The organism is Arthrobacter sp. B10-11 (genome assembly GCF_033142195.1).
GTDB classification, from domain to species: domain Bacteria; phylum Actinomycetota; class Actinomycetes; order Actinomycetales; family Micrococcaceae; genus Arthrobacter; species Arthrobacter oryzae_C.
This window is the reverse complement of sequence record NZ_JAWMTH010000009.1, coordinates 1-57,505: the sequence shown is the minus strand read 5'-3', so window position 1 is coordinate 57,505 and position 57,505 is coordinate 1. Positions and strand designations below refer to the sequence as shown.

Below are 57,505 nucleotides of genomic sequence, written 5' to 3'. Positions count from 1 at the left end.
GCAGGCCCGCCTGATGAGCCAGGCGCTCCGTAAGATCACCGGACGCTTGAGCCAGACCAAGACCACCGCCATCTTCATCAACCAGCTGCGCGAGAAGATCGGTGTCTTCTTCGGATCGCCCGAGACCACCACCGGCGGTAAGGCACTGAAGTTCTACGCCTCCATCCGCATCGACGTCCGCCGCATCCAGACGCTGAAGGAAGGCGCCGATTCGGTGGGCAACCGCACCAAGGCGAAAATCGTCAAGAACAAGATGGCCCCGCCCTTCAAAATCGCCGAGTTCGACATCATCTACGGCCAGGGCATCTCCCGCGAGGGCGGCATCATCGACATGGGCGTTGAGCACGGCCTGATCAAGAAATCCGGTTCATGGTTCACCTACGACGGCGACCAGCTGGGCCAGGGCATGGAAAACTCCCGGCGCTTCCTGCGGGACAACCCGGAGCTTGCCGCGGAACTGGAGCGCCTCATCAAGGAGAAGCTGGGCGTCGGCGTCAAGCCGGCCGCGGCCGAAACTGAAGAGTCGCCGAAGCTCAAGGCCGTTGACGGTTTCTAGGGGAACCCGGCGGGGCGGTCCGGGTTCGGAGGCTGAACAGGATGCCGAACCGGATCCGGCCGCGGTGGCCCGGGCCATCGTGCTGCGGCAGCTGACCAGCTCGCCCAAGAGCAGGCTGCAGCTGTCCCGCAAGCTTGCCGAGCGCAACGTCCCGGAGGATGTGGCGGAAGCCGTCCTCGACCGTTTCGAGGAAGTCCGGCTCGTCGATGACGCGGAGTTCGCGGATATGTGGGTCCGGAGCAGGTCCCAGACCCGGAAGCTCGCGAAGGGAGCGTTACGGCGCGAGCTGGCGGACAAAGGTATTGACGCCGACATCGCGGCACGCGCCCTGGAGCAGCTCAGCGACGACGCGGAAGAGTCCGCTGCGCGGGAACTCGTCGAACGCAAACTGAAGGGCGGGGTTCACCTCGCGGACCGGGCTGAGCGGGACAAGGTGACGCGTCGGCTGGCATCGATGCTGGCGCGGAAGGGATACCAGCCTTCACAGGCCTTCCGGATCGTAGGCGAGGTACTCGAGTCCGCGGCGGCGGACCCGGACGGTGAGCGGGCGGCCACGGAATTCCTGTGAACCGGTACCCTTAACAGGTGAGTTTGACCATTCCCTCCCCAGCGTCCGGCACCAGCCCCTCCGCCAGCATCGATGCAGCACCTGAGGCAGCCCCGCCGCGCACCTATCAGGTGCGCACCTTCGGCTGCCAGATGAACGTGCACGACTCAGAACGGATGGCCGGCATGCTGGAAGGCGCCGGTTATGTGCCTGCGTCCGGCGACCACGCGGATGTCGTGGTGTTCAACACGTGCGCGGTCCGGGAAAACGCTGATAACAAGCTCTACGGCAATCTCGGGATGCTGGCGCCGGTCAAGGCAGCGAACCCGGGCATGCAGATAGCGGTGGGCGGTTGCCTGGCCCAGAAGGACCGGGAAACGATCCTGAAGAAGGCCCCGTGGGTTGATGCGGTGTTTGGTACCCACAACGTCGGTGCCCTGCCCGCGCTGTTGGACCGCGCCCGGCACAACAATGAAGCGCAGCTCGAGATCCTTGAGTCACTGGACGTTTTCCCGTCCACGCTTCCCACCAAGCGGGACTCGGTGTACTCGGGCTGGGTGTCCATTTCCGTGGGGTGCAACAACACCTGCACGTTCTGCATCGTGCCTGCGCTGCGCGGCAAGGAAAAGGACCGCCGCCCGGGCGACATTCTCGCCGAGATCCAGGCGCTGGTGGATGACGGCGCGATCGAAGTCACGCTCCTGGGCCAGAACGTAAATTCCTACGGTGTGGAGTTCGGCGACCGCCAGGCTTTCTCCAAACTGCTCCGCGCCTGCGGCGAAATAGAAGGGCTGGAACGCGTCAGGTTCACCAGCCCGCACCCCGCGGCGTTCACTGACGACGTCATTGACGCCATGGCCGAAACCCCGAACGTCATGCCGCAGCTCCACATGCCGCTGCAGTCAGGCTCGGACAAAGTACTCAAGGACATGAAGCGGTCCTACCGTTCCACCAAGTTCCTCGGCATTTTGGACAAAGTCCGGGAACGGATTCCGCATGCAGCCATCTCCACCGACATCATTGTGGGCTTCCCCGGCGAAACCGAAGAGGACTTCCAGGCCACCCTGGACGTCGTCGAGAAATCCCGTTTTGCCACGGCCTTCACGTTCCAGTACTCCAAGCGTCCCGGCACTCCTGCTGCCGACCTGCCGGACCAGCTCCCGAAGGCCGTGGTGCAGGAGCGCTTTGAGCGATTGACCGCCCTGCAGGACCGGATCGCTGCCGAGGAAAATGCCCGCCAGCTGGGCCGCCGCGTGGAAGTCATGGTCACCGCGCAGTCCGGCCGCAAGGCAGAAGAAACCCACCGGTTGTCCGGCCGGTCGCAGGACCAGCGGCTGGTGCACTTCTCGGTCCCTGAGGGCTCAGAGAAGCCCCGGCCCGGTGACCTCGTGACCGTCACCATCACTGAAGCCGCAGCCTTCCACCTGGTGGCCGATCCGGCGACGGCGGCAGACTACACGCTGCGCCGCTCCCGTGCCGGCGACGCCTGGGACAGGTCCCAGGCGGACTCCTGCGGTGCCCCGCTGCCCGGCAGCGGTTCCGGCACGAACGGCAGCAAGGGTGGGGTGTCCTTGGGCATGCCGGCTCTTCCCGTCCGACGCAGCTAGGCGATGGTCAACACGCCGCCTGCCGTCATCGCAGTGGTCGGCCCCACCGGGTCTGGGAAGTCGGACCTCGCAGTCGCATTGGCGCTGGAACTTGGCGGTGAAGTCATCAACGCAGACGCCATGCAGTTCTACCGCGGCATGGACATCGGGACCGCCAAGATCACTGCCGAGGAACGCAGGGGAGTCCCGCACCACCTGCTGGATACGCTCGACATCACCGAAGAAGCCAGCGTTTCGGACTTCCAGCGCGAGGCCAGGGCCGCCATCGCCGAGATCCACGGGCGCGGCAAGCGGGCCATCCTGGCCGGGGGCTCCGGCCTTTATGTCCGGGCCGCACTGGACGTGCTCGAGTTCCCGGGGACCGATCCGGCCGTCCGGCGCCGACTGGAAGCCGAGCTCGACGACGCCGGCCTCGCGCCGCTGCGCGCCCGGCTCGAAGCGGTCGACCCCGTTTCCGCCGCCCGCCTGGGCGACGCCCGCAGGGTGGTCCGTGCCCTGGAGGTCTTCGAGCTGACGGGGCGTCCTTTCAGTTCCTTCATGCCGGTGCGGGAGTACTTCCAGCCAGCGGTACAGATCGGACTCGACGTCGACAGGGAACTCCTGAAGGACAGACTGGCGCGCCGTGTCCACGGCATGGTGGCCAACGGACTGCAGGCTGAGGTGCAGCGGTTGGACGCTGCAGGGCTGCGGAACGGCAAGACCGCAGCGCGAGCACTGGGCTATTCCCAGTTCCTGAAGGTTCTCGACGGTGAGTGGGATGCCGGCCAAGCCACGGAAGACACAATCGTGGCCACCCGGAAATTCGCCCGCAGGCAGCTCACCTGGTTCAGGGCGGATCCCCGCATCACCTGGCTCGACTGGCAGGACCCGGACCTGGTGGCCAAGGCGGCAGCCGTCTGCCGCTGAGCCGCGCCCTGGTGTGCCTGCGGGTGTCCTGCCCGCCCCGCCGGGACGGTAACCTTGGAGCATGGACGAAACGCTTGCACCCGCCCCTGACCGCGCACTCCAGGGGCTGAGCGGCCTGGCCTTCTCTAAAGGCCATGGCACCGGCAACGATTTCGTGCTGGTTGCAGACCCCGAGGGTACCTGGCCCATTGCGCCCGAGCAGGTTGCGGAACTCTGCGACCGCCACCGCGGCATCGGCGGCGACGGGCTGATCCGCGCGGTTCCGTCGCGGTACCTCCCGGAAGGACGTGAGCTGCAGGCCGTCCACCCTGATGCCGAGTGGTTCATGGACTACCGCAACGGGGACGGATCCCTGTCCGAAATGTGCGGAAACGGCGTGCGGGTGTTCGTCCACTTCCTCATCGCTGAAGGACTCGTCCGGCTTGACGCCGGCGACGCACTGACAATCGGCACGCGCGGGGGCGTCAAGACGGTAGTGCGGACCGACAACGGCTACGCCGTGGACATGGGCCCGTGGGAATTCATCTTCCCGGGTGAGGCCACCGCCCGGGCCATGGACTCGCTCGTGACCGCGGACGGCCTCGAGGTGCCCCGCCCGGCGCTGTCCGTCAGCATGGGCAATCCGCACACTGTGGTGGCCCTCGCAGAACTCAGCGAGCTCGAGGCAACGCAGCTTTTCAAGGCACCGCAGGTTGATCCGAAGCCGGCCCACGGTACCAATGTCGAGTTCGTCGTCCCGTCCGAGCCGCTCGTCCACGACGGCGTCGGGACCGTCACCATGCGTGTCCACGAACGCGGTGTGGGGGAGACGCAGTCCTGCGGCACCGGCGCGTGCGCGGCAGCGGTTGCCATCCGTCACTGGGCCGGGCAGGGCGCCCCGGACGCCTGGAACGTCAAGGTTCCCGGCGGCGTCGTCGGGGTGAAGTTCTTTGCGGGGCCGGAAGGCCACGAACATGTGGAGCTCAGCGGTCCGGCCGTGATCGTGGCTAGCGGGACGCTTTCCTGACCCTCAGGATCCGGAAGGACTTCGAGGTGCTCTCCCGGGTGACATTGAAACTGCTGTCCAATTCGGCGTCCAGCCAGCGCTGGAGGGAATCCGAACCAAGGTTCTTCTGGACCACCAGCCAGGCGGATCCGCCCGGGGCCAGCCGGGGCAGCCACTTCAACAGCAGCGAGTGAAGCTCGTCTTTTCCAATCCGGATGGGGGGATTGGACCAGATCGTGTCGAACCGGATGCCGGCATCGACGTCGTCGGGCAGGCTGGCGGTGACGTTGCCCAGCCCCAGCAGGGCCGCATTTTCGTTGGTGAGTGCGATGCAGCGCTCATTCACGTCCACGGCGTAGACGTGTGCGTGCGGCGCACGGAGGGCCATGGTGAGGGCGATGGGACCCCAGCCGCAGCCGATGTCCAGCAGGTTGCCCTGGGGGGACGGGGCCGGGACGTCGGCCAGCAGGACCGCCGTTCCCTTGTCGATGCCGTCGGGGCTGAAGATGCCGTTGGACGTCTGCAGCCTGCGGGTTTCACCGGCAAGTTCCACAGTGAGCGGTTTGCGGGTGAACGGCCCGGCCGGCTGGGCGCTGAAATAGTGTGCAGACTCCATAACTCGCCAGATTAGTTGCCACGCGCGCCGATGGGAAACGCGGACGGGAACGATGCAGGGAAACCGGTCTGCTAAGGTTTAATCCATGTTCTTGATCTTTGAGTAGTCGGCACGGGCCTAAGCCCGTCCCGCAGCGACGCAGGTATTCACCTTCCGCTCAGTGCGCCGTCCTGCCGTGACTATCCGGCCCGACGTCCCGCCCGTACTACTTGGAGTCCAGCAATGCTGATCATCTGAACCGTGGCGTACCAACTGCCACCGACATCCCGGCCCTCCGCGCAGCCGCCTGCCTCGCAGGACACCTGCGCCACCACCCGCTTCACCACCAATTCCGCCGGCCGCCGCCCAGCGAGCCGCCGGCATTCCAGGAGCCCGAATGACCACTAGTCGTCAGCCCAGCGCGAATACCGCCCCGCAGACAACCAATCAGCATTATTCTGAAGGTGTCGAATCTTCAAAGGAGAACATGACCAACCAGCCCAACACCGGATCAGATTCAGCCTCCCAGGACATGAGTCCTGAGGAAATCCAGGCTGTCATCGACCGGATTCTGTCCAAGGATGTCCCGGCCCGTGCAGCCGGCTCCGCCCCGGAAAATCCGCGCGGAGTCCTGGGTTCGGCCCAGGCGATTTCCCGCCAGGACAGCGAAAACAGCATTTTCGACGGGGACCAGCAGGACCTCGAGGAACGCCGGGCCCTGCGCCGCACGGCAGGCCTTTCCACGGAACTCGAAGATGTCACCGAAGTCGAATACCGGCAGCTGCGTCTCGAACGGGTCGTCCTGGCCGGCCTTTGGACCGAAGGCACCCTCGCCGACGCCGAGAACTCACTCCGCGAGCTTGCCGCCCTGGCCGAAACCGCGGGCTCGGAGGTCCTCGACGGCATCGTCCAGCGCCGGGCCAAGCCCGACCCCGGCACTTTCCTCGGCTCCGGCAAGGCCCAGGAGCTCAAGGACATCGTCATGTCCACCGGTGCCGACACCGTGGTGGTGGATGCCGAACTGGCGCCGTCCCAGCGGCGTGGACTCGAAGACATCGTGAAGGTCAAGGTCATTGACCGCACGGCCCTGATCCTGGACATCTTCGCCCAGCACGCCAAAAGCCGTGAAGGCAAGGCGCAAGTGGAGCTGGCGCAGCTTGAGTACCTGCTCCCGCGCCTGCGCGGCTGGGGCGAGTCCATGTCCCGCCAGGCCGGTGGCCAGGTGGGCGGCGCAGGTGCCGGCATGGGTTCCCGCGGCCCCGGTGAAACCAAGATCGAATTGGACCGCCGCCGGATCCGCACCAGGATGGCCAAGCTGCGGCGCGAAATCGCCGCCATGAAGCCGGCGCGGGAAACGAAGCGGGCCAACCGCCGTCGTAATTCCGTGCCGTCGGTCGCCATTGCGGGGTACACGAACGCCGGAAAGTCCTCGCTCCTGAACCGGCTCACCGACGCCGGCGTCCTGGTGGAGAACGCGCTGTTCGCGACGCTGGATCCGACGGTCCGCAAGGCGGAAACGGCTGACGGTCTGGGCTACACGCTGGCCGATACCGTGGGCTTCGTTCGTTCACTTCCCACGCAGCTGGTGGAAGCCTTCCGCTCCACCTTGGAGGAAGTGGCCGATGCGGACCTCATCCTGCACGTCGTGGATGTCTCGCACCCCGATCCTGAGGGACAGATCGCCGCGGTCCGGGCTGTGTTCAGCGAAGTGGACGCACGCAAGGTCCCGGAGATCATTGTGCTGAACAAGGCCGACGCCGCGGATCCGTTCGTGGTGGAACGCCTGAAACAGCGCGAACCCCGCCATGTGGTGGTGTCCGCCCGCACGGGACAGGGCATCGCCGAGCTCCTGAAGGCCATCAGCGATTCCATTCCGAGGCCGAGCGTCAAGATGGAACTGCTGATTCCCTACAACCGCGGGGACCTGATCAACAAACTCCACGAAACGGACGCCGAAATCCTCCGCCTGGACCACGAGGAGGGGGGCACGCGCGCCCTCGTCATGGTGCGCGAGGGGCTCGCCGCTGAACTGGAATCCTTCATCAGCAATGTCTGATCCCGGGGCCGGAGAAACCAGCGGCTCCTCCGGCGAGGAGTTCGTCATCGAACTCCTTGACCGGGCAGTGTCCGGCATGGGCGGACAAAGCCGCAGCGGCCAGCACGAAATGGCCCGGCAGGTGGCGCGCGCTATCGACAGCGGCGACCACCTGCTGGTCCAGGCCGGAACGGGCACGGGTAAGTCCCTTGCGTACCTGATTCCGCTGATTGCCCATTCACAGGTCAGCGATAAACCCACGTTGGTGTCCACGGCCACCCTTGCACTGCAGACCCAGATCGTGGGCAGGGACCTTCCCCGGCTCCTCGAAACCCTCAACCCCGCCCTGGAGCGCCCCGTTAAGGTCGCGCTGGTCAAGGGCAGGGCAAACTACGTCTGCCGGCACAAGCTCGACGGCGGGTTCCCCTCCGAAGAACCGTCGGAGGGCCAGCTCTTCTCCCTGGGCGAGGACACCAGCGTTCCGCACTTTGCCGCCTCTTTGGGCGGACCGGCATCCCAGCTGGGCAAGGAAGTGGTCCGTCTCCGCGAGTGGGCGGAGAAGACCGCCACAGGGGACCGTGACGAACTGATGCCCGGCGTGACGGACCGCGCCTGGCGGCAGGTGTCCGTCACCTCGATGGAATGCCTGGGCGCGCAGAAATGCCCCATGGCCGCCGAGTGCTTCAGTGAACTCGCCCGGCAGGACGCCGCCGAGGCCGACGTTGTGGTGACCAACCACGCGATGCTGGCCGTCAGCGCGTTCGAAGGCCTCGCAGTCCTGCCGGAGTACGACGTCGTAGTGGTTGACGAGGCGCACGAGCTGCAGGACCGCGTGACGGGAGCAGTCTCCGGCCAGCTGTCCGTAGCCATGGTCCACGCCGCAGCCTCCGGCGCCCGCAAAAACACGGGCATTACGGTTGATGCGCTCAACAATGCCGCCGCGAACCTCGAACTCGCCATCGCCGGGGTTCCCAGCGGCCTCCTGCCCAACGGCCTCAACGACGAGCAGCTCGACTGTGTGGACCAGTTACGGGAAGCCTGCCGCGCGGCCCTCTCCGACTCCAAAGGCGACAGCGCCAACACGGCCGACGGCGGGCGGCAGCTTGCGCGGTCACGCCTCATGGTCATCCTGGAACTCTGTGAGCGCCTGATTGCCGCCCGGGAAAACCGGGAGGTGGTCTGGTTTTCGCGGAACAGCACCTTCGACCCGCAACAGGGCTACTCGCAGCCGGATGACGCAGCGCCTGCCCTGATCAACATTGCCCCGCTGAGCGTGGCCGGGAAGCTCCGCGACGGGCTCTTTGCCGGGCACACCGTTGTCCTTACGTCTGCCACCCTGGCCATCGGATCGGCCTTCGAACCGGCTGCGGGAGGGCTGGGGCTGGTGGGACCGGGCGCACCCAGCTGGACCGGCGTGGACGTCGGTTCCCCGTTCGACTACCCCAAACAGGGGATTCTGTACGTGGCCAGCCATCTGCCGAAGCCGGGACGCGGGACATCGCCCGAGGCGCTGGACGAGCTGGAGAAACTGATCCGGGCGTCGAACGGCGGTGCGCTGTGCCTCTTCTCGTCGCGGCGGGCAGCGGAGGAAGCGGCGGAGGCGATGCGGCCCCGCCTGGATGTCAGCATCCTGTGCCAGGGCGAATCAACCATGACGGCGCTGGTGCGGCAGTTTGCGGACGAACCGGACACCTGTCTTTTCGGCACCATGTCGCTCTGGCAGGGAGTGGACGTTCCCGGCGGTTCGTGCCGGCTGGTGGTCATCGACCGCATCCCGTTCCCACGGCCGGATGATCCCCTTATGACCGCCCGCTCCCGGGCAGTGGCGCAGGCGGGGGGCAACGGCTTTATGTCGGTGTCGGCCACGCACGCCGCGATCCGGCTCGCCCAGGGCGCCGGCCGGCTCATCCGCTCCACGGGCGACAAAGGGGTTGTGGCTGTCCTTGACTCCAGGTTGTCCACTGAACGCTACGGGGGCTTCCTGCGGGCCGCCCTGCCGCCGTTCTGGCCCACCACTGATCCCGCGATCGCTGTTGCTGCACTGTCAAGGCTGGCAAAGGCTCCGGCGGAGGTTGCCGGCGCCTGACGGGGCCGCCGCCCCGCCGGTGCGGCGGGGCGGCGGCGCGGCGGCTACAGCGAGCGGAGAACCGAAACGACCTTGCCCATGATGTTGGCGTGATCGCCGAGGATGGGCTCGTACTGCGTGTTCTGGGGCAACAGCCAGGTGTGGCCGTCGCGCTGGCGGAAGGTCTTCACCGTCGCCTCGTCGTCAAGCAGGGCGGCAACGATGTCGCCGTTGACAGCGTCACTCTGCCGGCGGACCACAACCCAGTCGCCGTCGCAGATTGCCGCATCGATCATGGAGTCGCCGGTCACCTTCAGCATAAAGAGCTCGCCATGGCCAACCAACTGCCTTGGCAGCGGCATCACGTCCTCAACCATCTGGTCGGCCAGGATCGGCCCGCCCGCCGCAATCCGCCCCACGAGGGGGACCATGGCCGTGTCCGTTGCCGTGGCCAGTTCGGAAACAGCCAATCCGCCAACGGTGCGCAGCCGTGCAGGCTTCTCCACGCCGGAGATTTTGGCGGTGCCCTCGTCCAGGGTCAGCGGCATCAGGACTTCCATCGCGCGCGGGCGTTTCGGGTCACGGCGGAGGTAGCCCAGTTTTTCGAGCTGCGAGAGCTGGTGGGTGACGCTGGACAGGCTGGCCAGGCCAACGGTGTCCCCAATTTCGCGCATGGACGGCGGATAGCCGTTGTCGTTGACGGACCGCTGGATCGTTTCCAGAATCTTCTTCTGCCGTACCGTGAGGCCCTTCGGCTTCGCTGGTGACTGCTGGCTCCGCTGGGTAGCCCTGCCGCCGGTGGCTTGTGCTGCCATGTTCGCCAACGCCTTTCCGTTCCACCCGGCATCCGTGGCTGCAGCTGCCGGGAACTTCCGGCCTGAAATGTCAGACCCTGCTGATCAACTGCAGAAGTGGTTGTTCTGTAGCTCAAACGTAGGCCAGCCTCATAGCTTTTTCAAACATTTGTTCTAGTGAGTCTCGACAATGTTCGTTAATAGGTGCTAGAACAGAACCAGCAAAGTTCGAATATGTGTTCTAGTCGGAAGTCCCGTTCGGTTTTATGTTCGATAGCCGGAAGCGGGCGGACGGCGGCTTTGGGGAACACGGCGGGCGGCACAGTCAGGTCCAGGAGGGCTCAGTTCATGTCAGCAATAAGCGCTATTCAGGGTTCGAATAATGAAGGTTCGCCCATCCGGGGAGCTGAAGCCGTAGGAATCCAGGGCTTCAACTGGGAGGAGCGTCCCGCAGCGAAAGCTGTTAAGCCGGCGAAGGCCAGGGTCGTGCAGCCGCCGCTCCGACTGACACGAAGGGGGCGCATCGTTCTTGTGGGCGTGCCGCTGATCCTGGTGTCCGTACTGCTGATCTCGCTGGCCGGGTTGCTGAATTCGCCGGCGAAAGCTGCGGATTCAGCGTCCGAGTTGTCGTTGACCCCCACCGTGTCCGTGACAGTCCAGCCGGGGCAGTCGCTCTGGGAGATCGCCGGGACCGTGTCCCCGGAACGGGACACCCGCGACGTCGTCGCCGATATCGTCCAGCTCAACAACCTTGACGGCGGCAGGGTCATGCCGGGCCAGCAGATTTTTGTTCCCTCAAACTAAGCCTCGAGCATGCCGCCTGGAGCCCCCGGCCATCGGCCCCGGCGGCTCAGCGGCGTCACAGTTTCAGTGGCCCGGCCACCCTCACTTAAACTGTTGAAGTGACTGACCAGCTAGAGCGACTGAACAGACTTCCCCTCCGGACCAACCTGCGGGGCCTCACTCCATACGGTGCACCGCAGCTTGATGTTCCCATCCTGCTCAACGTCAACGAGAACACCCATGGCGTTCCGGCTGATGTCCTGGTGGCCATCTCGGAAGCCGTGACGGCGGCCGCCGCTGGACTGAACCGCTACCCGGACCGTGAGTTCACCGAACTCCGGGAGCGCCTGGCGGAATACCTGGGCCATGGTCTGGGGGCCGAGAACATCTGGGCCGCCAACGGGTCCAACGAAGTGCTGCAACAGATCCTGCAGGCATTCGGCGGCCCGGGGCGCACCGCCCTCGGATTTCCGCCCACGTACTCCATGTACCCGTTGCTGGCCAGCGGGACCGATACCGGATACATCGCCGGCCAGCGTGCGGATGACTATGGCCTCAGTGCCGAATCGGCGGCGCGGCAGGTCCGGGAACTTCAACCAAACGTTGTCTTCCTGTGTTCACCGAACAACCCCACCGGCACCGGCCTGGGGCTCGACGTCGTGGAAGCCGTCTACGAAGCAGGCGAGGCCAGCCAGACTGTCGTGATCGTCGACGAGGCTTACCACGAGTTTGCGCACGACGGCACGCCCAGCGCCCTGACTTTGCTTCCGGGCCGTGAGCGCCTGATCGTCTCCCGCACCATGAGCAAGGCGTTCGCCCTCGCCGGAGCCCGCCTCGGCTACATGGCGGCAGCACCCGAGGTTGCGGACGCCCTGAGGCTCGTGCGGCTTCCGTACCACCTGTCGGCCATCACCCAGGCCACCGCCCTGGCTGCCCTGACGCACCGCGAGGCCCTGATGGCCGACGTCGAAGACATCAAGCGGCAGCGCGACAGGATCGTCACTGAGCTGACCCGGATGGGTCTCAAGCCCGCCGCGTCCGACTCCAACTACGTCTTCTTCGGCGGACTGGAGAACCCCCACGAGGTCTGGCAGGGGCTGCTCGACCGCGGCGTCCTGATCCGGGATGTGGGGATCCCGGGGCACTTGCGCGTTACGGCCGGCACTGAGACGGAAACCACAGCCTTCCTGGAGGCCCTGGAACTGATCCTGACCGGTCAGCCCAGCGTCCCGGCCTAAACTGGAGTCGGACCCCCGGGTTCCCGGGGAACCACTTCCCGGCAACCCGCACCCAACGGTATTTCTCCTGACATCCAAAGGACACAACACATGAGCACCACCGGATCCACTGCTGTCGAGGCCCGGACCGCACGCATGGAGCGTTCCACGAGCGAATCGTCCGTGCTCGTCGAGATCAACCTTGACGGCTCGGGTATCTCGGACATCAGCACCTCGGTTCCGTTCTATGACCACATGCTGACTGCTCTGTGTAAGCACTCGCTCATCGACATGACGGTCAAGGCGACGGGGGACATCCACATCGACGTCCACCACACGGTGGAGGATGTGGCCATCACATTCGGCGAAGTGCTTCGGACCGCCCTCGGCAACAAGGCGGGGATCCGCCGTTTCGGGGAAGCCACGGTTCCCCTGGACGAAGCCCTGGCCCACGCCGTCGTTGATGTCTCCGGGCGGCCGTACCTGGTGCACGGCGGCGAGCCGGCCGGCCAGGAATACCACCTGATCGGCGGACACTTCACGGGGTCCCTGACCCGCCACGTCTTCGAAGCAATCACCCTGCACGCCGGCATCTGCCTGCACATGAACGTCATCGCAGGCCGGGACCCGCACCACATCGTGGAAGCGCAGTTCAAGGCATTCGCTCGGGCGCTGCGGGCAGCCGTGGAGCCGGACCCCCGCGTGGAGGGCATCCCGTCCACCAAGGGCGCACTGTGACCGGCCCGATCCTCCGGGACGGGGCAATCCTGGACCCTGCCGCGAGTGCGAAACCGGCGTCCCCCGAGGGGAAACCCACGGTTACGGTCCTGGACTACGGCTCCGGAAACGTCCGCTCAGCCGTCCGGGCGCTGGAGCGGGCGGGTGCCGAAGTCATCCTCAGCGCCAAGCCGGAAGACGTCCTGAATGCCGACGGCCTGCTGGTCCCCGGGGTCGGTGCCTTCGAAACGGTGATGCGCGAGCTCAAGGCAGTGGACGCGCTCCGGATGATCGGCCGGCGCGTGGCCGGCGGCCGGCCCGTCCTGGGAATCTGCGTGGGCCTCCAAGTGCTGTTCGAGGCGGGCGTCGAGCACGGCACCGAGGCCGAGGGCATGGGGGAGTGGCCCGGAAAAGTGGAACTGCTGCCTGCGGAGGTTGTGCCGCACATGGGCTGGAACACTGTCAAGGTCCCGGAAGGATCCAGGCTCTTCGAAGGCGTCGAAAACGAACGCTTCTACTTCGTCCACTCCTACGGCGTCCAGCAATGGGACTTTGACGTCATCCAGCCGCGCATGGCTGCCCCGCTGGTCACCTGGTCAGAGCATGGCGCACCGTTCGTCGCCGCCGTCGAGAACGGCCCTCTGTGCGCCACCCAGTTCCACCCGGAAAAGTCCGGCGACGCCGGCGCCCGGCTTCTCCGCAACTGGGTCAACGGCCTGCGCCGCGGCAAAGGCGACGCCACAGCGCCCGCGGCCGCCAGTGCCGGACCGGCCGCCTAGATGTGGTCGATAGTCCTGATGGGCCTCGCCGGCCTGCTGGTTGGCGGGGCACTGTCCTTCAGGCAGCAGCACAAGCCGCTCTGGACCCAGGTCGTTTTCTACGTGCTGGCCGGTATGTCGCTGCTGGCCGCCTACCTGCTTACGCTGCCGGCAAACTGACCGCGCAACACCCGATCACACGCAGCTCCACTACAACCCCGAGGACTCCAACATGACCACCGAAACGCCGCTGCCCGTACTGGAACTGCTGCCCGCCGTCGACGTCGTGGACGGCCAGGCGGTCCGTCTGGTCCAGGGCGAAGCCGGCAGTGAGACGAGCTATGGCACCCCGCTGGAAGCTGCCCTCAACTGGCAGGAACAGGGCGCCGAATGGGTGCACCTGGTGGACCTGGATGCCGCCTTCGGCCGTGGCTCCAACGCCGGGCTGCTCCGTGAAGTTGTGGGCCGGCTCGATATCAAGGTGGAGCTCTCCGGCGGCCTGCGCGATGACGAATCCCTGGAAAAAGCCCTGGACCTGGGCGTTGCCCGGGTGAACCTCGGCACGGCGGCTCTTGAAAACCCTGAGTGGACGGCCCGCGCCATCGACCGCTTCGGTGACAAGATCGCCGTCGGCCTCGACGTGCGCGGAACCACCCTGGCGGGCCGCGGCTGGACCAAGGAAGGCGGCGACCTCTGGGACGTGCTGGCACGGCTCGAAGAAGCCGGCTGCGCCCGCTACGTGGTCACCGACGTCACCAAGGACGGCACCCTGCAGGGTCCCAACGTTGAGCTGCTCCGCCAGATGGTGGAGAAGACCGGCAAGCCCGTGGTTGCCTCCGGCGGCATCTCCAGCCTCGAAGACCTCAAGGTCCTGCGCTCCCTCGTTCCCCTGGGCGTGGAAGGGGCCATCGTCGGGAAGGCGCTCTACGCCGGTGCGTTTACGCTGCCGGAAGCGCTGGACGTAGCAGGCCGCCGCTAGGCCCGCAGCCACCATGGAGCAGCAACCTCCCGCATCCCGCGAACTGCCGGGCCACATCGCGGCCGCACTGGCAGGCTCCGGCGGCGCCACGGACTCTGCCGGACAGCCCTGGGCCGGCCGCAGCCTCGCCGGCGAGGATGCAAAAATCCACAACTTCGAGCACGACGACGGCACGGCCGACGCCGGTTACCTCGCCGCGGTTGCCGCGCTCCGCTCTGCTGAGGGCGACGAAGCTGCCGTGGTGGCGTCCCTGGCCACTGCCAGGGTTTTCGTTCCGATCGTTGCCCGGCTGGCCGAGGAAAGCGAACACGCGCACGCGCCTCACGGAAGCGGGCACGGTGACGACGGGATGCAGGCTGAGAAGCTGCACGGCGACAAGCAGGCGGATATGGCGCTCGTGACGCTGAAGGCGCCGGACGGCCGGACGGCCATGCCGGTCTTCACCTCGGCTGCGGCGCTGGAAGCATGGCATCCGGATGCCCGCCCGGTGGCAGTGTACGCGGCGCGGGCCGCCCTGTCGGCGGTGGCTGAAGGAGCCGAGCTCCTGGTCCTCGACCCCGGCTCGGAGTACACGTTCGTGGTCCGCCGGCCCGCAGTCTGGGCCCTTGCCCAGCAGCAGGACTGGCTTCCGTCCTATGCCGATCCAGAGCTTGCCCGGGCCATGGCCGAGGCAACGGCCGGTTATGGGGCCGTTAAGCGCGTCGAGCTCCAGCCGGGCGGTGGCGTAGCCTCGGCAACAGCCGGCGGCGCTGTTGTCCGCGGCGGCGGTCCGGGGCCGGAACTCAGGGTGGTGCTGTACTTGGAAGACGGCCTCGATGCGGCAGGCGTCCAGGCCATCGTGTCAGGGCTCAACGCTGACTGGTCGCGGAATGCGGTCTTCGCCGAGCGCGTCGACTCGATCGAGGTAAAGTTGCAGCGCGCAACAGAATAGCTTGACGGCACGGGGACGCGTCCCGGTCTTGTCGCCGGCAGGATGAAGGACGTACCCGTGAATTTCGCTCTTTACAAGGAGCTCCTGGCAATCAGGCCCATCCGGCGCCTGCTGACCGTCGGAATGATAGCCCGCATACCGCATTCCGCCGCCGGCGTGCTCCTGACGCTGCACATTGTCCTGGCCCTGGGCGAGGGGTATGCCGCCGCAGGCACAGCCGCGGCGGTGATGACCATAGGCATCGCCCTGGGCGCGCCGTGGCGAGGGCGCCGGGTGGACACCGTGGGCCTGCGCAAGGCACTGATTCCTTCCGTCGTGTCCGAGACCGTGATCTGGTCCGTGGTGCCGCATGTTTCCTACGAGTGGGTGCTGGCGCTGGTCTTCGTCGGGGGACTCCTCACACTGCCGATCTTCAGTGTGGTGCGCCAGTCCCTGGGCGTGCTGGCGGGCGGGGAACAGCGGCGGACGGCATTTGCCCTGGACGCCATCTCCACGGAACTTGTCTTCATGCTCGGCCCGGCGGCCGGGGCGATTGTGGCAACTGCCGGCTATTCGGTTGTCGGGCTGACAGTAGTGGGCGTGTGCACTTCCGTGGCCGGACTCTTCCTGATGTGGTTCAACCCGCCCACCCGGAGTGCTGTGCCGGATGAAGACTATGAAACCGACCAGCGGGAAGGCGCGGAAGCGGCGGTCGTCGCTGCAGCTCCGGCGCACCTCCAGGAAGCTGCTGCGGAACTCGCTCCGGTAGCGGCCGGCGGCCTTCGCCGCTCCAGACTGAGGCCCGCCGGATTAAGGCAAAGCGTGGTACACAATTTCGCCTGGTTCACCGCCGCGGTGGCAGCGGTCTTCGCGGTGGCCTCCGGGGCAGGCATGGTGCTTAGCGGCACGGACGTAGGCATTGTTGCCGCTTTGGAGACCGGCGGCCGCCAGGCGGAGATCGGCCTTGTCTTTGTGTTCTGGTGCGCGGCGTCGGTTGTCGGAGGGCTCCTCTACGGGGCCATGCACCGGCCCGTTTCCCCGATTCTCCTGCTGCTCGGGATGGCAGCCCTCACCATCCCGATGGGCTTCGCGCGCGACACACTGACGCTGTGCCTGCTATCGCTTCTCCCCGGCCTGCTGTGCGCACCGGTCTTATCCGCTGCGTCGGAAAAGGTTGCCGAACTCGTGGAGGAGGGCCGCCGCGGCGAGGCCATGGGCTGGTACGGGTCCGCTCTCACGGCCGGAGTGGCGCTGGGCGCTCCCTTGGCCGGCGTGTTCATCGACGGGGTCGGGCCGTCCGCCGGATTCGTCTCGGTGGGGACCGCCGGGGTTGTCCTCTGCCTCTTCGGCCTGGTGCTGCAGCACCGGCGCCGTCGCCGGGCCCTCACCTGACCGGCCGCCCAGAGTTTTTGTCCAGATAACGTGGCTTCCGGGGTGCGTAAGTCCCTGTATCTGGACAAAAACTCAGGGAATTACGACGGCGGCGGGCGGACCCGGGTGGTCCGCCCGCCGCCGTCGACGTGCCAGTGAACCGGCTAGTTAACCGGCCCGGTGTACTTTTCCCCCGGACCCTTGCCCGGGGCGTCCGGAATGATGGACTCCTCGCGGAAGGCCAGCTGCAGGGAGCGCAGTCCGTCGCGCAACGGTCCGGCGTGCTGGGAACCGATCTCCGGAGCGGCGGCGGTCACGAGTCCGGCCAGGGCGGTGATCAGCTTGCGGGCCTCGTCCAGGTCCTTGAGCTCCTCGGCATTCTCCTCGGCTGCGAGCCCGAGCTTGACGGCCGACGCGCTCATCAGGTGGACAGCGGCGGTGGTGATGACCTCGATGGCGGGGACCTCGGAGATATCGCGGATCTGTTGCGACACCTGCTCCTGGCCGTCCCGCTGACCGGCGGCGGGCTCGAAAACGTGTGAATTACTGTCTGAAGTGCTCATACTGGTAAGCTTGTCACAGACCGACTGAATGTCGTTATTTTGTTATGTGAATCTAGCTGCTGCCAATGTGCAGTTTCCGGGGTTCTTTCTGTAGCATTGACTTTCAGTTTGCAAGCGGAGTTCTCTCCCACCCGCGTCAGCCGTTTTCCCGGAAGCAATGTCCAGGAAGCAAGGTTGCCGGGTACCTGGTCGGGCATTCCAGGGCGGCGTCAGCCGGCCGGAACGCGTACAGCCTCCCCGGAGGCCCGGTACATCCGATCTTCGAGGCCTTCGATTGCTCCGGCAATTGGGGGCCTTCTCTGTTTGCCGGTGGAGTACTCATCTCAACCACAGGAGTTCTAACATTAGCGAGCCAAGAATCAATGAGCGTATCCGCGTCCCCGAGGTGCGGCTGGTCGGCCCTGCAGGCGAACAGGTAGGAATTGTCCGTATTGAGGACGCCCTGCGTTTGGCTGCCGAGTCCGACCTTGATCTCGTTGAAGTTGCACCGCAGGCCAAGCCTCCGGTGTGCAAGCTGATGGACTTCGGCAAGTACAAGTACGAAGCTGCTGTCAAGGCACGCGAGGCCCGTAAGAACCAGACCAACACGGTTCTGAAGGAAATCCGTTTCCGGCTGAAGATCGACACTCACGACTACGAGACCAAGCGCGGCCACGCCCTCCGCTTCCTCGGCGCCGGAGACAAGGTCAAGGCCATGATCCAGTTCCGCGGCCGTGAGCAGCAGCGTCCGGAAATGGGCATCCGCCTTCTCCAGCGTTTCGCCGACGACGTCGCCGAAGTTGGCGTTGTCGAGTCCAGCCCCCGCATCGATGGCCGCAACATGGTCATGGTGGTGGGCCCGCTGAAGAACAAGGCCGAGGCCAAGGCAGAAGCACGCCGTGCGACGCAGCGCGCTGAAGCAAAAGCCCAGAACGAAGCCAAGGCCAGCGGCCGGGTGGACGTCAGCCGTGACCAGCCCGCCATGACGCAGTCCCTGGCGGACCTGCTGCCTGAGGGCTTTGCAGTATCGACGGAAGAGGCAGCACCCGAGGCGAACACCGAGGCCGCTGCGGCTTCAGCTGCCGTCGAGGCACCTGCCGAAGCGGCCGCTGCGCCGGAAACCGAGGTCCCGGCCGAGGAAGCTCCCAAGCAGGAAGCTCCCAAGCAGGAAGCACCGAAGCAGGAAGCTCCTGTCCAGGAAGCGCCGAAGCAGGAAGCCCCGGTCAAGGAAGCTCCCAAGCAGGCAGCACCGAAGCGCGAAGCCCCCAAGGCTGCGGCGGCCCCGCGTCCTGCAGTCAGCAAGCCTGCTGCAGCCAGCAAGCCGCCTGTGGCCAAGGAGCCTGTTGCACCGAAGCCGGCAGAGGCCGCCCCCGTGGCGCCGAGGCCGGCCGGAATACCTTCGCCGCCCAAGCCGGTAGCCCGGCCCGCAGCGCCGAAGCCTGCAGCACGGCCGGCTGCCCCCAAGCCGGGCAGCAAGAAGACCAACTAGTTCAAAGTTGCGCCAAGCATCGCCTGGCGCAGCAAGCAACCAGCACGCCGCCCGCAGGGGTGGCTGCACGAAAGACTGCAGACTTGTCTGCGGATACGTAAGGAGATCGGTTCCCATGCCGAAGATGAAGACCCACAGCGGTGCTAAGAAGCGCTTCAAGCTGACCGGTAGCGGCAAGCTGCGCCGCCAGCAGGCCAACCGCCGCCACTACCTCGAGCACAAGTCCTCCAGGCTGACCCGTCGCCTTGCCGGCGACAAGATCGTCTTCAAGGGCGACGCCAAGGTCATCCGGAAGATGCTCGGCATCTAAGTTCCAAGTTCTCTGACTGCTCGCCACCTGGCGGCAGTCAACTACCAAAAAGGCTTCTCAGGCCGGCCGGTTATCCGGCAGTAGACGCTTGGGATCAGAATTCTGAAGGAGTACGCACGTGGCACGTGTGAAGCGGGCGGTAAACGCCCACAAGAAGCGCCGGGTTATCCTCGAACGCGCAAAAGGTTACCGTGGACAGCGCTCACGCCTGTACCGCAAGGCAAAAGAACAGCTGCTGCACTCGTTTGTGTACAGCTACGGCGACCGCAAGAAGAAGAAGGGCGACTTCCGCCGTCTTTGGATCCAGCGCATCAACGCTGCATCGCGCGCCAACGGCCTGACCTACAACCGCCTGATCCAGGGCCTGAAGGCCGCTGAGGTCGAGGTTGACCGCCGCATGCTGGCAGAACTGGCCGTCTCAGACGCCAACGCTTTTGCTGCCCTGGTGCAGATTGCCAAGGACTCGCTGCCTGCTGACACTTCCGCGCCGGCCGCTGCGGCTGAAGCCCCGAAGGCAAAGGCTCCGAAGGCCAAGGCTGCGAAGAAGCCGGCTGCCGAAAAGGCTGCCAAGTAGCATCCCGCCGTTCAGGGACCGGTGGCAATAGCCACTAAAGTTCTTATATGAACGAAACCGGGCGCCCGCAAGACTTTCCACTCTCCAACCCCCGAGCTGATCGGGTAAAGGATGTGGCAAAGCTTGCAGGGCGCCCGGCCCGTTTAAAGCGCGGGCAGTTCCTGGCCGAGGGACCGCAGGCCGTCCGCGAAGCACTGGTACTCCATCAGAAAAGGGTTGCAGCGGGGGAGCCGGGCGTGGTCCACGAAGTATTCGCCAGCGAAGCCTGCCTGGACCGCCATCCGGAGTTTGATGAGCTCGCCGAGGGTGTCAATGCCCGACTCGCCACCGACGAGGTACTCGCCGCCATGGCGGACACCGTTAACCCCCAGGGCATTATCGCCGTCTGCGCTTTTGTGGACGTGCAGCTTGAGGCAGTGCTCGACGCCGGGCCCCGCCTGATCGCCGTGCTCTGCCAGCTTCGGGACCCCGGCAATGCCGGCACCGTCCTGCGGGCGGCCGACGCTGCCGGAGCCGACGCCGTTGTCCTGACGGCCTCCAGCGTGGACATCTATAACCCCAAGGCAGTCCGCTCCACGGCCGGATCGCTGTTCCACCTGCCGGTTGTGCTGGGAACGGACCTGGCCGAACTGGCCGGGGCCTGCAGCGAACGCGGGATCGGCATCCTGGCGGCCGACGGCTACGGCCAGCTGGACCTGGACCAGCTCCAGGACGAAAGCGCTGCCCGAAGGCTGGGCACGTCGGACGCGGAATCCGCCTATGACCTCGAGCGGCCAACCGCCTGGTTGTTCGGGAATGAAGCCCAGGGCTTATCCGACGCCGAGCTCGCCTTGGCGGACCACCGGGTGGCTGTCCCGGTCTACGGTGCCGCGGAAAGCCTGAACGTGGGCACGGCTGCCACGGTGTGCCTCTACGCCAGCGCGCGTTCGCAGAAACGGGCCTGAACGCAAATGGCGGGACCCGCCTTCCGGTGGGTCCCGCCGTCGTAATCTTCACCGTTGTCGGGCACCTCGGGTGCCCCAATCGGTTAGGGGTGTGTAGTTATGTTGTCCGGTTCCTGCCGGTGATGAAGCCGTAGATGCCGGCTACAACGAGGCCGCCGACGATGGCCAGAAGCCAGGAGCCGAGGTTCCAGAATTCCATTCTGCCGCCGCCGAACAACAGGTCGCCGATCCAGCCGCCGACGATGGCGCCGACGACACCGAGCACCAGACTGGTGACCCAGCCGCCGCCGACTTTTCCAGGCATGATTGCCTTGACGATTGCTCCTACAATGAGTCCGAGAATGATCCAGCCAAGAAAGCCCATTTCTCCTCCTACATATTCGTCGGGGCTCACTACAAGCCCCGATTATGGCTTCAAGCTAACACAGGGTGTGTTTCCTTGTCAGCAGGCGAAGTTTCAATGTTTTAGGTGTCGCCCGCAGTGACCCGTGGTGCATCCGGCAGCGGCAGGCGGGTACGGTATTCCTTGCGGGCATCAGTATTGGGCGGTGATCGCACCTGCAATTTTTCCGGCAATCCCTGAAGAGGTGAAGCTCACTTGGCTGCAAATGGCGGTACTAAGGCAATCGTTGCGGCTCTGGCTGCAAACCTGACCATCGCTGTACTAAAGTTCGTCGCTTTCATCCTGACGCTGTCGTCGTCAATGCTGGCTGAGGCCATCCACTCCGTTGCCGACTCGGGCAACCAGATCCTCCTGCTGGTGGGCGGCAAGCGCGCGAAGCGTGCCGCCAGCCCGGAACATCCCTTCGGTTATGGACGTGAGCGCTACATCTACGCCTTCATCGTCTCGATTGTGCTGTTCAGCGTGGGCGGACTGTTCGCCTTGTATGAGGCCTGGGAAAAGATCCAGCACCCTCACGCCATCGAAGGCGACTTCTGGTGGGTTCCGCTGGCAGTGCTGATCGGTGCGATCATCGCCGAATCCTTCTCGTTCCGGACGGCGATCATCGAATCGAACCACGTGCGGGGCAAGCAGAGTTGGGTGCACTTCGTGCGCAACGCCAAGCAGCCCGAGCTTCCCGTCATCCTCCTCGAGGACCTCGGCGCCCTGCTGGGCCTGGTGTTCGCGCTCTTCGGTGTGGGCCTGACGCTGATCACAGGCAACGGCATTTGGGACGCCCTTGGAACCGCGATGATCGGCTTCCTGCTGGTGGCCATCGCCATCATCCTCGCCCTGGAGACCAAGTCCCTGCTGCTCGGTGAGTCCGCCACCAAGGCCGACGTCGCCAGGATCAGCGGGGCGCTTGAAGCCGACGGTACCAGGATCATCCACCTGAAGACCCTGCACCTTGGTCCCGAAGAACTCCTGGTTGCTGCCAAAATCAGCGTCGGCGCCGCCGCCACCGGCGCGGAGATTGCCACGGTAATCGATAGCGCTGAAAGCCGCATCCGCGAGGCTGTGCCTATGGCGCGGGTCATCTACCTTGAACCGGACGTGGAGCGCGCGCACGTCTGATTGCGCGTACGCCGGATCACGGGTCGCCGTGACGCGGAAGGCCGCTGGACCGAACCTGCCCGGGGCAGGCTAGGACACCAGCGGCCTTTTGCGTTCCAGCATGCCGCTGGCGACGGCGACAGCGAGGCCCAGGACTGCCAGCACCGCGCCGACCAGGGCGGGCGCGACATAACCCCAGCCCCAGGCGATCACGAGGCCGCCGAGGAAGGCGCCGAGGGCGTTGGCCACGTTCAGGGCCGCGTGGTTGAGCGAAGATGCCAGTGACGGAGCATCGGGGGAGGCATCGAGCAGCCGCGTCTGCAGGGCGGGTACCAGCAGCGAGCCTGCACCGCCCACCACGAACACCATCACGAACGCGGACCACGGCCAGTGGACGGCGATGGCGTAGACAACCAGCGCGATCGCAATGCCCGGCAGCACCAGGTAGATGGTTCCCATCACTGACTTGTCGGCGATGCGGCCGCCTACGATGTTTCCGGCCACCATGCCCAGGCCGTAGAGTGCCACCACCAGGGGGAGGAACGCCGACGGGATACCTGCCACGGAGGTCATGGTGTGTGCGATGTAGGTGTAGGTGGCAAAGAATCCGCCGAAGCCAACAATGCCGATGAGGATGGCCAGCCAGACCTGGATCCGTTTCAGGGCGCCAAGTTCCCTGCGGATGCTGGCATCCGGGTGCGCCGCCTGGAACGGGACGAACTTCCAGAGCATGGCAAGCGTGACCAGCCCGATCACGCCGACAAGCACAAACAGCAGCCGCCAGCCGAAGGCCTGGCCCAGCCAGGTGGCGAATGGAACACCGATGACGTTTGAGATGGTCAATCCGGCCATCACCATGGAGATCGCCCAGCCCCGTTTGGTCGGTGCGACCAGCGAAGCCGCAATCACAGCCGCCACGCCGAAGAACGCTCCGTGTGGCAGGCCGGCCGCGAACCGGGACACCAGCATGGTGCCGTAGTCCGGAGCGATGAACGACGTCAGGTTTGCCACGCTGAAGAACAGCATGAGGCCCAGGGCAAGATGTTTGCGGGGGAGTTTGGCGCCGACTGCTGCCAGCAGCGGGGCTCCGATGACCACGCCGAGTGCGTAGGCAGAGATGAGGTGGCCGGCTTCCGGTGTGCCGATGTTCAGGCCCTGCTCCACCTCCTTGAGCAGTCCCATCATGGTGAATTCAGTGACGCCGATGCCGAATCCGCCCATCGCAAGGGACACTATGGCTAAGGCGAGGTGCTGGGGCCCTGCCTTCGGTCGGGCGGGGCTGAGCGTGGACGTGGAGGTCATTGGCCTGCTTTTCGGAAGTTCTGGTTCATCGGACGTGAGAGTCAGCACGCAGCATAAAATCTGATTACTGCAACACGGGGGAAGGGGGCCGTATTCCTGCGCCGTCATTACTGCACCGTCGCTTTTCGGCGCACGTTATCCCGGGCTCCGGCGGAATCAGCCACAACCATTGTCCCCCATAGACTGATGCGGTGACTGGACTCATCAATGTTGTTGGCGGAGCTGTTGTGGATTCCCTGAGTTCCCCTGCCCGGCTGCTGGTGGCGCGGAGGACTGCGCCGCCCCAGTTTGCCGGAATGTGGGAATTCCCGGGCGGGAAGGTGGAGCCTTCGGAATCAGCTGAAGACGCCCTCCACCGGGAACTCCGGGAGGAGCTGGGAGTCGGGGTCCGGCTCGGCGCTGAACTGCCGGCGGAAACTGCCGCCGGCTGGCCCCTGAATTCGAAGGCGTCCATGCGTGTGTGGTTCGCCGAGATTGCCGACGGTGACCCCCGGCCGCTGGAAGACCACGACGAACTGCGCTGGATCACCCTGGCAGGAAGCGACGAAGCTCTCACGCTTCCCTGGATACCCGCTGACTTTCCGATTGTCCGGGCCCTGCTGGCAACTCTTGCCGGCCCGGAGTCGATTTCGCCGGACTCGTAACGGAGCCGGAGCCGTTTAGTGCCTCGGATTATGGTGTCGGTCAGAACAGTGTGGGCTGCGCGGACTCCACGCCCCGGCCCTTTCCCGGGCCGGTTCGCGCAGCGGGGATGCTGCCGGCCGGGTACTGCGCTTCCTCGTCCCTCGGATCCCCGGCCAGGTCCCGGTGGCTGAACCCGTGCGAACCGGAAAAACCATGCCGTGACTTGAAGTAGCGGATCCGTCCCGCGAGCCACTGGCGATACTCCTTGGACGCGTACGACCCCGTGCCGTACAGCCGGCGATAGCGGCCGGCCAGCTCAGGGTGTCGGGCGGCAATCCACTGCATGAACCATTCGCGCGTGCCGGGCTTCAGGTACAAAGCCCCGGCCGTGACACCCGTTGCGCCGGCCGTAGCCAACGAGCCAAACAGAGAGTCCAGCGCTTCGTCGCTGTCGGAGAGCCACGGCAGGATGGGCATGGCCATCACGCCGCATGGAAGGCCCGCATCGCGAAGCCTCGAGACGAGCTTGAGCCGCGCCCTGGGGCCCGGCGTGCCTGGTTCGATTGCTTCAGATAGCTGTTCGTCAGTCATGGCCAGCGAAATTCCGATCCCCACGGGAACCTGCGTGGCGGCATGCTTAAGCAGCGGAATATCCCTTGCCAGGAGCGTCCCCTTGGTGAGGATGGACAGTGGTGTTCCTGAATCGGCAAGCGCGCGGATGATGCCGGGCATCAGCTGGTAGCGGCCTTCTGCGCGCTGATACGGATCCGTGTTGGTGCCCAGCGCAACGTGGTGGTGGCCCCACGAAGGCTTCGCCAGTTCCTTCCTCAGGACCTCGGCGGCATTGATTTTGACGACAACCTGGCTGTCAAAGTCCAGGCCGGCATCAAAGTCGAGGTAGGTGTGGCTTTTGCGGGCGAAACAGTAGACGCAGGCGTGGCTGCAACCGCGATACGGATTGACAGTCCATTCGAACGGCATGCGCGAACCGGCGGCCACTTTGTTGAGCACTGACTTGGCGGTGACCTCATGGAAAGTGACCCCGGCAAATTCGGGGGTAGAAATGGAACGCACCAGCCCGGCAAGGGGCAGCAAGGCGTCAACGGCCGGGGCGGCGGGCCGAGCGTTGCCTGAGGCGTCATCGGCGCTGTCCGGCTTCGGCCCATTCGCCGGCCGGAGTGCTTGTGCATCCCATCTCATGGGTACCATTCGAAGATATATTCGAATCAATGTCAAGGGCCTGCAGCCGCAGCCGTCTCAACAGGGCGGCGTCGCAGCAGGGCGGTGTCGCAGCAGGGCCGGTTGCTAGGCTGGGGCCATGATCCTGCTCACCGGGTTTGAACCGTTCGGCGGCGAAACCATCAACCCGTCCTGGACTGCCGCGGACGCGGCCTGCCGTGTGCTGCAGGCGGAGGGCCACGCCGTCGCCGCGGTGCAGCTGCCGTGCGTGTTCAAGGAATCCATCACGGTGCTCGAGGATGCGCTGCGGGACCACCGCCCGGAGCTGGTGATCTGCGTGGGCCAGGCCGGAGGGCGGCCGCGGATCTCCCTGGAACGGGTCGCCATCAACTGCGACGACGCCCGCATCCCGGACAACGCCGGAAACTGCCCCGTGGACCAGGAAATGGTCCCCGGCGGGCCGGCGGCCTATTTCAGCTCGTTACCGGTGAAGGCAGCGTTCGCAGCGCTGCGCAGTGCCGGCATACCGGCCGAAGTCTCCCAAAGCGCCGGTACCTACGTCTGCAACCACGTTTTTTATGCGCTGATGCACGCACTGCATACCAGTCCGGACGCCGGCTCTCCGCCCGTCCGCGGGGGCTTCATCCATGTCCCCTACGAGACGCAGCAGGTGCCCCGGGGCAGCGGCACCCCGTCGCTGCCCGCCGCCGTGATGGCGGAGGCGCTCGCCGTCGTCGTCCGTACCGCCCTGGTGACCACCGCGGACCTCAAGCTTTCCGCCGGGGCCATCCACTAACGGCTCCTGCCGCGGGGCGGGTCAGCGAAGCTCCCAGACGACCTCCACCGTCGCTGACACGCTGGACTGTCCCGCCTCGATCCCCACGGAGTCCGCGGCCATGGCCCGCTGCATTTTCGCCACCGGGATCGGCCCCGACGGCCCGGGCTGCTGCGTCACTGACACCACCGGGCCGAGTTCGGAGCCCGCCAGCGACGCGAACTGCGTGGCGGTGGCCAGGGCGTCCTGCCAGGCGGCTTCGCGAGCCTGTGCCGTGACGCCGGCCGGGTCCGCGAAGCCGAGGTCCAGCCCGTTCAGCCTGACGTCATTGCCGCCCGCGGCCACCGCACCCGCAATGACCTCCGAGGAGCCGGCAACATCCCGCAACCGGACCGACAGGATGCTTGAGGCAACGTACCCCGTCACTGTCTGGCCCTGGCCCTCCTTCCACACCACATCCGCGCGGACGTTGAGCCCGGACGTGCTGATGTCCTGGTCGCCCACACCGTGCTCCCGCAGCACCGCGGAAATTCCTGCCGAAGCCTGCCCGGCGGCCGCGTAGGCCGCCCCCACATCCTCCCTGCGGCATTCCACGCCGATGGAGACGGTGAGTAAATCGGGTGCCGCTTCGGCAGTCCCCGAGCCGGTTACGGTGACGGTCCTGGCGGTTTCGGTCATGTCATGCCTCAATTCCATCGCGGGCGTTCTTGCCGGCGGGGCGCCGGCGCTTGCGGCGGAGCCCCGGATCCGCAGGGCGCCTGTCCACGTAGCCGCCGGCCTCCAGCCCTGCCAGGCGTTCAAAAATGTTGGCGGACCCCGGGTTTCCCGTCCGGAGCTGCGACCACCCCGCCGCGAGGAAGTACAGCGGCAGGAACGGCAGGCCAAGGCACCAGGCATACTGGCTGCAGTGCCGTTCCTCATGCCGCAGCAGCGCCGGATTGGCGAGTGCCTCCGCGGGCGCGGCACGGAACAGCACGACATTCCCCACGGTGAACGCCTGGGCGAAGGGGAGGCGCCAGCGGTAGCCGGTGGCGATCAGCAGGCCTCGCGGACCGGTTCGCACGGAGGTCCGGGCGCACCGGGCCAGCAGCAGGCCCAGGAGCGTCGTTGCATTCAGCACATTGGCGATCTGCCGCAGCCGCTGTCCGGGGGTCATGAGGCCATGGTAGTCAGACTGGGCAGTTGTGGCGCGTCCGGCGGGGCGCATTCAACTAGACTGGGGGAGAGTGCCCGCCGGACGAATTCCGGCGAGCCCTGCCCTTTGTCCCTCCGCGCGGCCCGGAAACGGCTGCGTGGAAGACAAGCCAGTGACGGACACGCTGCCGGTGGACCCGAATGCAGCAGGACAGTTCGCTGGCGATAACCCGACTCGTAGCTAAGAACAGTAGATGACTGAAACTTTGCCGGGCGCTGACATCCCGAACCCTCTGGATGAAGCTGCCATCACTGCCGCCGTAGACCACGCCGTCGCCGCCATTGCCGCGGCCTCCACCCTTGATGAACTCAAGGCCGTGAGGCTGGCGCACACCGGCGAGAAATCGCCGCTGAGCCTTGCCAACCGCGGAATCGGTGGCCTGACAAAGGACCAGAAGGCCGCCGCCGGAAAACTGATGGGCGCCTCCCGCGGACGCGTCAACAAGGCGCTCGCGGACCGCACTGCCGAGCTCGAAGCGGAGAACGACGCCCGCATCCTGGTCGAGGAGACCGTCGACGTGACGGCCGCCCCGCGCCGCCGTCGTGCCGGTGCACGCCACCCGCTGTCCACGCTGCAGGACCGCGTCGCTGACATCTTCGTGGGGATGGGCTGGGAAATCGCCGAGGGTCCCGAGGTCGAGTCGGAGTGGTTCAACTTCGATGCGCTGAACTTCAAGCCGGACCACCCGGCCCGCGAGATGCAGGACACCTTCTTCGTGGAGCCCCCGGAAGCCCACCTGCTGATGCGCACCCACACCTCCCCGGTGCAGGTCCGCTCCATGCTGGAACGCGAGGTGCCGATCTATGTCCTGTGCCCGGGCAAGGTATTCCGCACCGACGAACTCGACGCCACCCACACGCCGGTCTTCCACCAGTTCGAGGGCCTGGCCATCGACAAGAGGCTCAGCATGGCCGACCTCCGCGGCACCCTGGAGCACTTTGCCCGGCAGATGTTCGGCGACGAAGCCCAGATCCGGCTGCGCCCCAACTACTTCCCGTTCACCGAGCCGTCCGCCGAGCTGGACATCTGGCATCCCGGCGCCAAGGGCGGCCCGCGCTGGATTGAATGGGGCGGCTGCGGCATGGTCAACCCCAACGTGCTGCGCGCCGCGGGCATCGATCCGGACGTCTATTCAGGTTTTGCCTTCGGCATGGGCATCGAGCGCACCCTTATGTTCCGCAACGAGGTGGGCGACATGCGCGACATGATCGAAGGCGATGTACGTTTCAGCGAGCACTTCGGGATGGAGATCTAACAGTGCGTATCCCACTTTCCTGGCTGCGTGAATTCGCGCAGGTACCGGCCGGAGCGACGGCCGAAGATGTCATGGCAGAACTGGTCAAGGTCGGTTTTGAAGAAGAAGCGGTCCACCGCCCCACGGACGCGCTCCGCGGTCCCGTGGTGGTGGGCCAGGTGCTGAGCCTGGTCAAGGAGCCGCAGACCAACGGCAAAACCATCAACTGGTGCCAGGTCCGCGTGGTCCCCGAGGGCCAGGAACAGACCCTTACCGGTGACGGCATTGACCCTTCCGGTGTCCAGGGCATCATCTGCGGCGCCCACAACTTCGTGGAGGGCGACAAGGTGGTCGTCACCCTTCCAGGCGCCGTGCTTCCCGGAAACTTCCACATCTCCGCGCGAAAGACCTACGGCCACCTGTCCGCGGGCATGATCGCCTCGGTCCGTGAACTGGGCATCGGCGAGGACCACGACGGCATCCTGGTGCTCTCCCGGATCGGGCTGGATCCCGAAATCGGCACCGACGCGATGGAACTGCTCGGCCTCTACGACCAGGCCGCCGAAATCAACGTGACGCCGGACCGCGGCTACGCGTTCTCTATCCGCGGCGTTGCCCGCGAATTCGCCCATGCCACCGGGACCACCTTCACGGATCCGGCGTCCAGGGTGCAGGCACCGGCCGAACTTTCCGGCGGCCACGGCGTCAAGCTCAACGACGACGCTCCCATCTACGGCAAGCCGGGGTGCGACCGTTTTGTGGCCCGCACCGTCCGCGGTGTCGATGCGACCAGGCCGACGCCGCCGTGGATGGTGTCGCGCCTGCGCCTGGCCGGCATCCGTTCCATCTCGCTGCCCGTGGACATCTCGAACTACGTCATGCTGGAACTCGGCCAGCCTACGCACTGCTACGACCTGGACAAGCTGTCCGGCGACATCGTGGTCAGGCGCGCGGTGGCAGGGGAGAAGATCACCACGCTTGATGACAAGGAGCGGAAGCTCGACGTCGAGGACCTCCTGATCACCGACAGCTCCGGCGCGATCGGCATCGCCGGCGTCATGGGCGGTGCCGCCACGGAGGTGAGCGATTCGACGTCGAACGTCCTGGTTGAAGCCGCCCACTTCGACGAGGTGTCGATCGCACGGTCCCGCCGGCGGCACAAGCTGCCGTCCGAAGCATCCAAGCGTTTTGAACGGGGCGTGGACTGGCAGGTCGCGGGCATCGCGGCCCAGCGTGTAGTGGACCTCCTGGTCGAGCTGGCCGGCGGCATTGCCGACGACGCCGGCACCGACGTCGGGACCGCACCGGACGCCGTCACCATCGAACTGCCCGCGGCCTTCGCCGCCGCCCGGATCGGCATCGATTTCACCGAAGAGCAGATCGTCACCTCGCTCGAGGACCTCGGCGCTGCCGTGGTGAAGAACGACGCCGGCTGGACGGTCACGGCCCCGAGCTGGCGGAACGACCTGGAAACCAAGGAAGACCTCTCCGAGGAGATCGCCCGGCTGGTGGGTTACGACCAGATTCCGGCGACCCTCCCCGTGGCGCCTCCCGGACGCGGGCTGACGCGCGTCCAGCAGCAGCGCCGCCGGCTGGTCCAGGCACTGGCCGATGCCGGGCTCACCGAGGTCCTGGCCTACCCGTTTGTGTCCAAGGCAGCCAACGACACCTTCGGCGTGGCAGAGCAGGGCGCTGAACGCAAGGCCGTGAAGCTGGCCAACCCGATCAGCGAGGAACAGGGCTTCCTGCGGACGTCCGTGCTCCCCGGCCTGATCGAGGTGGCCAAGCGGAACCACTCGCGCGGCTTCCGCGACCTGGCGGTCTTCGAAGCCGGACTGGTGTTCCTGCCGGGTGACACCGTGGGCACGCCGTCCATCCCGCCGCTCGGCGTCAAGCCCTCCGATGAGGTGCTGGATGCCCTGTACGACGGCGTTCCGGACCAGCCGCTGCACATCGCTGCGGTCCTGACGGGCCACGATTCCCCGGCTGCCGCGTCGCACACGCCGCGCGCCTGGGACTGGGCCGACGCCGTGGACGTCGCCCGCCTGGCCGGCGACGTCCTGGGTGTGGAGATCGTGGTCAGCCAGGGCCACCACCAGGCCTTCCACCCGGGACGCACCGCCCGGCTGGCACTGCGTTCCGGCGACGTCATCGGCTACGCCGGTGAGCTGCACCCCAAGCTGTTGGCATCGCACGACATGCCCGCACGCTCGGTGGCGGTTGAGCTCAACGCGGACGCCCTCTTCGACGCCGCCGCGGACGTCATCGTGGCCAAGCACATTTCCGGCTTCCCGGTGGCCACGCAGGATGTGGCCCTGGTGGTTCCGCAGGAAATCCCTGCCGACGACGTCCTGGCCGCCCTCCGCGAGGGCGCCGGGGAGCTGCTGGAAGACGTGGCGTTGTTTGATGTGTACGCCGGCAAGGGCATCGAGGAGGGCAAGAAGTCGCTGGCCTTCGGCCTCCGCTTCCGTGCCGCCGACAGGACGCTCACGGCCGACGAGGCGTCTGCCGCACGTGAAAGCGCCGTCGCCTGTGCCGCCGAGCGCTTCGGAGCCGTCCAGCGGTGACGTAGAACAGCGGTGACGTAGAACAGCGCCGGCGCAGTTCGGCGCCGGCGCCCAGAGCGCTTGCACACGGAAGGGCGGGCAATGGCATCACAACTTGTTGTGCGTGCGTGCCCGCCCTTCCGCGTACCCGGACAGGATTCAACCGAGGCAGCGGCCGGCCTGGAACGGAGTGCCCGCCGGCTCCTGGACGGGGCCGAACTGGAGCGAGCCCGCGCCATGGTGCAGCCAGCTCGTTCGGATTTCCTGGCCGGCCGGATTGTCCAGCGACTCTTCGCGGCGGAGCTGCTCGGGGTGCGCGCGAAGGACCTGGCCGCGAGCTACACCTGTCCGCAGTGCGGCAGCGGTGCGGTGATCTCCCACGGCACGCCGGGCTACACCCGGGAAGGAGGGGCGCCGGCGCCCCTTCTGCTGAGCCTGTCCCGGGCCGCCGGCTGGACCCTGCTGGCGGCCGTGGTTCAACCGGCACCGAAGCAGCGGTTGGGTGTTGATGCCGAGGACCCGCAGCTGATGGAATTTGACGGCTTCGACGCGGTGGCGCTGACTCCGGCGGAGCGGCAGGCCGTGGCCCCGCTGACCGGGGGCGCCCTGCTGCGTGAGCGTGCCCGGCTGTGGGCGCGGAAGGAAGCCCTCCTGAAGATGACCGGGGAGGGGCTCAGGCGTGCGCCGGAGACGCTGGACGTGCTTGACCGGCACGGCGTCAGGGACCTGGCACCCTCCGAGTCGGGGCTGCCGGGCCACCTGGCCGCCGCCGTCGCCTTCGGCTGAAGACGGGGCCCGTGCCGACTCGCGACCGGACGGGCAGTTCGCTACCGGACGGGCAGGGCCGGCAGCGCCTCTTCGAACAGCCAGGGATGGAGCAGGGCTTCTGAATCGATGCCCGCCACGCGGTCGGCGGTCTGGATAAAAGCGGCAGTGGACACGGATCCATGGTGGTTGCTGGCGGCCCAGTCGTGCAGCAGCGCAAAAAAGGCGAGGTCGCCGCACCGGATCCGGAGTGCGTGCAGCGCCAGGGCCCCGCGCTTGTACACGCGGTCATCGAACATCAGCTCAGGTCCGGGGTCCCCGACGACAATGTCCTTGCGCAGGGCAGCAAGCTTCCGCCAGGCGGCCGCTGCCCGGTCCGCAACGCTCATGACGCCCGCCGCCTCGGACCAGATCCACTCCGCGTAGCACGCGAATCCCTCATGGAGCCAGATGTCGCTCCAGGCCGCAACGGTCAGGGAATTGCCGAACCACTGGTGCGACAGCTCGTGGGCGATCAGCCGCTGCGATTCCCAGCCCGTGTCCAGGTGGTTGGGCCCGAAGATGGACAGGGTCTGGGCTTCGAGCGGAATTTCGAGCTCGTCCTCCGCCACCACCACGGTGTACTCCTGGAAGGGATAGGGGCCGAAGCTCTTGACAAATGTCTGCATCATTTCCGGCTGGCGGGCCAGGCCCCGGCGTGCCTCGTCGGCCAGGTTTGCGGGCACTGCGATGTGCTGGGGGATGCTGCCGGGAATCCCGGTCGTATCCAGGGTCAGGACGTCGTACCGGCCGATTTGGACGGTGGCGAGATACGTTGCCATTGGCTCCGCCTGCTCGTACGTCCAGGTTTCACGGCTGGAGCCGGTTTTACGGGAGATCAGCAGGCCGTTGCAGACCGCCCGGTAATTGGCGTCCGTGGTGACGGCGATGCGGTAGCTGGCCTTGTGCTGCGGATGGTCGTTGCAGGGAAACCACGAGGCAGCACCGTTGGGCTGGCCCGCCACCAGGACGCCGTCGGTCAGCTCCTCCCAGCCCACCTCGCCCCAGAGGCCGCGCCGCGGAGAAGGATTCCCCTCATACCGGATGTCCAGCTCGAAACGGTCGCCCGGCAGCAGCGCTGCATCCGGGACGACCACCAGCTGCTCGGCCCGCTGGCTGAATCTCCGCACCCTTCTGCCGTTCAGGGAGATTTTGACGGCACGCAGTCCCGTGAGGTCCAGGACAACGGCCGACGCCGGCCGTTCCACCTCGGCGTGCAGGACGGCCCTGCCGTTGAGCCTGTTGCTGGCGAGTTTGTAGTCCAGGTCCAGTTCGTAACGCGTGACGCGGTAGGCATTCGTGCCGTGCCCGGGAACGTAGGGATCCGGTGGGCCCGATGGTTCACCCGGCATGCGCGTATCACCGGGGCTGGCTGGTGCTGCAAAACTCATAAACGGGGCTTTCATGGTGAGCTGGTGGGACGGAGGTACTGCCTTGCGCGTGTTACTTTAGCCGCGGAGCCCGCACTGCCGGACCTGCCCAGGGGCTGACCGGGTTGCCCATCCAGTATGTCCCGGCAGGAACAGTTTCCCCGCGCATGACCAAGGATGCCGGGCCCACCGTTCCGCCCCTCGCGATGCGTGCCCGCGGAAGGATGACCCCGTGTGGTCCCATGGTGGCTCCGTCTTCGAGGGTAACAGTGTCGATGCTCATGATCCGGTCGTGGAACAGGTGGGTCTGGACCACGCAGCCCCTGTTGACCGTTGAGCTCTCGCCCAGGGTGACCAGGTCTGCTTCGGGCAGCCAGTAGCTCTCGCACCACGTGCCGCGGCCAATTTTTGCGCCCAGGCCCCGCAACCACCAGACCAGCGCCGGAGTGCCCGAGGCGGATCGGGCAAACCACGGCGCGCTCACCATTTCGATGAAGGTATCCACTACCTCGTTGCGCCAGATGAAGGAACTCCACAACGCATGTTCGCCCGGCCTGATCCTGCCCACCAGCAGCCATTTGGCCACCACAGCGCTGGCGGCGGCCGCAGCTCCGGCCACAAGGACCACGATGCCGCCCAGGAGTGCAGCGATCCCGTAGCCCCACGCCGACGCGATCCGGTCGAACGCGAGCATCACGCCGGCGGCGAGGCCAACCGTGAGCACTACCGGGATGAACCGGCACAGCTCCCAGAGGGCGCGGGCCAGCTTCAGCCTCCGGGGCGGCTGGAAAGTCAGGGTGTTGTCCGTGGCGATTGCGGTGCGCCGCAGGCGGACCGGAGGGCTGCCGAGCCAGGACGTGCCGGATTTTGCCTTGGCCGGGGTGGCGGAGAGGACTGCCACCAGCGAGTTTTTAGGCACGCTTCGTCCGGCTCCCGTCATTCCTGAATTGCCCAGGAAGGAACGTTTGCCGATCTTCGCGGGGGCAATCCGCATCCACCCGCCCCCCAGTTCATAGGAGGCCACCATCGTGTCGTCCGCAAGGAACGCGCCTTCGCCGACGGTTGTCATCTTGGGAAGAAGCAGGACGGTGGAAGCTTCCACGTTCTTGCCCACCTTGGCTCCCAGCAGCCGCAACCAGACCGGCGTGAACAGGCTGGCGTAAATCGGAAAGAGCACATCCCGGGCCAGGTCCAGCACCCGTTCGGTTGCCCAGACCTGCCAGCCGATCCGGCTCCGCACCCTGAAGTAGCCTTCCTTGAGTCCGGTGCCCAGCAACCGGGTGGTGGCAAGGATCAGCAGGAGGTTGGTCAGGAACCATGTCAGGGCCGCCAGCGGCAGCGAGGCAAGAACTTGGGGGAGGGCGGCCGAAAGCGATTCGCTGCCGCGAATGAACAGGAAAATGACGAATGCCCCGGCGGCAGCGGAGAGGTACGGGAGGGCGGCCAGTGCCGCGGACGCTGCGGCAAAGGCCACGAACCAGAGCCGCCCGATCAGCGCATGCGCCGGCGGCGTGTCAGGCCATGCCTGCCTCGCCTTGCCGATCCGCTCGGCAGGGGAGCCGGATACCAGCTGCCCGGCCTTCACCTTGCCGAGGACCGCCGACCCCGGCTCCACCTGTGAGCCGGCACCAATACTGGCCCCTGGCATGAGCGTACTGCGTGCCCCGACCGTCGCGCCGGCACCCACATGTACCTGGCCGATATGGACCGTATCCCCGTCAATCCACCAGCCGGAGAGGTCCACTTCGGGTTCGATGTTGCTGCCGCGGCCCAGCGAAAGCATTCCGGTGACCGGCGGCAGCGAGTGCAGCTGGACATCGTTGCCGATCTTCGCCCCGAGCGCTTTCGCGTAGTACGGAACCCACGGGGCGCTTGCCAGGCTGATGGCACCCGACAAATCCTGGATTTGTTCAGCCAGCCACAGCCGCAGGTGCACCTTGCCGGACCTGGGGTAGGTCCCGGGGACCACCCGCCGGAGCAGGGTCCTGGCGGCAAGGACGGAAAGGGCCATCCGGCCGGCCGGGCTCACGAAAACAAGCCAGGAGGCAGCCACCCACCACCAGGAAACGACAGGAGCCGCCGAGAAGCCGGCAAAGGCGGCCAGAAGATTGTTGGCCGCCATCACGTAGGTGAGCCATCGCATCCCCACCAGGATGTGCAGGGGGACGCCCATCAGGGTCTGGAAGACCTGCGATTTCAGGGCCGTAGGGCGCACCTCCCGTTCCGGTGCCGGCCCGGCTACGCCTTCGGGCAGGGATTGCCGGGCAGCGTCGATGAGCGCCCCCACCCTGGGCGTGGCATAGATGTCGGCCACCGTAATGGTGGGGTAGCGCACACGCAGTGCCGACACGAGCTGCGCGGCTGCCAGGGACCCGCCGCCATGGGCAAAGAAGTCCGCGTCAAGGCTCGACGCCGGTGTCCCCAGCACGCTGCCCCACTGCTCCACGATCCAGCGTGCGTCATCCGGCAGGTTCAACGGGGCGTTGTCCGCATCCGCAGCCCCCGCACCGGCCAGCGGCCAGGGCAGGGAGTGCCGGTCCACTTTTCCGCTCGTCTTGGTGGGCAACGAATCCACAACGGTCAGGAGCGGGATGAGCGCCGCCGGGAGGCTGGCACCCAGCAGCTCCCTGGCAGCGGCGAGATCGATGTCCGCGGTGCCCGCGGCGGCAAGGTAACCCACAAGGATCTGGTTCCCGGCCGCCGTCGTACGGACGGCCGCCGCCGCTCCGGCAACGTCAGGCAACGCCTGCAAGGCGGCGTCGATCTCTCCGAGTTCAATCCGCCGGCCGCCGAGCTTCACCTGTTCATCGGCGCGGCCCATGAAGACGAGCCCGGCGGCCTCGTAACGGACCAGGTCACCGGAACGGTAGGCCCGGGGCCAGCCGAGGGACGGCATGGGCGCATACTTTTCAGCGTCCTTGGCGGGGTCGAGGTACCGGGCCAGCCCCACGCCGCCGATGATGAGCTCACCCACCTCGCCCTCATCCACGGGAACGCCGCCGGGGTCAACCACTGCCAGGTCCCAGCCGTCCAGCGGCAGGCCGATCCGGACCGGGCCGGGCACGCCCAGCGGCGCCGCGCAGGCCACCACAGTGGCTTCCGTGGGCCCGTAGGTGTTCCAGACTTCCCTGCCGTCGACCGCGAGGCGTTCCGCGAGCTCCGGAGGGCAGGCCTCGCCGCCGAAAATCAGCAGCCTCACGTTCTCCAGCGCTTCCGCGGGCCACAGGGCCGCGAGGGTGGGCACGGTGGAAACCACGGTGATCCCGTGGCTGATCAGCCACGGACCGAGATCCATGCCGGTCCGAACCAGCGACCGCGGAGCGGGAACCAGGCAGGCTCCGTAGCGCCAGGCCAGCCACATCTCCTCGCAGGAGGCGTCGAAGGCCACCGAGAGTCCGGCGAGCACGCGGTCCTGGGTGCCGATGGGTTCGTCCTGCAGGAAGATGCGGGCTTCGGCATCAACGAACGCTGCAGAGGACCGGTGCTGGACGGCTACGCCCTTGGGCGTGCCGGTGGAGCCGGACGTAAAGATGATCCAGGAGTCGTCGTCGGCCTGCGGCTTGCGCGGGTCCGGGAACGGCCGGGGCCGCTTGCTGTCCGTAACGATCTCGCCGGCGCCCTTGAGGATGGCGCCGACGCGGGCTTCACTGAACACCAGCTTGGCGCGTTCGTCGGGGTCGTCGGCATCCACCGGAACATACGCCGCCCCGATCAGCAGGACGGCCAGGATCGACACGTAGAGCCGGTTGGTGCCGGAGGGTATGCGTACGCCGATCTTGTCCCCGGCGCCGAGGCCCGCCAGGTGCAGCTCGCGCGCGGTGGCCCGGACCTCGGCCATGAGCTGCGCATAGCTCAGGCGCCGGTGGCCGTCGTCCAGGGCCGAGGCTTCGGGATACTTCCTGGCCGTCTCCTCCAGGATGTCGATCAGCGTCCGCTCCGGCGGTGCCGCGGCGGCGCCGGCCAGCTGCGGCGCATGCAGGTTCCGGATTCCGGGAAGTGCAGTGCGTCCTACCGGGGGAACAGCTTCCGGCTCGGGCACGGATCCGGGATCTTGCGGTTGGTCAGTCACGGGGGTGATTCTCTCGGAGCAAGATGAACAAAAGGTGTCGCAGTTCGCCGGACGTTCGCCGCAGGTTTGCGTCCTGTTTACCGGGTCACGGTACGAGGATGATCTTGCCCGTGGTGCGGCGCTGTTCCAGGTCGTCGTGCGCCCGGGCCGCGTGCGCAAGGTCATAGCGGCCACCGATCCGCACCTTAAGGCTGCCGTTGGCGGCTGCCGCGAAGATTTCGTCGGAGCGCCAGCGGCGTTCCTGGGCGTTGCGGAGGAAGTGGTTAATGGTCGGGCGGGTCAGGTACAGGGATCCGCCGGCATTAAGCCGTTGCGGGTCGAACGGCGGAACCGGTCCGGAGGCGGCGCCGAAGAGAACCAGCGTGCCGCGCACGCGGAGGGCGGCGAGGGAACCGTCGAAGGTGTCCTTTCCCACGCCGTCGAACACGGCATCCGCGCCGGTCCCGTCGGTCAGTTCGCGGACTTTGGCGGAGAAACCGTCGTAGCGGATGACATGGTCGGCTCCGGCTTCGCGGGCCAGCTTCGCCTTGTCGTCGGTGGAGACGGTGGTGATGACCCTGACGCCCTTCGCCTTGAGCAGCTGGATGGCCAGCAGGCCAACGCCGCCGGCGCCGGCGTGGAGCAGGACTGTGTGGCCGGGTTCCACCCGGAACGAGGAGTTGATCAGGTAGTGCGCGGTAATCCCTTGAAGGGGAAGGGCGGCTGCCGTGAAATCGTCCACGCCGCGGGGCACGGGAAGGGCCTTGTCCTCGTCCACCAGGATGTAGCCGGCGTAGCAGTTGGTTCCTTCAGCGGTGGCCACCCGGTCGCCGGGGGAGTAGAGCGACACACCGTCGCCGACCTCCTCCACCGTGCCTGCGGCTTCGGAGCCCGGGGTGAAGGGGTACTGGACTTTGTACGTACCGCTGCGCTTGTATGTGTCGATGAAGTTCACGCCTGTGGCGGACACCTTGACCAGGAGCTGGCCCCGGCCAGGTACCGGACGCTGCACTTCGGTGAGCTCCAGGACGTCCGGCCCGCCGGCCTGGCGGGCGACGATTGCGTGCATCATGTGTCTCCTTCCCTGGGCTGGGATTTCCAGGCCCGGATACAGGACCCATCCTAGGGACACGTCCGCCAACGACGAAGTGACGGCCGGTAACCGGCCGTCACTTCGGGGTGATTGGGGATGTGGGTGCTAGCCAGGGACGTGCCTGGTAAGGGAGTCGCGCCTAGTAGCGGCGGGTAACCGTGGCCATGGGGCATTCGAAGTGCCGCCCGGCGGAGAGGCCCACGTCGTTGAGGTAGCGGACGATGATGCCATAGGACTGCAGCAGGGTGGTTTCCGTGTAGGGGACCTGGTGCTTGGCGCAGAACTCGCGGACGATCACGGCGGCCTTGTCCAGCTGCGGGCGGGCCATGTCCGGGAAGAGGTGGTGTTCGGCCTGGCGGTTCAGGCCGCCCATCAGGATGTCCATGAAACGGCCGCCGGAGATGTTCCGGGAGGTCAGGACCTGGCGGCTGAAGAAGTCCACGCGGCTGTCGGCGGGCAGGACCGGCATGCCCTTGTGGTTCGGTGCGAAGGAAGCGCCCATGTAGAAACCGAAGACGGCGAGCTGGACGCCGATGAACGCCAGTGCCATACCCCACGGCAGGAACGTGAAGGTGAGGACCGGCAACAGGCTCAGGCGGGCCAGGAGGATCGGGAGTTCAACCCAGCGGTGCGTGACCTTTGCGCGGCGGAAGACGAACTTGACCGAATCGATCTGCAGGCCGAGCCCCACCAGGAACAGCAGCGGGAAGAAAAACCAGCCCTGCTTCCGGGTCAGGAAGGCGAACCGGCCCTGCCGGTCGGCAACCGCCTCGGTGTGGAACGCGATGGGCCCGGGCGCGATGTCAGGATCCTTGGAAATGACGTTCGGGTGGTTGTGGTGGGCGCCGTGCTTCTGCTCCCACCAGGAGTAGCTCATGCCGGCGACGGACGTGGCCAGCAGCCGGGCGGCCCAGTCGTTGGCGCGCCGTGAGGCGAAGATCTGCCGGTGTCCGGCTTCGTGGGCCAGGAAGCTCAACTGGGTGCAGATGACGCCCAGCGCAGCGGCGATGAGAAGCTGGAACCAGCTGTCACCGATGAGCGCGAAGCCGAACCAGGTTGCGGTCATCAGGAGCACCAGGACGGAGAAGACCGTGACGTAGAAACCGACCCGGCGTTCGAGCAGGCCCGCAGCCTTCACGGTCTTGAGGAGCTCGGAATAGCTCAGGACGACGGCGTTGGGTTGCCGGACACGCGACTGGGGGCGCTCCGCAGTAGTGGTGGGGGTCATGGACTTGGAGCCTCGTAACTGTTACGGGCAACGCTGCAGCCGACATTCGGACCGCACGGTCAGGATCACCCTTCTCCAAGCATACGCCGACGCTCGCAATGCGGCCGGGCAACGGGCACGCAGGAGTTTATGCATAAATATCGGGTTCTATGCATAGTCTTGCTGTATAGTCGTTTCCATGACTATTTCTGTTGCCGTTTCCGGTGCCAGCGGTTACGCCGGCGGTGAGGTGCTTCGCCTTCTGGCCGGGCACCCCGACGTCACTATCGGCGCCATCACAGCACACAGCAACGCCGGTTCCAGACTAGGCGAATTGCAGCCGCATCTCCATGGTTTGGCCAGCCGCATCCTTGAAGACACCACGGTGGAAAACCTTTCCGGCCACGACGTGGTGTTCCTGGCGCTCCCGCATGGAGCGTCCGCGGAGATCGCGGCGCAGTTGCCCGACGGCACGGTGGTGATCGACGCCGGTGCCGACCACCGCCTCGAAGACCCCGCCGCCTGGGAAAAGTTCTACGGGTCCGCACACGCCGGAACCTGGCCCTACGGGCTCCCTGAACTGCCCGGACAGCGGGAAAAGCTGAAGGGCGCCAAGCGGATCGCAGTACCGGGCTGCTACCCGACGTCGTCCCTGCTGGCCCTGACGCCCGGGTTCGCCGGAAAACTCCTCCAGCCCGACGACGTCGTGATTGTCTCTGCCTCAGGCACCTCGGGTGCCGGGAAAGCCGCAAAGGTGAACCTCATCGGCTCCGAAGTCATGGGGTCGATGAGCCCCTACGGCGTCGGCGGCGGCCACCGGCACACGCCGGAGATCGAGCAGGGACTGGGGAACGCGGCGGGCGAACCGGTGACGGTGTCCTTCACCCCCACCCTCGCCCCGATGAGCCGGGGCATCCTCACCACGGCGACGGCCCGGGTGAAGCCCGGCGTCACGGCAGCAGAGCTGCGCACTGCCTGGGAAGAAGCGTACGACGACGAGCCGTTCGTCCACCTGCTCCCTGAGGGCCAGTGGCCCGCCACCAAATCCGTGCAGGGCTCCAACCATGCCGTGATGCAGCTGGCCTTCGATGCGCACACCGGCCGCGTCATCGTCACCTGCGCCATCGACAACCTGACCAAGGGGACGGCCGGCGGCGCCGTGCAGTCCATGAACATTGCCCTTGGCCTGGCGGAAACCGCCGGCCTCAACCTGCAGGGAGTTGCCCCGTGACCGTTACCGCCCCCAAGGGCTTCCGCGCCGCCGGCGTCAAAGCCGGCCTGAAGGCGTCCGGGAACCCCGACCTTGCCCTGGTAGTCAACGACGGCCCCTCTAAGGCGGCAGCCGCGGTGTTCACGTCGAACCGGGTGGCGGCGGCCCCCGTGCACTGGTCCCGCGAGGTGGTGAAGGACGGCCGGGTGGACGCCGTGATCCTCAACTCCGGCGGCGCCAACGCCTGCACCGGCCCGCAGGGCTTCCAGAACACGCACACCACCGCCGAAAAGACCGCCGAAGCGCTGGGCGTCTCAGCCACCGACATCTTCGTCTGCTCCACCGGCCTGATCGGCGAGCAGCTGCCCATGGACAAAATCATCCCGGGCATCGGCGCTGCCAAAGCCGCCCTCAGTGCCGACGGCGGGCCGGCGGCGGCCACGGCCATCATGACCACCGATTCCGTGTCCAAGGAAGCAGTGTTCACCGGGAAGGACGCCGAGGGCAACGAGTACACCATCGGCGGCATGGCCAAGGGCGCCGGCATGCTGGCACCCGGGCTGGCCACCATGTTGGTGGTTCTCACCACCGACGCGGACGTCCAGCCGGAAATGCTCGACGTCGTGCTCCGCGATGCCACCCGGGTCACCTTTGACCGGGCGGACTCGGACGGCTGCATGTCCACCAATGACACCGTGGTGCTGCTGGCCTCGGGCGCGTCGGGTGTTGTGCCGTCGGCAGGGGAGTTCGGTGCCGGGGTGACGCAGGTCTGCGCCGAGTTGGCCCGCAAGCTGATTGGTGACGCCGAGGGTGCCAGCCACGACATCGCCATCCGCACGTTCAATGCGGCCAGCGAGAAGGACGCGGAAATCGTGAGCAGGGCCGTGGCACGCTCCAACCTGTTCAAGGCCGCCATCTTCGGCAAGGACCCCAACTGGGGCCGGGTGCTTTCCGCCGTGGGCACCACCGATGCCGCGTTCGAGCCGGACCAGCTGAACGTTTCCATGAACGGCGTGCAGATCTGCCGGAACGGCAGCATCGGCGAGGACCGCAGCCTGGTGGACCTTGAGCCCCGCGAGGTCCTGGTGGAGATCGACCTGCAGGCCGGAGAGGCCGAAGCCACGATCTGGACCAACGACCTCACGCACGACTACGTCCACGAAAACAGCGCCTACTCAAGCTAGGTGAAGCACCCACTTCCCGGGGAGACAGCAGCATGAACACCCAGACACGCGAGACAACTACCATCGGCCCCGATACAACCAAAGCTGCCCAGGACAAGGCAGGCACCCTGATCGAGGCCCTGCCGTGGATCCAGCGCTTCGCAGGTTCCACCATGGTGATCAAGTACGGCGGCAACGCCATGGTCAACGACGACCTTCGCCGGGCGTTCGCAGAGGATGTCGTGTTCCTGCACCACGTCGGCATCCACCCCGTGGTGGTGCACGGCGGCGGTCCGCAGATCAACGCCATGCTCAGCCGCCTCGGCATCGAGTCCGAGTTCAAGGGCGGGCTGCGCGTCACCACGCCTGAGGCAATGGACGTGGTCCGCATGGTGCTGACCGGCCAGGTGGGCCGCGAACTCGTGGGCCTGATCAATTCCCACGGCCCGTATGCCGTCGGCATGTCCGGAGAGGACGGCGGCCTGCTGCGCGCCGTCCGTACCGGGACGGTCGTGGATGGCCAGGAAGTGGATCTGGGCCTGGTCGGCGAGGTTGTGGGCGTCAATCCGGAGGGCATCGTGGACATCCTCGCGGCCGGCCGGATCCCGGTGATCTCGACCGTTGCCCCGGAAATTGCCGACGACGGCTCCACCACCGGGCAGGTGCTCAACGTCAACGCGGACACCGCGGCGGCCGCCGTCGCCTCCGCCCTGGGTGCCTCGAAGCTCGTCATCCTCACCGACGTCGAGGGCCTCTATGCGAACTGGCCGGACAAGTCATCGCTCATCTCGTCCCTGACGGCGTCGGAGCTCCGGGAGATGCTCCCGCGGCTTGAATCGGGCATGATCCCCAAGATGGCCGCCTGCCTCAAAGCCGTCGATGACGGAGTGGAGCGCGCGCACATCGTGGACGGCCGGCTGCCGCACTCCATGCTGCTGGAAACATTCACCACCGCGGGCATCGGCACGCAGGTGGTCCCGGACGAGGAAACGAACGCATGAGCCAGATCGAAAAGTCCCCGGTGGTTGAACTGGTGGAGACCCGCGGCCACACCACGGGAGCCGAGTGGCTGAGCCGCTACTCATCGTCCCTCATGGGTGTCTTCGGCACGCCGCAGCGGGTCCTGGTCCGCGGGGCCGGATGCCTGGTTTGGGACGCCGACGGCAAGGAGTATCTCGACCTGCTCGGCGGCATCGCCGTAAACGCCATGGGCCACGCCCACCCGTTCGTGACGTCGGTGATCTCCAGCCAGCTGGCCACGCTGGGCCACGTCTCCAACTTCTTCACCAGCCCCACGCAGATCGCGCTGGCCGAGAAGCTGCTTGAGCTCACCAAGGCGCCGGCAGGTTCCAAGGTGTTCTTCGCGAACTCCGGCACCGAGGCGGTGGAGGCCGCGTTCAAGCTGGCGCGCCGCAACTCCGGTGCGGATGCGCTGTCCGGACCCGGCAGCGATGTGAAACGGCGGACCAAGATCATCGCCCTTGAAGGCGCCTTCCACGGCCGCACGATGGGAGCACTGGCGCTGACCGCCAAGGCCGCCTACCGGGCGCCGTTCGAACCGCTTCCCGGCGGCGTGGTCCACATTCCGTTCGGCGACGTCGACGCCCTGCTGGATGCCATCGACGAAACCACTGCCGCCGTTTTCCTGGAGCCGATCCAAGGCGAAGCAGGCGTCCGGCCGCTGCCTGCCGGCTACCTGAAAGCAGCACGCGAGGCCACTACCAAGTCCGGCGCGCTGCTGATCCTCGACGAAGTCCAGACCGGCATCGGCCGCACCGGCAAGTGGCTGGCCAGCGAAGACGCCGGCGTGGTCCCGGACGCTGTGACCCTCGCCAAGGGCCTGGGCGGCGGCTTCCCGATCGGGGCGCTGGTCACCTTCGGCCCGGAAACCTCCTCACTCCTCACCGCAGGGCAGCACGGCACCACGTTCGGCGGGAACCCGGTGGCCACGGCCGCCGCCCTGGCAACACTGCACGCGATTGAAAGCCAGCGCGTCCTGGACAACGTCCGCACCGTGGGTGACCGCCTGCGCTCGAAGCTCGCCGACGTCGACGGCGTGACGGAAGTGCGCGGCGAAGGCCTCCTGATCGGCTTCGACCTGGACGCGGACATCGCACCCGGCGTCGTCATCGCAGGACTGGACGCGGGGTTCATCGTCAACAGCCCCGGTCCGCGCACCATCCGACTCGCCCCGCCGCTGATCCTCACCGCCGAACAGGCCGACAGCTTCATCCAGGCCCTGCCCACGCTCCTCCAGACCGCAAAGGACGCCGCCCAGTGACCAGCTCCGCGACCACCCGCCACTTCCTCAAGGACACCGACCTCACACCGGCAGAGCAGGCTGAGGTCCTGGACCTCGCCGTCCGCATGAAGGCTGCGCCGTACAGCGTCCAGCCGTTCGCCGCCGAGGGCAGCGGTCGTAAGACAGTGGCGGTCATCTTCGATAAGACGTCCACCCGGACCCGGGTCTCGTTCGCGACCGGCGTGGCCGACATGGGCGGAAACGCCCTTATCATCAACCCGGGTGAGGCACAGATCGGCCACAAGGAATCGGTGGAGGACACCGCCAAGGTGCTGGAGCGCATGGTCTCCACCATCGTCTGGCGCACCGGTGCCCACTCCGGCCTGGTGGCCATGGCGGAAAACTCCAAAGTCCCGGTCATCAACGCCCTGTGCGACGACTACCACCCCTGCCAGCTCCTGGCCGACCTGCTGGCCGTCAAGGAGCACAAGGGCGAGCTCAAGGGCCTCACCATGAGCTATCTTGGCGACTCCGCCAACAACATGGCGAACTCGTACCTGCTCGCCGGCGTGACCGCCGGCATGCACGTGCGCATCGCCGGTCCGGACGGCTACCTGCCGGCTGCGGACATCGTTGCCGCCGCCGAGGAGCGGGCCGCCGAGACAGGCGGTTCGGTGCTGATCACCACGGACGCCGCGGAAGCCCTCAAGGGGGCCGACGTCGTCGCCACCGACACCTGGGTGTCCATGGGCCAGGAGGCTGAAAAGGAAGCCCGGCTCCGGCTGTTCCGCGACTATTCCGTGGACGAGGCGGCGATGCAGCTCGCGGCGCCGGACGCCGTCGTGCTTCACTGCCTGCCGGCGTACCGGGGCTATGAGATCTCCGCGGGTGTCATCGACGGCCCGCAGTCGATTGTCTGGGACGAGGCTGAAAACCGCCTGCACGCGCAGAAAGCGCTGATGGCCTGGCTCATGCACCGGTCCGGACTGGCCTTCGTTGACGGACTCTCTCCCGTTGAGGGCACCGGGGAGAGCACGTTCTAGTGTCCACCAACCCGTCGGTGCCGGGCGCGAGCCCGGCCACCAAAACGGCCAGGCTGGCGCGGATCACCGCGATCCTGACCGGTGAGTCCGTCCGGTCGCAGGCGGAGCTGGCCGCCCTGCTGGCGGACGACGGCGTCCAGGTCACCCAGGCCACGCTGTCCCGCGACCTCGTGGAACTCGGCGCCGTCCGGGTCCGCGGCAAGGACGGCGTGCTCGTCTACGCGGTACCGGGGGAGGGCGGTGAACGTGCAGCCAAGGCCGGCGTCACCCAGGAGATCCTGGACGCCCGGCTTGCCCGCCTGTGCGGGGAGCTGCTCGTAACCGCGGAAGCGTCGGCGAACATCGTGGTGCTGAGGACGCCGCCGGGGGCCGCGAACTTCCTGGCGCTGGCCATCGACCATTCGGTCATGCCGTCCATCCTGGGGACCATCGCCGGGGACGACACCGTGCTGCTGGTCACCCGCGACCCGCTGGGCGGTGCGGACGTGGCCGCCCGCTTCCTGCACTTCGCCGAAGAAGCGGGCCAATAAGCTTGAAGACAACCAAGAACCAAACAACTAAGGAGCATTTGAAGTGACTGAGCGTATTGTGCTGGCCTACTCCGGTGGCCTGGATACTTCCGTAGCGATCGGCTGGATCGGTGAAGCCACCGGTGCCGAGGTCATCGCCGTGGCCGTCGACGTCGGACAGGGCGGCGAGTCGCTGGAGACCATCCGCCAGCGCGCCCTGGGCTGCGGTGCCGTCGAAGCCTACGTGGCCGACGCCAGCGACGAGTTCGCCAATGAGTACTGCATGCCCACGCTGAAGGCCAACGCCCTCTACCAGGGCCACTACCCGCTGGTTTCCGCGATCTCCCGCCCGGTGATCGTCAAGCACCTGGTCAAGGCCGCCCGCGAATTCGGCGCCACCACCGTGGCCCACGGCTGCACGGGCAAGGGCAACGACCAGGTCCGCTTCGAGGTGGGCATCCAGACCCTCGGCCCGGACCTGAAGTGCATCGCCCCGGTCCGCGACCTCGCCCTGACCCGCGACAAGGCCATCGCCTTCGCCGAGGAAAAGGGACTGCCGATCGAGACCACCAAGAAGAACCCGTACTCGATCGACCAGAACGTCTGGGGTCGCGCCGTCGAAACCGGCTACCTCGAAGACATCTGGAACGCCCCCACCAAGGACATCTACGACTACACGGCCACCCCGGAGTTCCCGCCGGCGCCCGATGAAGTCACCATCTCCTTCAAAGCCGGCGTTCCGGTAGCGATCGACGGCGTCAAGGTCACCCCGCTGCAGGCCATCAAGGAACTCAACCGCCGCGCCGGCGCCCAGGGCGTCGGCCGGATCGACGTCGTCGAGGACCGCCTCGTCGGCATCAAGTCCCGCGAAATCTACGAAGCTCCCGGTGCCATGGCTCTGATCACCGCGCACAAGCACCTCGAGGACATCACCATCGAGCGCGAGCAGGCCCGCTTCAAGGCAACGGTCGGCCAGCGCTGGTCCGAGCTGGTGTACGACGGCCAGTGGTTCTCCCCGCTCAAGCGCTCCCTGGACGCCTTCATCGAGGACACCCAGAAGTACGTCTCCGGCGACATCCGCATGGTGCTGCACGGCGGCCAGGCGATCGTCAACGGACGCCGCTCCGAGACCTCGCTGTACGACTTCGACCTCGCCACCTACGACACCGGCGACACCTTCGACCAGTCGATGGCCCGCGGCTTCATCGAGCTGTGGGGCATGTCCGCCAAGGTGGCGTCCGGCCGCGACATCCGCGTCGCAGGAAAGTAGCCCCTGTGGCTGAGCAAAAGTCCGAAGCCACCAACACGGGTGCGCTGTGGGGCGGCCGGTTCGCCGGCGGCCCCGCCGACGCCCTCGCAGCCCTGAGCAAGTCCACGCACTTTGACTGGCGGCTGGCCCGCTACGACATCGCCGGATCCAAGGCGCACGCCCGCGTGCTGCACAAGTCCGGGCTGCTGGACGATGCCGAACTTGAAGGCATGCTTGCTGCGCTGTCCCGCCTGGATGACGACGTCGCCTCCGGCGCGTACCTGCCCGCGGAGTCCGATGAGGACGTCCACGGCTCGCTGGAACGCGGCCTGATCGAGCGTGCCGGCACCCAGCTGGGCGGGAAGCTCCGCGCCGGCCGGTCCCGCAACGACCAAGTGGCCACGCTGGGACGGATGTTCCTGCGCGACCATGCGCGGATCATCGCCCGCGGCGTGCTGGCAACCATTGAGGCACTGGTGGACCAGGCCAAGGCACACCAGGGCGTGGCCATGCCGGGCCGCACCCACCTCCAGCATGCGCAGCCGGTGCTGCTCAGCCACCACCTGCTGGCCCACGCCTGGGCGCTGCTGCGCGATGTGCAGCGGCTGCAGGACTGGGACAAGCGCGCAGGCGTTTCGCCCTACGGTTCCGGTGCCCTCGCGGGCTCCTCGCTGGGCCTGGACCCGGAAGCCGTGGCAGCCGACCTGGGCTTCTTCTCGGCGACACACAACTCGATCGACGGCACCGCCTCGCGCGATGTCTTCGCCGAGTTCGCGTGGGTCTGCGCCATGATCGGCGTGGACCTGTCCAGGGTTTCGGAGGAAGTCATCCTGTGGGCCACGAAGGAGTTCTCCTTTGTCACCCTGCACGATTCCTACTCCACCGGTTCCTCGATCATGCCGCAGAAGAAGAACCCGGATGTCGCCGAGCTGGCCCGCGGCAAGGCGGGACGCCTGATCGGCAACCTGACCGGGCTGCTCGCCACGCTCAAGGGCCTGCCGCTCGCGTACAACCGCGACCTGCAGGAGGACAAGGAACCGGTTTTTGACGCCGCCGACACCCTGGAGCTCCTGCTCCCGGCCGTCTCCGGCATGATCGCGACGCTGAAGTTCAACACTGAACGGATGGAGTCGCTGGCACCGCAGGGCTTCGCGCTGGCCACGGACATTGCCGAATGGCTGGTCCGCCAGGGTGTGCCGTTCCGCGAAGCCCACGAGCTCTCCGGTGCCGCGGTGAAGCAGGCCGAAAGCCGCGACGTCGAACTCTGGGACCTCACGGACCAGGAATACGCCGCGATCTCGGAGCACCTGACGCCGGAAGTCCGCACGGTCCTGTCCACTGAGGGTTCGCTCAACAGCCGCAACTCCCAGGGCGGCACGGCGCCGGCCGCCGTCGAGCGCCAACTGCTCGCGCTGGAAGCCGAGCTTGCAGGCGTGCGGGAGTACGCCGGGTAGCGGGCCGACGCTCTCTCACTTGTTGCAGCCTTCGGGCCGACGCTCTCTCACTTTCCGCAAGAAAGTGAGAGAGCGTCGCCGATTTTCATGCAACAACTGAGAGAGCGTTCTGCGTTTATGGTGGGAGGATGAGCGAATCCTTCCGCCGGTACCTCCGTGGCCTGCCGGACTTCCCCGACGACCTGCCGGATTTTGACCCGGCGGCTGCGCCGGCGGACCCGGCTGAGCTGTTCCGGCAATGGCTGGCGGAGGCGCTGGCCGCGGGGGAGCCCCAGCCGCACGCCTGCAGCCTGGCCACCGTGGGTGCCAATGCCCAGCCGTCGTCCCGGATGCTGATCCTGAAGGACATCGACGACGACGGCGGCTGGCAGATCGCAACGTCCCGCACCTCGCGCAAGGGTCAGGAGCTGGCTGCGAACCCGAGGGCGGCCCTTAATTTCTACTGGCCCCTGCTGGGCCGGCAGGTCCGCGTGGCCGGGGGAGTCCTTGAATTGTCCGCCGATGCTTCGGCCGCGGACTGGGACGCCCGGCCCGGAGCCGACGGCGGCACCAACCCGGACTGGCAGCTGTACGCCGTCCGGCCGCTGGAGATCGAGTTCTGGCAGGCCCGCCACGACCGCCGCCACATCCGGCACCGCTACGGTGGCGGTCCGCCGGGTGACGTTCTGGACAGTCCCGGCTCTGGCAGCGGCCTGCGTTAAGGACGATTAACCGTCCGCTACGATGGCGGGTATGACCGCAATCACACCGGAAGCGCTGCTCGCCGAACTCCATAAAGCTGCCGACGTCGTTGCCTCCCAGGCCGGCAAACTCGCCGAAGATGATGTCAAGGCACCGTCATTACTGCCGGGCTGGACGCGGGGGCACGTCCTCGCGCACCTGGCCGGCATTTCGAACGCCATGGCCCGGCAACTTGAATTCGCAGGCCGCGGAGAGACCGTGGAACTGTATGACGGCGGCCAGGAGGGCCGCACCAAGGCCATCGACATGGCCGCCGGCCACACCTTGGCGCAGCACAGGGCGGATCTGGACGCCGCGCTTGCACGCGCCCTGCGGGCCTTCGATAGCCTGGACGCCGGCTCCTGGCAGGTGCCCATTTCCTACCGCGGCGGAGTGGTGCTGGACGGCGGGTTTGCCCTGTGGCGGGAACTGCTGATCCATGCGACTGACCTCGGCACCGGCCGCGGTCCGGAAACCTGGAGCAGGCCCTTCTGTGAGCACCTGTTCGATTTCCTGGCTGCCCGCGTGCCGGAAGGGCAGCGGTTTGTGCTGCAGCCCCTCGGACTTCCGCCGGTGACCATCGGCGCCGGCAACCGGTCCACCGTCATCAACGGCATGCTGACGGACATCGCGGCCTGGCTCGCGGGGCGTGAACCCTCGTTGGGCAGCCTGCGTGCGTCCGCTGCTGCGGACGGTGTGGATCTCCCCGAGCTCCTGCCCTGGCCCTCGGGCGTACCGATCACCAAATAGGGCTGCCGGCCCGCCGTCATCAGCATTTCCCTGGTCAACGCTGTTCGCGGCCCAGCAGGCTCTCCTTGATGGCGAGGCCCCACCTGAATCCGCCCAGCGTGCCGTCCGTCCGCACCACGCGGTGGCACGGCACGAACAGTGCTGCGGCGTTGAAGGCGCAGGCACTCGCCGCGGCGCGGACGGCCTTCGGGTTCCCGGAGAGCTCCGCGTACTCGGTGTAGGTGACCGGCCGCCCGGGGTTCACCGTCCGGAGGACATCCCAGGCATGGCTGCGGAAAGGCCCCGATTTCTGCAGGACCCGTACACGCATGGCGGGCTCCGGATCGCCCGCGTAGAACGCAACAACGGCGTCGGAGATTTCGCCCAGTTCCTGGACCGGGACGAATTCATCCGGCAGCAGTTCGGGATGGATCTGTCCGGTGAGCTCCGCAGCGTGCGCAGTCCAGCCGGATGCCAGCACGGCACCGTCGCGGGCAATGATGGTGAACGGACCGTCCGGTGTGGACATGGTCAGTAGTTGGGCTTTCATGGCTTTCGCTTTCTGGTTAGGTCGCCTGAGTTAAAACTGTTGGGTTAAATCGCCGGATCATGCGGCAGGGAAGGTGCCTGCCGTTTCGCCGTGGGCCTGGGGTGCGTGGCGGCCGCACGCCAGAGGTGCATCGTGGCATAGGAACGCCAGGGGCTCACTTCGGAGAAGTCCGGTGTGTGCCGTGGAAGCCAGCCGCCTGTCTCTGCGTCAGCACTGCCGGCGGCGAGGGCGAGGATGCCGTTGCGCACCGCGGCGTCGTTGGCCAGGAACACGTCCGGCGCCCCGATCACGCGCATGGCCACGTACCCCGCGGTCCAGGGTCCCACCCCGGGCAGCGGCAGGAGTTTGGTGTGCAGTCCGGCGAAGTCGTCGCCGTAGCCGAAATCGAGGTCCCCGGCGGCCATCGCGCCGGCGGCGGCGCGGACGGAGTCGATCCGCCGCTGCGGACCACGCAGCAGGCTGTATCCCTCGTCGGCGATCTGGGCCGCAGTGGGGAAGAGCCGGTCTAGGCCGTCCGCCGGTACCCGGCTCCCGCTGCCGCAGGCCGACAGCTGGGTGAGGGCGGTCCGGGCGGCCGCGACGGTTATCTGCTGGCCTATCAAGGCACGGACCAGCAACTCCTGCGGATCCAGGGCCCCCGGCATCCGAATGCCCGGGACGGTGCGGACGGCCGGTGCCAGCCGCGGATCGGCCTCCAGCGCACTGTCGATGGCCACAGGGTCGGCGTCGAGGTCCAGCAGCCGCCGGACCCTGCTCAGCAAGGACGGCAGGTCCCGGAGGTCCACCGCACCGATGGTGAGGACAAGTGGCCGCCCCGGGGCGCCGGCGTCGTACTCCACGCTGAAGCGGGCATCCGCGTGGGGGAGCCGCAAGGCCCTCGCATAGGAGGTTGCGGTGCCGGCCTCGATCCCGGGAACGGACCGCACGGCCAGGAATTCGAAGATGCCAGGATCGAACGGCTCACGATAGGGAAGGTTCAGCGTCAGCGCCGTAGTCGCCGCCGGCGTCCGGTGGTGACGGGCGGTGCCGCGAACTGCAGTGCCGCGGAGCGCCGTCGGAGTCATGTCGAAGACTTCGCCGATGGTTTCGTTGAACTGGCGGACGCTGCTGAACCCGGCCGCGAAAGCCACGTCTGCGAGCTTCATCTGCGTGGACACCAGCAGCGTCCGGGCGGTCTGCGCCCTGCTGGCCCGTGCCAGCGACAGCGGACCGGCGCCCAGTTCGTGGCTGAGGATCCTGTTGAGCTGCCGCGAGGAGTAGCCGAGCCGCGACGCGAGTCCTTCCACTCCGTCGCGGTTGATCACCCCGTCATTGATGAGCCGCATGGCCCGGCCCGCGATGTCGGACCGGAGGTTCCAGGCAGGTGTCCCCGGGACAGCCTCCGGCAGGCAGCGCTTGCAGGCGCGGTACCCGGCGTCGTGGGCCGCGGCGGAGGTTTCATAGAACGTGACGTTCTCCGCTTTAGGGGTCCGGGCAGGACATGAAGGCCGGCAATAAATCCCCGTGGTCCGGACAGCGGTGTAGAACTGCCCGTCGAACCGGGTGTCGCGGGCATCGATCGCCCGGTAGCGCTGCCAGAAGTCCATGGCTCCATCCTGTCAGCTCGGCGCACCCGGAGCTAGCGGAAATCGGACACGGGCGTGGGGCCCCCTTGGCAGCGGCTCTTTGTTAAAGTCGATGCATGAGCTCCAGCCCGCCGCGCACCGGACGCGAACACGCCGTGCGGCAGGTGCTGTCCGGGGACGCCCGGCACGTGGCGCCCCTGATGCTTGGGGCTGTGCTCACGTATGACAGCCCGGAGGGGGCGGTTTCGGTGCGCATCACCGAAGTGGAGGCCTATCTTGGCCCGCACGACTCCCAGCACCCGGACCCGGGTTCGCACACCTTCCGCGGACAAACGGGGCGCAACAAACCCATGTTCGGACCCGCCGGGCACTTGTACGTCTACTTCACCTACGGGATGCACTACTGCGCCAACATTGTCTGCGGACCGCCCGGAACAGCCTCTGCCCTGCTCCTGCGCGGCGGCGAAATCGTGGGGGGCGAGGAACTGGCACGCACCAGGCGCCCGACGTCGAAATCCGCCAAGGACCTGGCCAGCGGGCCTGCCCGGCTCGCCACGGCGCTGGGATTGACGACGGCGGACAGCGGGCGGGACGCCCTCGACGACCCGTTCAGGCTGGAACTGCCGGTGGCACGCGCACGGGACATCAGCACCGGTCCGCGCGTGGGGGTCTCGGGGGCGGGCGGCAGCCATGCCTATCCATGGCGGTACTGGCTCACCGGCGATCCCACGGTCTCGCGCTATAAGGCCGCGAAGGCCCGCCCGGATCGTGAAGAATAGCCGCCACCGGCATAGGGTAGATGCGTGAATCAAAGCGAGCCCGGCCAAGCCAGAAGAAGCGTTCCAGTGGACCAGCTGATCAACAGCCTCTGCGCCACGGTGCCGGACTACCCCAAACCCGGAATCATCTTCAAGGACCTGACGCCCGTCTTTGCCAACGGCGCAGCGCTCCGCGCTGTTGTGGACGCACTCGTGGAGCCGTTCAAAGGGCAGTTCGACGCCGTAGCCGGGGTGGAGGCCCGCGGCTTCCTGCTGGCCGCCGCTGCCGCCTACGCCACGAACACGGGTGTGATCACCGTGCGCAAAGCCGGAAAACTCCCCCGGAAGGTGGTCGCGGAGGATTATGCGCTGGAGTACGGCACTGCGACCCTCGAGCTGCACACCACGGACCTGCCGGCCGGAAGCCGGGTGCTGATCCTCGACGACGTCCTTGCCACGGGCGGCACGCTCGGCGCCGCCGCACGCCTGTTTGAGCGCTGCGGAGTGCATGTTTCGGGAGTGGGCGTGGTCATGGAACTGGGTGAGCTGCGCGGCCGATCCGCCCTGAGCGGCCATCGCGTCCGCTCGCTCATCCGGACCTAGCGTGCGTTCATCAAAATGGTTGTAGAATGGACGGTCTGTCTTTTGCGATAGGGGAAAGTCTCGATGCTCGACGCTGATTTGGCCCATGAACGGGACTATGTTGCCGGACTGTATGCCCGCCTTGATGAGCTGCGCGAGGAAAAGCGCACTCAACTTGCCCAGGTCCGCCGTGCCGGTGCCGTGGGAACCATGCAAAATGTTTCCGAACGGGATGCCTTCGCGGCCCTCTATGAGGACCGCCTTGCCCAGCTGGACGCTGTGGATGACCGGCTGGTCTTCGGCCGCCTCGACCTGGATTCGGGGGAGGCCCAGTACATCGGCCGCATCGGCCTGACCACTGACGACCTCCAGCGGCTCATGGTCGACTGGCGCGCGCCCGAAGCCGGGCACTTCTACCAGGCCACAGCCTTCGACCGCCAGGGCGTCCGCCGCCGCCGGCACCTGATCCTGCAGGGCCGCGAGGTCAAGGCCATTGAAGACGACGTCCTCGACGCCGGCATGCTGGCCGACAATGAATCGCTGCAGGGGGAGGGCGCGCTGCTGGCCGCCCTCAACTCCAAGCGCACCGGACGCATGTCGGACATCGTCGGCACCATCCAGTCGGAGCAGGACAGGATCATCCGCTCCTCCATCTCCGGAGCCGTCGTCGTCCAGGGCGGACCCGGAACAGGCAAAACGGCCGTTGCGCTGCACCGCGCCGCGTACCTCCTCTATACGCACCGCGACCGGCTCAAGACCGCCGGCGTGCTCCTGGTGGGGCCCTCGTCCTCATTCATGAAGTACATCGAGCGCGTCCTGCCGTCACTCGGCGAAACGGGCGTGGTCATGGCGAGCGTGGGCCGGCTGATGCCCGGTATCAACGCCGTTCCCGAACAGGAAGCGGACGTCGCCGCCATCAAGGGCAGGCTGGATATGGCCGAGGTGGTTGCCAATGCTGTTTCCAACCGGCAGCGCATCCCGGCGGAGAACCGGATCCTCGAAGTGGACGGCCGCAAGCTGGTCCTGACACCCCGTCAGGTTCGCCGGGCCCGGGAAAAGGCCCGCGCCACCCACAAGCCCCACAACGAGGCACGCCTGACGTTTGTGAAAATCCTGCTCCGCGAACTGACCGAGCAGATGACCGAGCTCGTCGAGGCCGGCAGCATCGGCAACAACGCGGACCGTTCGTATCTGGCCGAGGACGTCCGCACTGCGCGCGATGTCCGGATCGCACTGAATCTCTGCTGGATGCCGATGACCCCGGAAAAGCTCATCTCCGAGCTGTTCGGCAAGCCTGCCATCCTGGAAGCCTGCACCCCCCACCTGTCCGGGGCTGAACGCGCGCTGCTGGCCCGCCCCATAGACAGTCCCTGGACCGAGGCCGACGTGCCGCTGCTGGACGAGGCTGCCGAGTTGCTGGGTGAGCTTGATCCCGCGGCCGGCCGCGGACTGGCCCAGCAGGAGCACGACCGCGCCCGGGACATCGCCAACGCCAAGCAGACCCTGGTGAACATGGAAACTGCCGGGGTGGACGTGCTGATGACGGCCGAGGAACTCGTCGACCAAAACCAGGAACGCGAAGCGCGGCTCACCGCGGCGGAACGGGCCACTAGCGACCGCACCTGGGCGTTCGGGCACATTGTTGTCGACGAGGCCCAGGAATTGTCGCCGATGCAGTGGCGCCTTTTGGTCCGCCGCTGCCCGCTGAAGTCGTTCACCATCGTCGGCGACATCGCCCAGACGAGTTCCGTGGCGGGTGCCAAGTCCTGGCAGAGCGCGCTGGAACCGATGTTCGGGGACCGCTGGCAGCTTGAGGAACTCACCGTCAACTACCGCACGCCATCGCAGATCGCTGAGGCGGCGGCCCGGATGGCCACGGCCGCCGGCCTGGTGATTTCTGCTCCCAAGGCAGTCCGTGAAGGCCGCTGGTCGCCGATCATTGACCGCGTGGACGACGGATCCGTGGTCAGCAGGCTTGTGGAGGTTCTTCCGGATGAGCTGGACGCGCTCGACGGCGGCCTGCTTGCGGTGATTGCCGACGGCGAGCTCCTGCCGCAAGCCGCCACGGCCCTGCGCGCCGCCTACGGCCGCCGTGTCGGCAGCGGTGCAGGCAGCTACGAGCAGGACATCGTCGTCATCAGCCCCCGGGAAGCCAAGGGCCTCGAGTTCGACGGCGTTGTGGTGCTGGAGCCTTCCATGATGCTCAACCAGGAGCACGGGCGGGTGGGCGACCTGTACGTTGCCATGACCCGGCCCACCCAGCGGCTGCGGCTCATCGCTGCCGCCCCGGTGCCCGCAGGCATCGAACGCTGATCCCCGGCTGCAGGAGGACCGGATCATCCCGGCCTCCTGCCGGCCGGCGGCGCTGTCACGCAGCGCTGGCGACCGGCCAATCCTGCTAACTTAGATCACGTGTCCCAACTAAATGATCTCGAGTCCCAGCAGAACGATCCGACCTTCGCCAACATCTGGCAGGAGCTCAACTGGCGCGGCCTGGTCCACGTGTCCACCGATGAAGTGGAACTGGAAAAGCTGCTCGCCGGGGACCCGATCACCTATTACTGCGGCTTCGACCCCACTGCGCCCAGCCTGCATCTGGGCAACCTCGTGCAGCTGCTCCTGATGCGCCGGCTCCAGCTGGCCGGGCACAAGCCACTGGGCCTGGTTGGCGGTTCGACCGGCCTGATCGGTGATCCGCGGCCGACGGCGGAACGCACCTTGAACACCAAGGACACCGTTTCCGAATGGGTCGGGTACCTTCAGGCACAGGTCCGCCGCTTCCTGAGCTTTGACGGCGAAAACGCCGCAAGGATGGTCAACAACCTGGACTGGACCGCTCCGTTGAGCGCCATCGATTTCCTGCGCGAGATCGGCAAGCATTTCCGCGTCGGCACCATGCTCCGCAAGGACGCCGTGGCCTCCCGCCTGAGTTCGGATGAGGGCATCAGCTACACCGAGTTCAGCTACCAGATCCTCCAGGGCATGGACTACCTCCAGCTCTACCGTGATTACGGCTGCGTCCTGGAGACCGGCGGGTCGGACCAGTGGGGCAATCTGACCAGCGGAACCGAACTCATCCGCAAGGTGGAAGGCAAGCACGTGCACGCGCTTGGCACACCGCTTATCACCAATTCGGACGGCACCAAGTTCGGCAAAAGCGAAGGCAATGCGATCTGGCTCGACCCGGAGATGTGCAGCCCGTACGCCTTCTACCAGTTCTGGCTCAACACTGCTGACGCAGATGTTGCGGCGAGGCTCAAGGTGTTCACGTTCCTGACCCGCGCCGAAATCGAAGCCTTGGAAGTTTCGATTGCCGAACGTCCCTTTGCAAGGGAAGGCCAGCGGAGGCTCGCATTCGAAGTGACCTCGCTGGTCCATGGCGTGGATGCCACGGAGAAGGTCATTGCGGCATCGGCGGCACTGTTCGGTGGCGGCGACCTTGCCGCACTGGACGAGCGCACCCTTGCGGCCGCGACCGCCGAACTGCCCTCGGCCCGCATTGATGCCGACGGCCTGGGCATCGTTGACCTGCTCGTCGCTTCCGGGCTTTCGGACAGCAAGTCTGCTGCACGCCGGACCGTCGGTGAAGGCGGCGCCTATGTCAACAACACTAAAGTGACCGATCCTGACGCCGTCATTCCGGACAGCGAACTCTTGCACGGACGCTACCTGCTGCTGCGCCGCGGTAAGAAGAACCTGGCAACCGTGGAAGTGTCGGCGTTCTAGGAACAGGGCTTCCTGGCAACCATACGCACGCTCCTTTCCGGCCGATTTGCGCGGCCGGGGAGGAGCGTGTAATGTTTTCTGAGTCGCCGCCGCTGAGTGGTGACAAACCCCCTACAAATGAGAAGCAATTCTTCATGCGCAAGGCGCAGAAATGAAAAGTTGCTTCACATTTTGCTGGGCGGATTCACTCCACCAAGTGAATTTCGGAAGAATAACCGGATTTGCAAAGTGGAAATGAATGAAATAAGCTAGAAATATCGCAGCGAAGAAATGATAACAAAGAATTCACTGGAATTCAAATGTTGTTTGAAAAGTATTCGCATGTGTCTGTTGTTTGAGAACTCAATAGTGTGCCAAGTTTGTTGATACCAATTGTTTTATTGATTGGTTGTTTTGGCCAGGTTTGTCCACCCCGTGGATGGGTCTGGTTTTTACAGCTGGTTTCAAAT

General features: G+C 66.6%; 53 protein-coding genes (1 of these 53 cut by a window edge). 39 read left to right on the top strand and 14 right to left on the bottom strand.

Annotated features, from left to right (window positions below; translation table 11 throughout):
• The 5 genes from recA to dapF all read left to right on the top strand — a co-directional run.
• Positions 1-556, top strand: partial view of a recombinase RecA gene (gene recA, locus RW112_RS20540; RefSeq protein WP_043480159.1) — the 3' portion only. Its footprint begins 500 nt before the window's first position; 556 of the gene's 1,056 nt are visible here — the last part of the coding sequence; its start codon lies off the left edge, out of view; the stop codon is at positions 554-556.
• A 64-nt stretch (positions 557-620) separates the two neighbouring features.
• A complete protein-coding gene (locus RW112_RS20535) occupies positions 621-1,124 on the top strand; it encodes a regulatory protein RecX (RefSeq protein ID WP_317783561.1) in 504 nt (167 codons plus the stop codon).
• 17 nt (positions 1,125-1,141) lie between these two features.
• Entirely contained in the window at positions 1,142-2,710 is a 1,569-nt protein-coding gene (miaB, locus tag RW112_RS20530; protein WP_317783530.1) for a tRNA (N6-isopentenyl adenosine(37)-C2)-methylthiotransferase MiaB, read from the top strand.
• 3 nt (positions 2,711-2,713) lie between these two features.
• On the top strand, positions 2,714-3,616 hold the full coding sequence (gene miaA / locus RW112_RS20525; protein ID WP_317783529.1) for a tRNA (adenosine(37)-N6)-dimethylallyltransferase MiaA: 903 nt from the start codon (positions 2,714-2,716) through the stop codon (positions 3,614-3,616).
• A gap of 61 nt (positions 3,617-3,677) precedes the next feature.
• Positions 3,678-4,622: a diaminopimelate epimerase gene (gene dapF, locus RW112_RS20520; protein WP_317783527.1), complete on the top strand. Its 945-nt coding sequence runs from the start codon at positions 3,678-3,680 to the stop codon at positions 4,620-4,622.
• On the opposite strand, the gene RW112_RS20515 is transcribed toward dapF, so the two are convergent.
• Complete coding sequence (locus RW112_RS20515) at positions 4,603-5,217, bottom strand: class I SAM-dependent methyltransferase (RefSeq protein ID WP_317783526.1); 615 nt, start codon at positions 5,215-5,217, stop codon at positions 4,603-4,605. The two genes, dapF and RW112_RS20515, sit on opposite strands and share 20 nt — an antisense overlap.
• A gap of 466 nt (positions 5,218-5,683) precedes the next feature.
• On the opposite strand from RW112_RS20515, the gene hflX reads away from it, so the two are divergent.
• Complete coding sequence (gene hflX, locus RW112_RS20510; RefSeq protein ID WP_317783525.1) at positions 5,684-7,252, top strand: GTPase HflX; 1,569 nt, start codon at positions 5,684-5,686, stop codon at positions 7,250-7,252.
• Positions 7,245-9,317, top strand: a complete 2,073-nt coding sequence (locus RW112_RS20505; RefSeq protein WP_317783524.1) for an ATP-dependent DNA helicase — start codon at positions 7,245-7,247, stop codon at positions 9,315-9,317. Before hflX ends, RW112_RS20505 begins: the two co-directional genes overlap by 8 nt.
• Before the next feature lie 44 nt (positions 9,318-9,361).
• Here the strand turns inward: RW112_RS20505 and lexA are convergent, their stop codons facing one another.
• Entirely contained in the window at positions 9,362-10,111 is a 750-nt protein-coding gene (gene lexA, locus RW112_RS20500) for a transcriptional repressor LexA (protein WP_043480173.1), read from the bottom strand.
• 465 nt (positions 10,112-10,576) lie between these two features.
• Here lexA and RW112_RS20495 point away from each other — a divergent pair, with 465 nt between their 5' ends.
• The 8 genes from RW112_RS20495 (at position 10,577) to RW112_RS20460 (ending at position 16,846) form a co-directional block, all read left to right on the top strand.
• Entirely contained in the window at positions 10,577-10,894 is a 318-nt protein-coding gene (locus RW112_RS20495; RefSeq protein WP_411709953.1) for a LysM peptidoglycan-binding domain-containing protein, read from the top strand.
• Between the two features lie 98 nt (positions 10,895-10,992).
• Positions 10,993-12,111 carry a histidinol-phosphate transaminase gene (locus RW112_RS20490; protein WP_305940421.1) on the top strand — a complete coding sequence of 373 codons (1,119 nt, stop codon included), beginning with the start codon at positions 10,993-10,995 and terminating at the stop codon, positions 12,109-12,111.
• A 90-nt stretch (positions 12,112-12,201) separates the two neighbouring features.
• A complete protein-coding gene (hisB, locus tag RW112_RS20485) occupies positions 12,202-12,828 on the top strand; it encodes an imidazoleglycerol-phosphate dehydratase HisB (protein WP_305940422.1) in 627 nt (208 codons plus the stop codon).
• Complete coding sequence (gene hisH, locus RW112_RS20480) at positions 12,825-13,586, top strand: imidazole glycerol phosphate synthase subunit HisH (RefSeq protein WP_317783522.1); 762 nt, start codon at positions 12,825-12,827, stop codon at positions 13,584-13,586. The genes hisB and hisH overlap by 4 nt, the downstream gene beginning before the upstream one ends.
• The gene (locus RW112_RS20475) at positions 13,587-13,745 is read left to right on the top strand and encodes a hypothetical protein (protein ID WP_197024972.1); all 159 of its coding nucleotides are present in this window, start codon (positions 13,587-13,589) and stop codon (positions 13,743-13,745) included.
• A gap of 52 nt (positions 13,746-13,797) precedes the next feature.
• Positions 13,798-14,544: a bifunctional 1-(5-phosphoribosyl)-5-((5-phosphoribosylamino)methylideneamino)imidazole-4-carboxamide isomerase/phosphoribosylanthranilate isomerase PriA gene (gene priA / locus RW112_RS20470; protein WP_305940424.1), complete on the top strand. Its 747-nt coding sequence runs from the start codon at positions 13,798-13,800 to the stop codon at positions 14,542-14,544.
• Between the two features lie 13 nt (positions 14,545-14,557).
• Positions 14,558-15,475: an SseB family protein gene (locus RW112_RS20465; RefSeq protein ID WP_317783521.1), complete on the top strand. Its 918-nt coding sequence runs from the start codon at positions 14,558-14,560 to the stop codon at positions 15,473-15,475.
• 57 nt (positions 15,476-15,532) lie between these two features.
• Entirely contained in the window at positions 15,533-16,846 is a 1,314-nt protein-coding gene (locus tag RW112_RS20460; protein ID WP_317783520.1) for an MFS transporter, read from the top strand.
• A 143-nt stretch (positions 16,847-16,989) separates the two neighbouring features.
• Here the strand turns inward: RW112_RS20460 and RW112_RS20455 are convergent, their stop codons facing one another.
• Positions 16,990-17,388 carry a DUF1844 domain-containing protein gene (locus tag RW112_RS20455; protein WP_043480185.1) on the bottom strand — a complete coding sequence of 133 codons (399 nt, stop codon included), beginning with the start codon at positions 17,386-17,388 and terminating at the stop codon, positions 16,990-16,992.
• A 385-nt stretch (positions 17,389-17,773) separates the two neighbouring features.
• Between RW112_RS20455 and infC the strand changes: the two genes are divergently transcribed.
• The 4 genes from infC to RW112_RS20435 all read left to right on the top strand — a co-directional run bounded on the left by infC (position 17,774) and on the right by RW112_RS20435 (position 20,684).
• Positions 17,774-18,856, top strand: coding sequence for a translation initiation factor IF-3 (infC, locus tag RW112_RS20450; protein ID WP_411709952.1), 1,083 nt, complete (start codon positions 17,774-17,776; stop codon positions 18,854-18,856).
• Between the two features lie 115 nt (positions 18,857-18,971).
• Positions 18,972-19,166, top strand: coding sequence for a 50S ribosomal protein L35 (gene rpmI / locus RW112_RS20445; protein WP_009358635.1), 195 nt, complete (start codon positions 18,972-18,974; stop codon positions 19,164-19,166).
• A 118-nt stretch (positions 19,167-19,284) separates the two neighbouring features.
• Positions 19,285-19,740, top strand: coding sequence for a 50S ribosomal protein L20 (gene rplT, locus RW112_RS20440; RefSeq protein ID WP_317783517.1), 456 nt, complete (start codon positions 19,285-19,287; stop codon positions 19,738-19,740).
• Between the two features lie 47 nt (positions 19,741-19,787).
• Positions 19,788-20,684 (top strand): RNA methyltransferase, encoded by an 897-nt coding sequence (locus RW112_RS20435; RefSeq protein ID WP_317783516.1) that lies wholly within the window; start codon positions 19,788-19,790, stop codon positions 20,682-20,684.
• 97 nt (positions 20,685-20,781) lie between these two features.
• On the opposite strand, the gene RW112_RS20430 is transcribed toward RW112_RS20435, so the two are convergent.
• Complete coding sequence (locus RW112_RS20430; protein WP_305940431.1) at positions 20,782-21,048, bottom strand: GlsB/YeaQ/YmgE family stress response membrane protein; 267 nt, start codon at positions 21,046-21,048, stop codon at positions 20,782-20,784.
• Positions 21,049-21,282: 234 nt separating this feature from the next.
• Here RW112_RS20430 and RW112_RS20425 point away from each other — a divergent pair, with 234 nt between their 5' ends.
• On the top strand, positions 21,283-22,200 hold the full coding sequence (locus RW112_RS20425; RefSeq protein WP_317783515.1) for a cation diffusion facilitator family transporter: 918 nt from the start codon (positions 21,283-21,285) through the stop codon (positions 22,198-22,200).
• Between the two features lie 69 nt (positions 22,201-22,269).
• On the opposite strand, the gene RW112_RS20420 is transcribed toward RW112_RS20425, so the two are convergent.
• Positions 22,270-23,481 (bottom strand): MFS transporter, encoded by a 1,212-nt coding sequence (locus RW112_RS20420; protein ID WP_317783514.1) that lies wholly within the window; start codon positions 23,479-23,481, stop codon positions 22,270-22,272.
• A gap of 191 nt (positions 23,482-23,672) precedes the next feature.
• Here RW112_RS20420 and RW112_RS20415 point away from each other — a divergent pair, with 191 nt between their 5' ends.
• Positions 23,673-24,125 carry a (deoxy)nucleoside triphosphate pyrophosphohydrolase gene (locus RW112_RS20415; protein WP_317783513.1) on the top strand — a complete coding sequence of 151 codons (453 nt, stop codon included), beginning with the start codon at positions 23,673-23,675 and terminating at the stop codon, positions 24,123-24,125.
• A gap of 40 nt (positions 24,126-24,165) precedes the next feature.
• On the opposite strand, the gene RW112_RS20410 is transcribed toward RW112_RS20415, so the two are convergent.
• Positions 24,166-25,305, bottom strand: coding sequence for an Rv2578c family radical SAM protein (locus RW112_RS20410; protein ID WP_317783512.1), 1,140 nt, complete (start codon positions 25,303-25,305; stop codon positions 24,166-24,168).
• 118 nt (positions 25,306-25,423) lie between these two features.
• Here RW112_RS20410 and pcp point away from each other — a divergent pair, with 118 nt between their 5' ends.
• Positions 25,424-26,080: a pyroglutamyl-peptidase I gene (gene pcp, locus RW112_RS20405; protein WP_317783511.1), complete on the top strand. Its 657-nt coding sequence runs from the start codon at positions 25,424-25,426 to the stop codon at positions 26,078-26,080.
• Between the two features lie 21 nt (positions 26,081-26,101).
• Here the strand turns inward: pcp and RW112_RS20400 are convergent, their stop codons facing one another.
• Together RW112_RS20400 and RW112_RS20395 are read right to left on the bottom strand one after the other, a co-directional pair.
• Complete coding sequence (locus tag RW112_RS20400) at positions 26,102-26,737, bottom strand: SIMPL domain-containing protein (RefSeq protein ID WP_317783510.1); 636 nt, start codon at positions 26,735-26,737, stop codon at positions 26,102-26,104.
• A 1-nt stretch (position 26,738) separates the two neighbouring features.
• Positions 26,739-27,215 (bottom strand): DUF4157 domain-containing protein, encoded by a 477-nt coding sequence (locus tag RW112_RS20395; RefSeq protein WP_317783509.1) that lies wholly within the window; start codon positions 27,213-27,215, stop codon positions 26,739-26,741.
• Between the two features lie 232 nt (positions 27,216-27,447).
• Between RW112_RS20395 and pheS the strand changes: the two genes are divergently transcribed.
• The 3 genes from pheS to RW112_RS20380 all read left to right on the top strand — a co-directional run bounded on the left by pheS (position 27,448) and on the right by RW112_RS20380 (position 31,820).
• Positions 27,448-28,509 carry a phenylalanine--tRNA ligase subunit alpha gene (pheS, locus tag RW112_RS20390; RefSeq protein WP_317783508.1) on the top strand — a complete coding sequence of 354 codons (1,062 nt, stop codon included), beginning with the start codon at positions 27,448-27,450 and terminating at the stop codon, positions 28,507-28,509.
• Between the two features lie 2 nt (positions 28,510-28,511).
• Positions 28,512-31,055 carry a phenylalanine--tRNA ligase subunit beta gene (pheT, locus tag RW112_RS20385; protein WP_317783507.1) on the top strand — a complete coding sequence of 848 codons (2,544 nt, stop codon included), beginning with the start codon at positions 28,512-28,514 and terminating at the stop codon, positions 31,053-31,055.
• 81 nt (positions 31,056-31,136) lie between these two features.
• Positions 31,137-31,820, top strand: a complete 684-nt coding sequence (locus RW112_RS20380) for a 4'-phosphopantetheinyl transferase family protein (RefSeq protein ID WP_317783506.1) — start codon at positions 31,137-31,139, stop codon at positions 31,818-31,820.
• A gap of 41 nt (positions 31,821-31,861) precedes the next feature.
• Here the strand turns inward: RW112_RS20380 and RW112_RS20375 are convergent, their stop codons facing one another.
• The 4 genes from RW112_RS20375 to RW112_RS20360 form a co-directional block, all read right to left on the bottom strand.
• On the bottom strand, positions 31,862-33,229 hold the full coding sequence (locus RW112_RS20375; RefSeq protein ID WP_411709950.1) for a M1 family metallopeptidase: 1,368 nt from the start codon (positions 33,227-33,229) through the stop codon (positions 31,862-31,864).
• Between the two features lie 52 nt (positions 33,230-33,281).
• Positions 33,282-37,196 (bottom strand): Pls/PosA family non-ribosomal peptide synthetase, encoded by a 3,915-nt coding sequence (locus tag RW112_RS20370; protein ID WP_317783559.1) that lies wholly within the window; start codon positions 37,194-37,196, stop codon positions 33,282-33,284.
• Between the two features lie 166 nt (positions 37,197-37,362).
• A complete protein-coding gene (locus tag RW112_RS20365) occupies positions 37,363-38,328 on the bottom strand; it encodes a quinone oxidoreductase (RefSeq protein ID WP_317783504.1) in 966 nt (321 codons plus the stop codon).
• Between the two features lie 160 nt (positions 38,329-38,488).
• Positions 38,489-39,577, bottom strand: a complete 1,089-nt coding sequence (locus RW112_RS20360) for a fatty acid desaturase family protein (RefSeq protein WP_305940444.1) — start codon at positions 39,575-39,577, stop codon at positions 38,489-38,491.
• Positions 39,578-39,755: 178 nt separating this feature from the next.
• Between RW112_RS20360 and argC the strand changes: the two genes are divergently transcribed.
• From argC to RW112_RS20310, 10 genes are all read left to right on the top strand, one after another.
• Positions 39,756-40,787, top strand: a complete 1,032-nt coding sequence (gene argC / locus RW112_RS20355; protein WP_317783502.1) for an N-acetyl-gamma-glutamyl-phosphate reductase — start codon at positions 39,756-39,758, stop codon at positions 40,785-40,787.
• Entirely contained in the window at positions 40,784-41,950 is a 1,167-nt protein-coding gene (gene argJ / locus RW112_RS20350; RefSeq protein ID WP_317783500.1) for a bifunctional glutamate N-acetyltransferase/amino-acid acetyltransferase ArgJ, read from the top strand. Before argC ends, argJ begins: the two co-directional genes overlap by 4 nt.
• 32 nt (positions 41,951-41,982) lie before the next feature.
• A complete protein-coding gene (gene argB, locus RW112_RS20345) occupies positions 41,983-42,930 on the top strand; it encodes an acetylglutamate kinase (protein WP_317783498.1) in 948 nt (315 codons plus the stop codon).
• On the top strand, positions 42,927-44,210 hold the full coding sequence (locus RW112_RS20340; protein WP_317783497.1) for an acetylornithine transaminase: 1,284 nt from the start codon (positions 42,927-42,929) through the stop codon (positions 44,208-44,210). The genes argB and RW112_RS20340 overlap by 4 nt, the downstream gene beginning before the upstream one ends.
• A complete protein-coding gene (gene argF / locus RW112_RS20335; RefSeq protein WP_317783496.1) occupies positions 44,207-45,214 on the top strand; it encodes an ornithine carbamoyltransferase in 1,008 nt (335 codons plus the stop codon). The genes RW112_RS20340 and argF overlap by 4 nt, the downstream gene beginning before the upstream one ends.
• Positions 45,214-45,744: an arginine repressor gene (locus RW112_RS20330; protein ID WP_305940450.1), complete on the top strand. Its 531-nt coding sequence runs from the start codon at positions 45,214-45,216 to the stop codon at positions 45,742-45,744. The genes argF and RW112_RS20330 overlap by 1 nt, the downstream gene beginning before the upstream one ends.
• Positions 45,745-45,787: 43 nt before the next feature.
• Positions 45,788-46,993: an argininosuccinate synthase gene (locus RW112_RS20325; RefSeq protein WP_317783495.1), complete on the top strand. Its 1,206-nt coding sequence runs from the start codon at positions 45,788-45,790 to the stop codon at positions 46,991-46,993.
• A 5-nt stretch (positions 46,994-46,998) separates the two neighbouring features.
• Positions 46,999-48,426, top strand: coding sequence for an argininosuccinate lyase (argH, locus tag RW112_RS20320; protein ID WP_317783494.1), 1,428 nt, complete (start codon positions 46,999-47,001; stop codon positions 48,424-48,426).
• 128 nt (positions 48,427-48,554) lie between these two features.
• The gene (locus RW112_RS20315) at positions 48,555-49,127 is read left to right on the top strand and encodes a pyridoxamine 5'-phosphate oxidase family protein (RefSeq protein WP_317783493.1); all 573 of its coding nucleotides are present in this window, start codon (positions 48,555-48,557) and stop codon (positions 49,125-49,127) included.
• Positions 49,128-49,158: 31 nt separating this feature from the next.
• Positions 49,159-49,896 (top strand): maleylpyruvate isomerase family mycothiol-dependent enzyme, encoded by a 738-nt coding sequence (locus RW112_RS20310; protein ID WP_317783491.1) that lies wholly within the window; start codon positions 49,159-49,161, stop codon positions 49,894-49,896.
• A gap of 34 nt (positions 49,897-49,930) precedes the next feature.
• Here the strand turns inward: RW112_RS20310 and RW112_RS20305 are convergent, their stop codons facing one another.
• Together RW112_RS20305 and RW112_RS20300 are read right to left on the bottom strand one after the other, a co-directional pair.
• The gene (locus tag RW112_RS20305; RefSeq protein WP_317783490.1) at positions 49,931-50,425 is read right to left on the bottom strand and encodes a methylated-DNA--[protein]-cysteine S-methyltransferase; all 495 of its coding nucleotides are present in this window, start codon (positions 50,423-50,425) and stop codon (positions 49,931-49,933) included.
• A gap of 44 nt (positions 50,426-50,469) precedes the next feature.
• Positions 50,470-52,011: a DNA-3-methyladenine glycosylase 2 family protein gene (locus tag RW112_RS20300; RefSeq protein WP_317783489.1), complete on the bottom strand. Its 1,542-nt coding sequence runs from the start codon at positions 52,009-52,011 to the stop codon at positions 50,470-50,472.
• Positions 52,012-52,106: 95 nt separating this feature from the next.
• On the opposite strand from RW112_RS20300, the gene RW112_RS20295 reads away from it, so the two are divergent.
• The 4 genes from RW112_RS20295 (at position 52,107) to tyrS (ending at position 57,056) form a co-directional block, all read left to right on the top strand.
• The gene (locus RW112_RS20295; protein WP_317783488.1) at positions 52,107-52,769 is read left to right on the top strand and encodes a DNA-3-methyladenine glycosylase; all 663 of its coding nucleotides are present in this window, start codon (positions 52,107-52,109) and stop codon (positions 52,767-52,769) included.
• A gap of 24 nt (positions 52,770-52,793) precedes the next feature.
• Positions 52,794-53,351: an adenine phosphoribosyltransferase gene (locus tag RW112_RS20290; RefSeq protein ID WP_305940458.1), complete on the top strand. Its 558-nt coding sequence runs from the start codon at positions 52,794-52,796 to the stop codon at positions 53,349-53,351.
• Between the two features lie 63 nt (positions 53,352-53,414).
• Complete coding sequence (locus tag RW112_RS20285) at positions 53,415-55,643, top strand: AAA family ATPase (protein ID WP_317783487.1); 2,229 nt, start codon at positions 53,415-53,417, stop codon at positions 55,641-55,643.
• A gap of 99 nt (positions 55,644-55,742) precedes the next feature.
• Positions 55,743-57,056, top strand: a complete 1,314-nt coding sequence (gene tyrS, locus RW112_RS20280) for a tyrosine--tRNA ligase (RefSeq protein WP_317783486.1) — start codon at positions 55,743-55,745, stop codon at positions 57,054-57,056.
• Positions 57,057-57,505: the final 449 nt, after the last annotated feature.

Excerpts from the sequence above, each read along its gene's own strand:
- RW112_RS20315 (WP_317783493.1), top strand. The coding sequence starts at position 48,555 with ATGAGCGAATCCTTCCGCCGGTACCTCCGTGGCCTGCCGGACTTCCCC.
- priA (WP_305940424.1), top strand. The coding sequence starts at position 13,798 with ATGACCACCGAAACGCCGCTGCCCGTACTGGAACTGCTGCCCGCCGTC.
- argB (WP_317783498.1), top strand. The coding sequence starts at position 41,983 with ATGAACACCCAGACACGCGAGACAACTACCATCGGCCCCGATACAACC.
- pcp (WP_317783511.1), top strand. The coding sequence starts at position 25,424 with ATGATCCTGCTCACCGGGTTTGAACCGTTCGGCGGCGAAACCATCAAC.
- RW112_RS20435 (WP_317783516.1), top strand. The coding sequence starts at position 19,788 with ATGAACGAAACCGGGCGCCCGCAAGACTTTCCACTCTCCAACCCCCGA.
- RW112_RS20430 (WP_305940431.1), bottom strand. The coding sequence starts at position 21,048 with ATGGGCTTTCTTGGCTGGATCATTCTCGGACTCATTGTAGGAGCAATC.
- RW112_RS20375 (WP_411709950.1), bottom strand. The coding sequence starts at position 33,229 with ATGAGTTTTGCAGCACCAGCCAGCCCCGGTGATACGCGCATGCCGGGT.
- RW112_RS20305 (WP_317783490.1), bottom strand. The coding sequence starts at position 50,425 with ATGAAAGCCCAACTACTGACCATGTCCACACCGGACGGTCCGTTCACC.
- RW112_RS20455 (WP_043480185.1), bottom strand. The coding sequence starts at position 17,388 with ATGAGCACTTCAGACAGTAATTCACACGTTTTCGAGCCCGCCGCCGGT.
- RW112_RS20380 (WP_317783506.1), top strand. The coding sequence starts at position 31,137 with ATGGCATCACAACTTGTTGTGCGTGCGTGCCCGCCCTTCCGCGTACCC.
- RW112_RS20295 (WP_317783488.1), top strand. The coding sequence starts at position 52,107 with ATGAGCTCCAGCCCGCCGCGCACCGGACGCGAACACGCCGTGCGGCAG.
- rpmI (WP_009358635.1), top strand. The coding sequence starts at position 18,972 with ATGCCGAAGATGAAGACCCACAGCGGTGCTAAGAAGCGCTTCAAGCTG.
- RW112_RS20410 (WP_317783512.1), bottom strand. The coding sequence starts at position 25,305 with ATGAGATGGGATGCACAAGCACTCCGGCCGGCGAATGGGCCGAAGCCG.
- miaA (WP_317783529.1), top strand. The coding sequence starts at position 2,714 with ATGGTCAACACGCCGCCTGCCGTCATCGCAGTGGTCGGCCCCACCGGG.
- RW112_RS20285 (WP_317783487.1), top strand. The coding sequence starts at position 53,415 with ATGCTCGACGCTGATTTGGCCCATGAACGGGACTATGTTGCCGGACTG.
- RW112_RS20505 (WP_317783524.1), top strand. The coding sequence starts at position 7,245 with ATGTCTGATCCCGGGGCCGGAGAAACCAGCGGCTCCTCCGGCGAGGAG.
- pheS (WP_317783508.1), top strand. The coding sequence starts at position 27,448 with ATGACTGAAACTTTGCCGGGCGCTGACATCCCGAACCCTCTGGATGAA.
- RW112_RS20465 (WP_317783521.1), top strand. The coding sequence starts at position 14,558 with ATGGAGCAGCAACCTCCCGCATCCCGCGAACTGCCGGGCCACATCGCG.
- RW112_RS20420 (WP_317783514.1), bottom strand. The coding sequence starts at position 23,481 with ATGACCTCCACGTCCACGCTCAGCCCCGCCCGACCGAAGGCAGGGCCC.
- dapF (WP_317783527.1), top strand. The coding sequence starts at position 3,678 with ATGGACGAAACGCTTGCACCCGCCCCTGACCGCGCACTCCAGGGGCTG.
- hflX (WP_317783525.1), top strand. The coding sequence starts at position 5,684 with ATGACCAACCAGCCCAACACCGGATCAGATTCAGCCTCCCAGGACATG.
- RW112_RS20300 (WP_317783489.1), bottom strand. The coding sequence starts at position 52,011 with ATGGACTTCTGGCAGCGCTACCGGGCGATCGATGCCCGCGACACCCGG.
- lexA (WP_043480173.1), bottom strand. The coding sequence starts at position 10,111 with ATGGCAGCACAAGCCACCGGCGGCAGGGCTACCCAGCGGAGCCAGCAG.
- RW112_RS20340 (WP_317783497.1), top strand. The coding sequence starts at position 42,927 with ATGAGCCAGATCGAAAAGTCCCCGGTGGTTGAACTGGTGGAGACCCGC.
- RW112_RS20515 (WP_317783526.1), bottom strand. The coding sequence starts at position 5,217 with ATGGAGTCTGCACACTATTTCAGCGCCCAGCCGGCCGGGCCGTTCACC.
- RW112_RS20365 (WP_317783504.1), bottom strand. The coding sequence starts at position 38,328 with ATGATGCACGCAATCGTCGCCCGCCAGGCCGGCGGGCCGGACGTCCTG.
- RW112_RS20400 (WP_317783510.1), bottom strand. The coding sequence starts at position 26,737 with ATGACCGAAACCGCCAGGACCGTCACCGTAACCGGCTCGGGGACTGCC.
- RW112_RS20475 (WP_197024972.1), top strand. The coding sequence starts at position 13,587 with ATGTGGTCGATAGTCCTGATGGGCCTCGCCGGCCTGCTGGTTGGCGGG.
- RW112_RS20395 (WP_317783509.1), bottom strand. The coding sequence starts at position 27,215 with ATGACCCCCGGACAGCGGCTGCGGCAGATCGCCAATGTGCTGAATGCA.
- hisB (WP_305940422.1), top strand. The coding sequence starts at position 12,202 with ATGAGCACCACCGGATCCACTGCTGTCGAGGCCCGGACCGCACGCATG.
- RW112_RS20310 (WP_317783491.1), top strand. The coding sequence starts at position 49,159 with ATGACCGCAATCACACCGGAAGCGCTGCTCGCCGAACTCCATAAAGCT.
- RW112_RS20360 (WP_305940444.1), bottom strand. The coding sequence starts at position 39,577 with ATGACCCCCACCACTACTGCGGAGCGCCCCCAGTCGCGTGTCCGGCAA.
- argC (WP_317783502.1), top strand. The coding sequence starts at position 39,756 with ATGACTATTTCTGTTGCCGTTTCCGGTGCCAGCGGTTACGCCGGCGGT.